At 69.1% G+C, this 57,671-nt stretch carries 36 protein-coding genes and 2 pseudogenes; 25 read left to right on the plus strand and 13 right to left on the minus strand.

Features of this window, described 5'->3' with window-relative positions:
• From ACFYPC_RS33145 to ACFYPC_RS33160, 4 genes and pseudogenes are all read right to left on the minus strand, one after another.
• A pseudogene (locus ACFYPC_RS33145) lies at window positions 1-126 on the minus strand (sulfate adenylyltransferase small subunit); the annotation flags it as partial.
• Window positions 123-674, minus strand: a complete 552-nt coding sequence (gene cysC, locus ACFYPC_RS33150; protein ID WP_391890411.1) for an adenylyl-sulfate kinase — start codon at window positions 672-674, stop codon at window positions 123-125. The gene cysC and the pseudogene ACFYPC_RS33145, both read right to left, overlap by 4 nt.
• A 139-nt stretch (window positions 675-813) precedes the next feature.
• Entirely contained in the window at window positions 814-1,638 is an 825-nt protein-coding gene (locus ACFYPC_RS33155) for a PaaX family transcriptional regulator C-terminal domain-containing protein (protein WP_391890414.1), read from the minus strand.
• A 130-nt stretch (window positions 1,639-1,768) separates the two neighbouring features.
• Complete coding sequence (locus tag ACFYPC_RS33160; protein WP_391890417.1) at window positions 1,769-1,963, minus strand: DUF5999 family protein; 195 nt, start codon at window positions 1,961-1,963, stop codon at window positions 1,769-1,771.
• Between the two features lie 289 nt (window positions 1,964-2,252).
• Here ACFYPC_RS33160 and ACFYPC_RS33165 point away from each other — a divergent pair, with 289 nt between their 5' ends.
• Window positions 2,253-2,684: a DUF6299 family protein gene (locus ACFYPC_RS33165; protein ID WP_391890420.1), complete on the plus strand. Its 432-nt coding sequence runs from the start codon at window positions 2,253-2,255 to the stop codon at window positions 2,682-2,684.
• Between the two features lie 152 nt (window positions 2,685-2,836).
• Here ACFYPC_RS33165 and ACFYPC_RS33170 read toward each other — a convergent pair whose 3' ends face one another.
• A complete protein-coding gene (locus ACFYPC_RS33170) occupies window positions 2,837-4,663 on the minus strand; it encodes a right-handed parallel beta-helix repeat-containing protein (RefSeq protein ID WP_391890423.1) in 1,827 nt (608 codons plus the stop codon).
• Between the two features lie 744 nt (window positions 4,664-5,407).
• Between ACFYPC_RS33170 and ACFYPC_RS33175 the strand changes: the two genes are divergently transcribed.
• From ACFYPC_RS33175 to ACFYPC_RS33220, 10 genes are all read left to right on the plus strand, one after another.
• The gene (locus tag ACFYPC_RS33175; RefSeq protein ID WP_391890426.1) at window positions 5,408-6,067 is read left to right on the plus strand and encodes a ThuA domain-containing protein; all 660 of its coding nucleotides are present in this window, start codon (window positions 5,408-5,410) and stop codon (window positions 6,065-6,067) included.
• The gene (locus ACFYPC_RS33180) at window positions 6,052-7,155 is read left to right on the plus strand and encodes a Gfo/Idh/MocA family protein (protein WP_391890429.1); all 1,104 of its coding nucleotides are present in this window, start codon (window positions 6,052-6,054) and stop codon (window positions 7,153-7,155) included. Before ACFYPC_RS33175 ends, ACFYPC_RS33180 begins: the two co-directional genes overlap by 16 nt.
• 64 nt (window positions 7,156-7,219) lie before the next feature.
• Complete coding sequence (locus ACFYPC_RS33185; protein WP_391890432.1) at window positions 7,220-10,273, plus strand: alpha-mannosidase; 3,054 nt, start codon at window positions 7,220-7,222, stop codon at window positions 10,271-10,273.
• Between the two features lie 136 nt (window positions 10,274-10,409).
• Window positions 10,410-11,456, plus strand: a complete 1,047-nt coding sequence (locus tag ACFYPC_RS33190; protein ID WP_391890435.1) for a hydroxyacid dehydrogenase — start codon at window positions 10,410-10,412, stop codon at window positions 11,454-11,456.
• Between the two features lie 308 nt (window positions 11,457-11,764).
• Window positions 11,765-12,742 (plus strand): ABC transporter permease, encoded by a 978-nt coding sequence (locus ACFYPC_RS33195; RefSeq protein ID WP_391890438.1) that lies wholly within the window; start codon window positions 11,765-11,767, stop codon window positions 12,740-12,742.
• Window positions 12,739-13,680: a carbohydrate ABC transporter permease gene (locus ACFYPC_RS33200; protein WP_391890441.1), complete on the plus strand. Its 942-nt coding sequence runs from the start codon at window positions 12,739-12,741 to the stop codon at window positions 13,678-13,680. Before ACFYPC_RS33195 ends, ACFYPC_RS33200 begins: the two co-directional genes overlap by 4 nt.
• Window positions 13,681-13,688: 8 nt before the next feature.
• Window positions 13,689-15,356, plus strand: a complete 1,668-nt coding sequence (locus ACFYPC_RS33205; RefSeq protein WP_391890444.1) for an ABC transporter substrate-binding protein — start codon at window positions 13,689-13,691, stop codon at window positions 15,354-15,356.
• The gene (locus ACFYPC_RS33210; RefSeq protein ID WP_391890447.1) at window positions 15,353-17,506 is read left to right on the plus strand and encodes a DUF2264 domain-containing protein; all 2,154 of its coding nucleotides are present in this window, start codon (window positions 15,353-15,355) and stop codon (window positions 17,504-17,506) included. Before ACFYPC_RS33205 ends, ACFYPC_RS33210 begins: the two co-directional genes overlap by 4 nt.
• Entirely contained in the window at window positions 17,499-20,597 is a 3,099-nt protein-coding gene (locus ACFYPC_RS33215; RefSeq protein ID WP_391890450.1) for an alpha-mannosidase, read from the plus strand. Before ACFYPC_RS33210 ends, ACFYPC_RS33215 begins: the two co-directional genes overlap by 8 nt.
• 157 nt (window positions 20,598-20,754) lie before the next feature.
• Complete coding sequence (locus ACFYPC_RS33220) at window positions 20,755-21,933, plus strand: ROK family transcriptional regulator (RefSeq protein ID WP_391890713.1); 1,179 nt, start codon at window positions 20,755-20,757, stop codon at window positions 21,931-21,933.
• 67 nt (window positions 21,934-22,000) lie between these two features.
• On the opposite strand, the gene ACFYPC_RS33225 is transcribed toward ACFYPC_RS33220, so the two are convergent.
• Window positions 22,001-23,530, minus strand: coding sequence for a helix-turn-helix domain-containing protein (locus ACFYPC_RS33225; protein WP_391890453.1), 1,530 nt, complete (start codon window positions 23,528-23,530; stop codon window positions 22,001-22,003).
• A 166-nt stretch (window positions 23,531-23,696) separates the two neighbouring features.
• A complete protein-coding gene (locus ACFYPC_RS33230; RefSeq protein ID WP_391890456.1) occupies window positions 23,697-23,894 on the minus strand; it encodes a DUF4236 domain-containing protein in 198 nt (65 codons plus the stop codon).
• A gap of 252 nt (window positions 23,895-24,146) precedes the next feature.
• Between ACFYPC_RS33230 and acnA the strand changes: the two genes are divergently transcribed.
• From acnA to ACFYPC_RS33250, 4 genes and pseudogenes are all read left to right on the plus strand, one after another.
• A complete protein-coding gene (acnA, locus tag ACFYPC_RS33235; RefSeq protein WP_391890459.1) occupies window positions 24,147-26,861 on the plus strand; it encodes an aconitate hydratase AcnA in 2,715 nt (904 codons plus the stop codon).
• A gap of 169 nt (window positions 26,862-27,030) precedes the next feature.
• Window positions 27,031-27,369, plus strand: a pseudogene (locus ACFYPC_RS33240) (response regulator); the annotation flags it as partial.
• 92 nt (window positions 27,370-27,461) lie between these two features.
• The gene (locus tag ACFYPC_RS33245) at window positions 27,462-29,102 is read left to right on the plus strand and encodes a sensor histidine kinase (RefSeq protein ID WP_391890462.1); all 1,641 of its coding nucleotides are present in this window, start codon (window positions 27,462-27,464) and stop codon (window positions 29,100-29,102) included.
• A gap of 528 nt (window positions 29,103-29,630) precedes the next feature.
• The gene (locus ACFYPC_RS33250) at window positions 29,631-32,906 is read left to right on the plus strand and encodes a GH92 family glycosyl hydrolase (RefSeq protein ID WP_391890465.1); all 3,276 of its coding nucleotides are present in this window, start codon (window positions 29,631-29,633) and stop codon (window positions 32,904-32,906) included.
• A gap of 65 nt (window positions 32,907-32,971) precedes the next feature.
• On the opposite strand, the gene ACFYPC_RS33255 is transcribed toward ACFYPC_RS33250, so the two are convergent.
• Window positions 32,972-36,799, minus strand: a complete 3,828-nt coding sequence (locus tag ACFYPC_RS33255; RefSeq protein ID WP_391890468.1) for a GH92 family glycosyl hydrolase — start codon at window positions 36,797-36,799, stop codon at window positions 32,972-32,974.
• A gap of 482 nt (window positions 36,800-37,281) precedes the next feature.
• On the opposite strand from ACFYPC_RS33255, the gene ngcE reads away from it, so the two are divergent.
• The 10 genes from ngcE (at window position 37,282) to ACFYPC_RS33305 (ending at window position 51,092) form a co-directional block, all read left to right on the plus strand.
• Window positions 37,282-38,733: an N-acetylglucosamine/diacetylchitobiose ABC transporter substrate-binding protein gene (gene ngcE / locus ACFYPC_RS33260; protein WP_391890471.1), complete on the plus strand. Its 1,452-nt coding sequence runs from the start codon at window positions 37,282-37,284 to the stop codon at window positions 38,731-38,733.
• A 59-nt stretch (window positions 38,734-38,792) separates the two neighbouring features.
• Complete coding sequence (locus ACFYPC_RS33265) at window positions 38,793-39,716, plus strand: carbohydrate ABC transporter permease (protein WP_391890474.1); 924 nt, start codon at window positions 38,793-38,795, stop codon at window positions 39,714-39,716.
• Window positions 39,716-40,636, plus strand: a complete 921-nt coding sequence (locus ACFYPC_RS33270) for a carbohydrate ABC transporter permease (protein WP_391890477.1) — start codon at window positions 39,716-39,718, stop codon at window positions 40,634-40,636. Before ACFYPC_RS33265 ends, ACFYPC_RS33270 begins: the two co-directional genes overlap by 1 nt.
• 280 nt (window positions 40,637-40,916) lie before the next feature.
• Window positions 40,917-42,116: an ROK family transcriptional regulator gene (locus ACFYPC_RS33275; protein ID WP_391890480.1), complete on the plus strand. Its 1,200-nt coding sequence runs from the start codon at window positions 40,917-40,919 to the stop codon at window positions 42,114-42,116.
• A 122-nt stretch (window positions 42,117-42,238) separates the two neighbouring features.
• Entirely contained in the window at window positions 42,239-43,321 is a 1,083-nt protein-coding gene (locus tag ACFYPC_RS33280) for a sugar ABC transporter substrate-binding protein (protein ID WP_391890483.1), read from the plus strand.
• Window positions 43,322-43,609: 288 nt separating this feature from the next.
• Window positions 43,610-44,401: an ATP-binding cassette domain-containing protein gene (locus ACFYPC_RS33285; protein WP_391890486.1), complete on the plus strand. Its 792-nt coding sequence runs from the start codon at window positions 43,610-43,612 to the stop codon at window positions 44,399-44,401.
• Window positions 44,398-45,726, plus strand: coding sequence for a sugar ABC transporter permease (locus ACFYPC_RS33290; RefSeq protein ID WP_391890489.1), 1,329 nt, complete (start codon window positions 44,398-44,400; stop codon window positions 45,724-45,726). Before ACFYPC_RS33285 ends, ACFYPC_RS33290 begins: the two co-directional genes overlap by 4 nt.
• Window positions 45,727-45,939: 213 nt before the next feature.
• Window positions 45,940-47,880, plus strand: coding sequence for a 1-deoxy-D-xylulose-5-phosphate synthase (gene dxs, locus ACFYPC_RS33295; protein ID WP_391890492.1), 1,941 nt, complete (start codon window positions 45,940-45,942; stop codon window positions 47,878-47,880).
• A 145-nt stretch (window positions 47,881-48,025) separates the two neighbouring features.
• Window positions 48,026-49,549, plus strand: coding sequence for an amino acid permease (locus tag ACFYPC_RS33300; protein WP_391890495.1), 1,524 nt, complete (start codon window positions 48,026-48,028; stop codon window positions 49,547-49,549).
• 85 nt (window positions 49,550-49,634) lie between these two features.
• Window positions 49,635-51,092 carry an ArnT family glycosyltransferase gene (locus ACFYPC_RS33305; protein WP_391890498.1) on the plus strand — a complete coding sequence of 486 codons (1,458 nt, stop codon included), beginning with the start codon at window positions 49,635-49,637 and terminating at the stop codon, window positions 51,090-51,092.
• Window positions 51,093-51,104: 12 nt separating this feature from the next.
• On the opposite strand, the gene ACFYPC_RS33310 is transcribed toward ACFYPC_RS33305, so the two are convergent.
• From ACFYPC_RS33310 to ACFYPC_RS33330, 5 genes are all read right to left on the minus strand, one after another.
• Entirely contained in the window at window positions 51,105-51,470 is a 366-nt protein-coding gene (locus tag ACFYPC_RS33310) for an NTP pyrophosphohydrolase (RefSeq protein ID WP_391890501.1), read from the minus strand.
• Window positions 51,471-51,622: 152 nt separating this feature from the next.
• Window positions 51,623-53,749, minus strand: a complete 2,127-nt coding sequence (locus ACFYPC_RS33315) for a 3-hydroxyacyl-CoA dehydrogenase NAD-binding domain-containing protein (protein ID WP_391890504.1) — start codon at window positions 53,747-53,749, stop codon at window positions 51,623-51,625.
• Entirely contained in the window at window positions 53,746-54,972 is a 1,227-nt protein-coding gene (locus ACFYPC_RS33320; protein WP_391890507.1) for a thiolase family protein, read from the minus strand. The genes ACFYPC_RS33315 and ACFYPC_RS33320 overlap by 4 nt, the downstream gene beginning before the upstream one ends.
• Before the next feature lie 344 nt (window positions 54,973-55,316).
• Window positions 55,317-56,594 carry a ribonuclease D gene (locus ACFYPC_RS33325; RefSeq protein ID WP_391890510.1) on the minus strand — a complete coding sequence of 426 codons (1,278 nt, stop codon included), beginning with the start codon at window positions 56,592-56,594 and terminating at the stop codon, window positions 55,317-55,319.
• 318 nt (window positions 56,595-56,912) lie between these two features.
• Window positions 56,913-57,575: a response regulator transcription factor gene (locus ACFYPC_RS33330; RefSeq protein WP_266474130.1), complete on the minus strand. Its 663-nt coding sequence runs from the start codon at window positions 57,573-57,575 to the stop codon at window positions 56,913-56,915.
• Window positions 57,576-57,671: the final 96 nt, after the last annotated feature.

Raw genomic sequence — 57,671 nt, forward strand, 5'->3', positions numbered from 1 at the left:
GCCGGAGAAGAGGATCACCGGTCGTTCGAACTCGCCCGCCACCTCGCGGAAGATGTGCACCGCCTCCGACTCCAACGCATCCAGGTGGGACAGCGTGAAGGCCCGCTCGGTCGTCACCCAGGTCATAGGAGCCCCCTCGTCGCGAGTGCCGCGTACACGGAGGCCGCGGACTCCTCCGGGGTCTGCAAGTGCGTCTCCAGCGTGAGAGTCGGATCGCCCGGCGGCTCATAGGGATCGTCGACGCCGGTCAGCCCGCGGATCCGGCCCGCGGCCTGCTGGGCGTACAGCCCCTTCACATCCCGCTCGCCGCACACCTCGACCGGCGCGGCGACATGGACCTCGACGTACGGCGTCCCGCTCGCCTCGTGCCGCTTGCGGACGGCCTCGCGGCTGTCGGCGTAGGGCGCGATGACGGGGACCAGGGCGAGGACACCGTTGCGCGCGAGTACCTCGGCGACCAGGCCGATCCGCTGCACGTTCGTGTTGCGGTCCTCCCGAGAGAAGCCGAGGCCCGCGGAGAGGAAACGGCGGACCTCGTCGCCGTCGAGAACCTCGACACGGTGCCCCTCGGCTCTGAGGCGGCTGCCCAGAAGGCCGGCGATGGTCGTCTTGCCGGCGCTCGGCAGACCCGTGAGCCAGACGGTGGCTCCCTGAGCCCGTGCCGTGGTCGTCATACGTGCAGCCCTCTTCCTGTCCTGGCGTCGTGCGGCTCACGACGCTAGGTAAGAAACCTGAGAAGGGGGACGGAAGAGGCTGAGGGTTCCCTTAGCGATCCATCCTGCAACTGAGGTCACAGGCCACGGTGTCGCACAACTAATCCCGCTCGGGTACGTCGGCGAAGGCCGCCCCCGCGTTCCGCAGCCGATCGTGCAGTGCCCGGAAGACGGCGGTGGAGCGGGCGCCCGGCCAGTCCTGGGGGAGCAGCGCGGCGGGCAGTCCTGGGTCGACGTAGGGGAGGTGCCGCCAGGAGTCCAGGGCGAGCAGATAGTCGTGGTACGCCTCCTGAGGAGGGGTGTCCGCGCGCCGTTCCCACTCGTGCAGCACGTGCGCGTGCTCGTCGAGGAACTCCTCGTGCTGCTTGGCGATCGAGGCCAGATCCCACCAGCGGGCCACCGCCTCCGCCGTCGGGGCGAAGCCCAGATGTTCCCCGCGGAACAGCTCTACGTACGGGTCGAGCCGCAGCCGCTCCAGCGTGTGCCGCGCCTCTTCGTGGAGTCGTGCCGGGGCGAGCCACACGCCTGGGGCGGCCGTTCCGAAACCCAGACCGGCGAGCCGAGAGCGCAGCACGTGCCGCTTCTGCCGCTCGGACTCGGGTACGGAGAAAATGGCGAGCACCCAGCCGTCGTCCGTGGGGGGAACCGCCGTGTACACCCGCCGGTCGCCGTCGTCGAGCAGTTGCCGCGCGTCCTGCGACAGCGCGTACCCGGCCGCGCCCGCCGGCGTACGTACCGGTTCCAGCAGGCCGCGACGCTTGAGCCGGGACACCGACGACCGTACGGAGGATGCGTCGACGCCCACCGCCGCAAGGAGTCTGATCAGCTCGGACACCGGCACAGGGCCGGGCATGAAACGGCCGTACGCGCCGTAGAACGTGACGATGAGGGACCGGGGGGCGTGTTGCTCTGACACGTTGATCACTCTAGTCCGCGAAGATCACTTAGGATCGCCGCCCGCGGACCTGGCCCGGCACGACGGACTCGCGATGGCTTCCCGCGTCCAGCGTCCAGCGTCCCGCGTCCCGTCCGTACCCGGTCGGCCGCGGCCGGAGTCAGGCGGCGACGGCCAACTGCTCGACGAACGCCCGGCGCGGAGCGATCACGCTGCCGTCGGGGTGCAGTTCGCCGCTGTCGTCGAAGACGATCGCTCCGTCGCACAGGAGGTTCCAACCCTGCTCGGGGTGGGCCGCCACGATGTGCGGGGCGTTGCCGTCAAGGGACGGGGACGAAGACTGGTGGGAACACATGGCGCACCTCCACGTCGTATGCGATGAGTGCCGACGGCGTCGTCGCCGTCCTCGCATACATAGACCATGCTCGCGCGGCGAACTCATCGGAACAGCCCGCCGTGAAGCGTGACAACACGCGGACAACACTTGGACGTCCCCATGACGGACGGCGCCGACATGACGCACGGCGCCGACTCGCCACCAAAGGGGTGATGATCACCGCCCTCGGGGTGCCGGACGCCGCCCTCGGGGCCCCGGACCGGTACCTGTGGAGCCCTTGCAGGCTCCCGTTCCAGGAGGTACTCCCATGTCCGTGCGTCAGGCCCTCGGCGCGGCTGCTGCCGCCGCGCTGCTCCTGTCCGTCGCCCCATCCGCCGCCGCCCTGTCAGATCCCTACGACCAGGTGACCGTCGACCCGACCGGTCACGTCGCGGCCGACGGAACCGTCAGCCTCTCGGGCACCTACCGCTGTCTGAGCAGCACCGGCCCCGTGTTCGTGTCCTCCTCGGTCTCGCAGGGCGACCCCCGGGTACGCCACGGCATCGGCGGTACCTCGGCGGTCTGCGACGGCGCGGTGCACCCCTGGACCAACTCGGAGAAGCGCACACCGGGCACCCTCACCCCCGGTGCCGCCCATGTCGAGGCCACCCTGATGGAACTGCGCCCCGGTGTGGGCGGCCTGCCGCTGCCGGCCTTCCACGCGAGGCAGCAGCAGGACATCTCCCTCACCGAGAGCTGACCCGGTCCGGATGCCGCAGCCGGGGAGCGGTGCGGCGAGGCCGTCCTTGCCGTGCCGCTCCCCGGCTGCCGGCTTCCAGGAGGGACACCTCGGCACCCCCCACTGAGCCCGTGGCCCGGTGGAGGGTGCCGCCCTGGATGTCAGGTGTGCGCTCAGCCGGTGATCTTGAACGTGGACGCCGAGTCGTTCTGGGTCGCGACCTGACCCGAGAACAGATTCGTCACCGTGTTACCCGTGAAGGTTCCGGTGCCGGTGACTCCGGCGGGGATCCAGATGCCCTGCTTCGCCGGACGGTTGATCGTGTTGTTGGTCAGCGTCAGGTTGACGCGTGTCTTGTCGACGTAGATGCCCGCGCGCAGGGATCCGTTCATGATGTTGTCGGTCATGGTCACGGTCGAGTAAGCGGTCGGGAACAGCGAGGTGCTGGAGGGAGAGCTGATCCGCACTCCGTGCCGCGTGCCGTTCCAGCCACCGCCGCCGTTCAGGACGTTTCCGGAGATCGTGACGGACGTCAACGGGTTCCCGGTGTCGCCGAACACTCCGAGGTCCATGGCACTGTTCGATGACACGCTGTTGACCAGATTGTTCTTCACCTCGATGTTCTGGCCGCCGGCGATCCGGATCCCGTTGGCCCACCAGGGTGCGATCGCGGTGTTGTTGAGGATCTTCGTGCCGGACACCTGGGGGTTCGTGCCGTCGGGGCCGGCGTCGGAGTAATTGGCGAAGGAGTCGTCACCGGTGTTGCGGGCGAAGTTGTTCTGCACCGTGATGTTCTTGCCGGCTTTGTCGCCGGTCGCCGAGGCGCCGTTGTTGACGTTGAAGCCGTCACCGTAGGTGTCCGCTGTCCGGCTGTTCTGGATGACGCCGTTGGTGCCCGACAGCCAGTTGGCGTCGATGTGGCGCGTCCAGATCCGGTCGATCAGCCAGCCGCCGGCACCACTGGCGTTGATTCCGTAGTCCGAGCCACCGTTGCCACCGACACCCCGCCAGGTGGCGTTGGCATCGATCTGAAGGTCCGTCACCGTGGTGCCGGAGCCCACCAGGATCTGCGAACGCCACCCGGCGGGGGTCGGAAGCGGAACCTTCCGGTAGATGGTGGTGTACCACATGCCGGCGCCCTGTACCTTCACGCCTGTGAAGTTCAACGCTGTGGCCGTAAGGCTGTTCGTCAGGTATTTACCCGACGGGATCCACACCGACTTTCCCTGCGTTTTGGCGGCATTCACCGTGTTCTGGATCGCGACCGTCGAATCCTTCACGAAGCTGGGATCCGCGCCGTAAGTGACGACCGAGAGCGAGTTGGCCGGCTGGGCCGCCGCAGCCCCGACGTTTTCGAGATCGACGGAATCGATGTCGTAAACGGCAGCCGTATTGGCGGCGTCCTTCTGGAGTTTGATCGTGCTGCCGGCGGCGATGGGAGTACCCGTGACCCAGACGGGGAATTCGTTGTAGAAGCGGTAGGGCGACCCGCCGGCTTTGGGATCGTCCGGGTTGGTGGTCGCGTCGCGGTAGTTCCACGCCTGCTTGGAACTCAGCGAGATCGCCTGGCGGTACACGCCGTTCACGTACAGGTTCAGCGACGCGGTGATGCCGCCGCCCGCGGCCGCGTCCGGAATCGAGGCACGGACCACCAGGGTGTTGGCGCTCTTGCCCGTGTTGTTCGTTATCGTCACCGAAGCGCCGGTGGCCTTCAGTTCGACCAGCGAGTAGCCCGAGGCCTCCGTCTCCAAAGAGGCCGCGGTCGGTGCCGCTGCTCCCGGAGTGAGGGCGCGGAGGGTGGCGCCACCGGCACGCGTCCCGGTTTCGGCTTCGACCGTGACGAAGGGTGTGGTGGCACCAGCCGCGGCAACCGCCTCGGCATCAATGCCCGAAGTCGTTTCCGCGTGACCTTCGGTGCCTGGGTAAACGAACAGAGCGCCGGCGACAAGTGCGGCGACGCCGGGAAGCCATACGGAGACTCGTCGGACTTTTCTGTGCATGTTTCACCTCTGTGTGGGGTTGGCGACAGGGCGGATCAACGCGCCGCGAGCAAGAGCAGCTCTTCTGTCGGAGGTCTGACGTGTTGTCAGTGAAGGTGTCGAAGCCGTCATGTCGCGCAAGTACTTCAATGTGCGGGCATGTTGGGGTATGCCGAGCATCATGTACGGGGGGTGGGGGGGGAATTGCAGGTGCGACTGACGGTCCGGCTGCGCCGTCATGTAAATCTATCAAGTTTCGTTAGTCAATGCGTCTGACGGTTCGAATGCAAGCGCAGCGGGCGGACCTTGTGTTTCTCGTTGAATGAGGTGGTTCGATGTCGGATGTCTGTTTCGGGGGTCCGGCTGGCGCGGGGCTGTGGGGCAGGTACGTGAGGTGGCGGCCGGTGGTGAAGTTCCGGCAGGGCCGGTCGGGCTTCCGGGGGTGCCCCGGTCGGCCGGATACCGCAACTCGTCGCGGATGGCTGGTCCACACCTCGTCGTCGCGGTGATCGCCACCTGTCGGACCCGTGGTGAATCGGGGTTCAGGCCGCCTCGTCCCCGAATTCATCCAGCATATTGACAAACTTCGGGACTGGTTCCTAAGTTCGCATGGGCACTTGTGTGACAGCGCCCGAGCTGCGGTAATCCCAGGATCGGTCGACCGGTCGGCCGAAGCCACACGCACCGGTACCACGCCGAACTACCCACAACCACCCCGAACCGTCGCGCCCTGCCGCGCGGCGACGATGGGAGCGTGCAACCACTTTGACCACTGACACCCGGCGGGCGCTCGTCGTCCGCGGAGGCTGGGACGGGCATCAGCCCGTGGCGATCAGCGACGGATTCGTCCCGTTCCTCAAGGAGCAGGGATTCACCGTCGAGACCTCGGAAGACCTCGCGGTCTACGAGGACGCGGAGCGCCTGGCCGCCACCGACCTGATCGTGCAGTGCTGGACGATGGGGACGATCACCCGGGAGCAGAGCGCCAATCTCGCCGCCGCCGTGCGCGCGGGTACCGGATTCGCGGGCTGGCACGGCGGCATCGTCGACTCCTTCCGCGCCGACGTCGGCTACCAGCTCCTGACCGGCGGGCAGTTCCTGATGCATCCGCCCGGCTTCCACGACCACACCGTGCATGTGCTGCCCGAGCGCGCCGACCATCCCGTCGTCGCGGGCCTCGACGACTTCGCCGTTCACACCGAGCAGTACTGGGTGCTCACCGACCCGCACATCGAGGTGCTCGCCACCACCACCTTCCCGCCCGACGAACTGCGCGACCGGCCCGCGGTGATGCCCGCCGTATGGACCAGGACCTGGGGTGCGGGGCGGGTCTTCGTCTCGACGATCGGGCACAAGACCGACGACTTCGACGTGCCGGAGGTCCGCACGTTGACCGAAAGGGGACTGCTGTGGGCGAGTCGCTGAAGCCTTTGAACATCGGCATCGTGGGCGCGGGGAAGATCAGCGGCGCCTACCTCTCGACGCTGGCGCGGCTGAGTTCCGTACGGCTGACCTCCGTCACCGACCTCGACCCGAGCCGCGCGCGGTCGGTCGCGGAGCAGGCCCAGGCCGAGGGAGAGGTGGCTGTGGAGCCGTCCGTCGCCGCCCTGGTGGCCCGGGACGACGTGGACGCCGTACTCAATCTGACGATTCCCGCCGCGCACGCGGAGATCGCCCTCGTGGCGCTCGGCGCGGGCAAGCACGTGTACGGCGAGAAGCCTCTCGCGGCCAACCGCAAGGAGGCCGAGGCCGTGCTGGCGGCGGCGCGTGAGGCGGGACTGAGGGTCGGCTGCGCGCCCGACACCGTCCTGGGCACCGGAACCCAGACCGCGCGCAAGGCGGTCGACGACGGTCTGATCGGCCGGCCCGTCGCGGCCACCGCCTTCATGACCAGCGCGGGCCACGAGAAGTGGCACCCGGACCCGGAGTTCTACTACCAGCCCGGCGGCGGCCCGCTGCTCGACATGGGGCCCTACTACCTTTCGGCCCTGGTCCATCTGCTGGGTCCGGTGGTCCGGGTGACCGGAGCGTCCTCCCGACCGCGTGCGCAGCGGACGATCGGCAGTGGCCCCCGGGCGGGGCACAACTTCCCGGTGGAGGTGGACACCCACATCACCGGCGTCCTGGAGCACGCCGGCGGAGCCCTGTCCACCCTGGTCATGAGCTTCGACATCCGCGCCGCGCGGCTGCCGCGCATCGAGGTGCACGGCACCTCTGCCTCGCTGTCCGTGCCCGACCCGAACAACTTCGACGGTCCCGTCGAGATCCACCGAGGTGACGGCTGGGAAACCCTGCCGGTGTCGGCCGGCCATCCGGACGCGGGGCGGGGCACCGGCCTCGCCGATCTCGCGGATGCGCTGATCGCCGGGCGTCCGCACCGCGCATCGGCCGAACTCGCCGCGCATGTCCTGGACATCATGCTCACCCTCATGGACGCGGCGGACGAGGGCCGCGCTCTCCCGGTGACCACCACCTGCGAGCGTCCCGCCCCGGTGGCCGGAGCCGACCGCTGACCGCCACCGTCCGAGACCCTGGCTCCCCGCCCGCGCCCGCCCGCAGCAAACAGGAGAAAGCCGCATGCACGACGACCGGACCCTGGTCGAGGCACGCCTGGAGCGCGTCCTCAGGGAACGCATCCGCCCCGCCGTCCACCCCGAGTCGACGCCGCTCGACGTGGAGATCTGGTCCACCCCGGGCGAACCCGTCCCCGTGACCGAGGGGTTGGCGGCGCCGACCCGGCCCATCGCCCCGGGCACCGCGTGGGGCACGCCGTGGGGGACCAGCTGGTTCACGGTCACGGGCACGGTTCCCGCAGAGTGGTCGGGCCGTACCGTCGAGGCCGTACTCGACCTCGGTTTCACCCCGCGCACCCCGGGCTTCCAGTGCGAGGGACTCGTCTACGGATCCGACGGCACGCCCGTCAAGGGGCTCCACCCGCGCAACTCGTACGTCCGTGTCGGGTCACCCGTGGCCGGTGGAGAGCCGGTGCGCTGGCACATCGAGGCCGCCTCCAACCCCGACCTCGACGCGGGTGGGGTGCCGTTCCGGCCGACCCCGATGGGCGACAGGGCGACCGCGGGCGACGCGCTCCAATACGTGCTGGGACACATGCGGCTGGCCGTCTTCGACGAGACGGTGTGGAACCTGGTCATGGACCTGGAGGTGCTCGGCGAGCTGATGCCCGAACTGCCCCTCGACGGCGGGCGCCGCTGGGAGATCCTGCGCGCGGTCGGCCGGGCGCTGGACGCCGTGGACCTCCAGGACGTCAACGGCACGGCACAGGCCGCCCGCGACGAACTGGCCGGCGTGCTCGCCACGCCCGCCGCCCCAACGGCCCACCGCATCAGCGCCGTCGGGCACGCGCACATCGACTCGGCGTGGCTGTGGCCGCTGCGCGAGACGGTCCGCAAGGTCGCCCGCACAGCGTCGAACATGACGGCCCTGCTGGAGGACGAGCCCGACTTCGTCTTCGCCATGTCGCAGGCCCAGCAGTACGCCTGGCTCAAGGAGCACCGGCCCGAGGTGTGGGCGAAGGTCAAGAAGGCCGTCGCCGACGGGCGGTTCGTGCCCGCGGGCGGCATGTGGGTCGAGTCCGACACCAACATGCCGGGGTCCGAGGCGATGGCCCGTCAGTTCGTGCACGGCAAGCGGTTCTTCCTCGAAGAGTTCGGCATCGAGAACGACGAGGCCTGGCTGCCCGACACCTTCGGCTTCGCCGCGGGCCTGCCGCAGATCATCAGGGCGGCCGGCTCCAAGCGACTGCTCACCCAGAAGATCTCCTGGAGTCGGACCAACAGGTTCCCGCACCACACGTTCAACTGGGAGGGCATCGACGGCACCCGCATCTTCACCCACTTCCCACCCGTCGACTCGTACAACTGCGAAATGACAGGCCGTCAACTCGCGCACGCAGCACGTAACTTCAAGGAGAAGGGCGTCGCCACCCGCTCCCTCGCGCCGACCGGCTTCGGTGACGGCGGGGGCGGTACCACGCGCGAGATGGTCGCCAAGGCGGCCCGGATGCACAGCCTGGAGGGCGCGCCGGCCGTCGAGTGGGAGGCCCCGGCCGACTTCTTCGCCAAGGCCGAGGCGGAATACCCCGACCCGCCCGTGTGGGTCGGCGAGCTCTACCTCGAACTGCACCGCGCCACGCTCACCAGCCAGGCGGGCACCAAACGGGGCAACCGGCGCAGCGAGTCCCTGCTGACGGAGGCCGAGCTGTGGGCCACCACGGCAGCGGTGCGCACGGGCAGCCCCTACCCCTACGAGGAACTCGACCGGATCTGGAAGACGGTGCTGCTGCACCAGTTCCACGACATCCTGCCCGGCTCCTCCATCGCCTGGGTGCACCGCGAGGCGCGCGAGACCTACGCACGGCTGGCCGGGGAACTCGAAGGCATCATCGCGGGTGCGCAGCGTGCCCTGGCGGGGGAGGGGACGCGGGATCTGGTGTTCAACTCGGCCCCGCACGCCCGCCGAGGCATCCCGGCCGGCGGCGCCTCGGCGCAGGCCGCTGCGGCCGCTGCGGGCGGTGCGGACGGTGCGGGCGGTGCCGTGGTCCCCGTGCCGCGCGAAGGAGGCGGGTACGTCCTGGACAACGGGCTGCTGAGGGCCGAGATCGACGGACGGGGGCTGGTGGTCTCCGCGTACGACATCGCCGCGGAGCGGGAGGCGATCGCGCCGGGGCAGGCGGCCAACCTGCTCCAGCTGCACCCCGACTTCCCCAACCAGTGGGACGCCTGGGACGTGGACGCCTTCTACCGGAATGTCGGAAGCGATCTCACCGACGTGGCCGAGCTGAGCGTCGAAGGCGCCGCGGTGCGCGTCGAGCGGGCCTTCGGCGACTCCCGGGTCAGCCAGCTCCTGTCGCTGCCGGCCGACGCCAAGCGGCTCGACATCGACACCGAGGTGGACTGGCACGAGAGGGAACGCTTCCTGAAGCTCGCCTTCCCGCTGGACGTGAAGGCCGACCGGTACGCAGCCGAGACGCAGTTCGGGCATGTGTACCGGCCGACCCACCAGAACACGAGCTGGGAGTGGGCCAAGTTCGAGGCGTGCAACCACCGCTTCCTGTACGTCGACGAGCCGGGCTGGGGCGTCGCGATCGTCAACGACGCCACCTACGGTCACGACGTGACCCGCTCGGTACGGACCGGGGCCGACGCCGGCACGACGACGACCGTACGGGCCTCGCTGCTGCGTGCCCCGCGCTACCCGGATCCGGAGACCGACCAGGGCGTCCACCGGTTCCGGCACGCGCTGGTGCCGGGGGCGACGATCGGCGACGCGGTGCGCGAGGGCCACCGGGCCAACCTGCCCGAGCGACGGGTCAGCGGGACCGTCGGCGAGGTGGCACCGCTGGTGACCGTGGACAACGACGCCGTGGTGGTGAGCGCGGTCAAGCTGGCCGACGATCGCGGCGGCGACCTGGTGGTGCGTGTCTACGAGGCACACGGAGGACGCGCCCGTGCCACGGTCCGCGCCGACGGTTTCGCCGCCGGACATGCCGTGCTGACGGATCTGCTGGAGCGCCCGCTCGCGGACGCCGAGCGGCCCAGGGAGGTGGAAGGTGGTGTCGTACTGGCCCTGCGACCCTTCCAGATGGTGACTCTGCGCCTGCCGCGAGCCTGACGACACGATTCGATGCGACTCGGCACAAGGGGGTGGGCGGCGCCCTGGTCACCATGTGCGGTGTCCTCGGCCAGCCCGGGACCGGCTGCAGCCGGTCCCGGGCCCATCCGAACGGACCGAAGGAGGACAACACCGCATGACAGACCGCCCCGAGCGTCCTGAACACCGAGACCGTCTCAACCGTGGTCCCGGCCGGCTCAAGGCCGTGTGCGTCATGGACCCGGCTGTAGCCGATCAGGTGCTCCCCGAGGAACTGCGCCGGCGGCTCTCCGCGCTGGTGGAGCTCGCCCCCGACCAGATGACTCCGCCTCCGCCCGGCAAGTTCCCCACCGCGTTCGCCGAGGCGGAGATCCTGATCAGCGGCTGGGGCTGTCCCCGCCTCACGGCCGACGTCCTGGCGTGCGCGCCCCGGCTGCGTGCCGTGCTGCACGCCGCCGGCAGCGTCAAGTCGTTGGTGAGTGAGGCGGTGTGGGAACGCGGCATCGTCGTGTCGTCGGCGGCCGATGCCAACGCCGGCCCCGTCGTCTCCTACACGCTGGCCCTCATCACGCTCGCCGCGCGGCGCACGCTGTCCTTGGCGGCCGGCTACGAGGCCGGCTGGCCGGCGTTCGGCAGCCGTTCGGGCGCCGACGGCAGCACCGTGGGCATCGTCGGCGCCTCGCGCATCGGTCGCGGCGTGCTGGCCGGACTGCGCCGGTCCGACGCCGGCCACCGGCTGCTGCTGAGCGACCCGTACGTGACGGACGAGGAGGCACGTCTCCTGGGCGCGGAGCGGGTGGAACTCGCCGAACTGTGCCGCCGATCGGCGGTGGTGAGTGTCCATGCGCCGCTCCTGCCGGAGACGACCGGCCTGCTGGACGCCCGGATGCTGGGGCTCATCCCTGACGGTGGCGTGCTGATCAACACCGCGCGGGGCGCCATCGTCGACACGGAGGCGCTGACCCGCGCATGCGCGTCCGGCCGTCTTGAGGCCTATCTCGACGTGACCGACCCCGAACCCCTGCCGTCCGGCCACCCACTCCTGTCCATGCCCAACGTGCTGGTCACGCCGCACATCGCCGGTGCGCAGGGGCGCGAGGTGCGAAGGCTCGGACAGTACGCGGTCGCCGAGGCCGAGCGATGGGTGGCGGGCGAGCCGCTGCTCGGCGAGGTCACCCGTCAGGCGCTCGCACACCTGGCCTGACCGGGGCACAACCGGGTCATACACGACCGGTCGAGCGCGGAGTACCGCCTCCGGACCGGCCCACCGGGCACCGCCCCGACCGAAGTCCCCTTCGGCCGGGGCGGTGCCCGTGCCTCGTACGGCATCAGCCCAATTCGGGCAAGCGCTTACCGGTGGCCGAGGCGGATCCGGGTCGCACAGGAAAAACGTCGCGTGATTTTGCCTGTCGGAAGCATTGACGTTAGCCAATCGATTGGATTTACATACTTCTGCCGGTTCCTGGGGGGTGGCCGGACAACGCCCGACCAATGGTGAAAGGGCTTTGCTTCATGACAACGCTTGAACAATCGGCCGCCCGTCCGGCCGAGGAGGGCGGGCCGCCGACCACGGGCCGTCTGCGGCCATCGCGTCCGCGCCGCCGCCGGGACATGGCTCTCTTCTGGTTCCTGATACCGGGTCTCGTGGTGCTGCTGCTCTTCCAGTACATCCCCTTGCTCGGCAACGTCATCGCGTTCCAGGACTACCAGCCGTACATCGGCATCATGCACAGCCCGTGGAGCGGGCTGAAGAACTTCGACGTCCTGTTCAACGGCGACGAGCAGTTCCTGCACGCGCTGGTCAACACCCTCGAACTCACCCTGATCCAGGTTGTGTTCGTCTTCCCCGCACCGATCCTCCTCGCACTCGCCCTCAACAGCCTGGTCAGCGAACGCGTCAAGAAGTGGGTGCAGAACGTCCTGTACCTGCCGCACTTCCTGTCCTGGGTGGTCGTCGTCTCCCTGTTCCAGCAGCTACTGGGCGGCACCGGGATGGTCAACCTGTTCCTGCAGGCCCACGAGATGGGCACCTGGAACATCATCGGCAACCCCGAGCTGTTCAAGGCGCTGCTCACCTCCCAGGTCATCTGGAAGGACACCGGCTGGGGCACGATCCTCTTTCTCGCGGCCCTCTCCCGCGTCGACAGCAACCTCTACGAGGCCGCCGCCATGGACGGTGCGAGCCGCCTGCGGCAGACCTGGCACGTGACCCTGCCGGCGCTGCGCGGGCTGGTGATCCTGCTGCTGATCCTCCGGCTCGGTGACGCGCTGTCCGTCGGCTTCGAGCAGATCCTGCTCCAGCAGACCGGCGTCGGCCTGGACAACAGCGAGGTGCTGGACACCTACGTCTACAACCACGGCGTGATCGCCGGGGACTGGGGCGTCAGCGCCGCCGTCGGTCTCGTCAAGGGCGTGGTCGGTGTGGTGCTCGTGCTGGGCGCAAACAAGATCGCCCATCTCTTCGGGGAAGAAGGTGTCTACCGGTCATGACCACCCTGTCGCCGACCCGTCCAGGGCGCCGCGGACCGCGCCGCGGCTACAGCGCCATCCCCGGGGAGACCCCGGGTTCGCTGCCCTGGCGCTCCGTCAAGTCGCTGATCCTGCTGATCTGCGTGATCCTCGTCCTGCTGCCGTTCGTGGCGATCGTCTCGACCTCGCTCGCCGACTCCGCCGAGGTCACCAAGGCGGGCGGCTACGTCCTGTGGCCCGACCACCCCACCGTCACCGCGTACCAGGCACTGCTCAACGGCGGAATCGTCTCCAAGGCCATGCTCGTCAGCGTCGGGATCACCGTCGTCGGCACCGCCCTCAGCCTGGTCTCCTCCATCATGCTGGCCTACGGCCTGAGCAGGCCCGGGTCCTTCGGGCACAAGCCCGTGCTGCTCCTGCTGCTGATGTCCATGCTGTTCGTGCCGGGTGTCATCCCCAGCTACCTGATGGTCAAGCAGCTTGGCCTGATCAACAGTTACTGGTCGTTGATCCTGCCCACCATGATCAACGCGTTCAACGTGATCGTGCTCCGGTCCTTCTTCATGAGCGTGCCCCAGGAACTCATCGACGCGGCCCGCATCGACGGCGCGTCCGAGGTGAACATCCTCACGAAGGTCGTGCTCCCGCTCTCCAAGGCCTCGGTCGCCGTCATCGGCCTGTTCTACGCGGTGACGTACTGGAACGCGTTCTTCAACGCCCTGCTGTACATCAACGACGCGTCGAAGTGGCCCATGCAGCTGGTGCTGCGGACGTACGTCATCAACAACGCGCAGCTCAGCGGCGGTCAGGTGGATGTCGCGGCCGGGGCGCCGCTGCCGCCGGCCCAGTCGCTGCAGGCGGCGATCCTGGTTCTGTCGATCGTGCCCATCGTGGTCATCTACCCCTTCCTGCAGCGGCACATGAACAAGGGCGTAATGATCGGGGCGGTGAAGGGATGAACGGTCCGATGAAGGCACTGCAGCCACTGCAGTCCAAGCAGCCCCAGCCGCGCCCAGCACTGAGCCGTCGTGGCTTTCTCGCCTCCGCCGTCGGCGTCACGGCGGGCCTGACCCTGGCCGGCTGCGGGGACTACCGCCTCGCCACCACGGGGGACGCCAACGCCCAGGCCCAGTTGCCCACGTACATCCCCTACAGAAGCGTGACGACATCGATGCCGGCCACCGCGGACGGTGTCGCGCCCGGTTATCTGAACTACCCGGCCGACCCCGTCAAGGCCTTCCCGGGCGGCCCGCCCGCCAAGGGGCCCGGCATCGACATCATGACGCTGATCTTCAATCCGGTGCCGCCGCCGGAGGGACGCAACGTCCTGTGGCAGAACCTGAACGACAGCGTGGGCTGCGACCTGAACTTCGCGATCACGCCGGTCGGCGACTACCCGGCCAAGTTCGCCGTGACGATCGCGGGCGGCGATCTGCCCGACGCGATGCTGATGCTCAGGCCGGACCAGAACTCGACGGCCACGCCGGACATGCTGGACACCCTCTTCGAGGACCTCACCCCGCATCTGTCCGGCGACAACATCCGGGACTACCCGTTCCTGGCCAACATCCCGACCGCCTCCTGGGCGCCCTGCGTGCGCAACGGCGGTATCTACGCGCTGCCCATGCCCCGCCCGCTCTCCGGCGGCCCCATGTACACCCGGCTCGATCTGTTCAACAAGCGGGGACTCGACCCGAATCCGCAGAGCTGGGACGAGTTCGTCCGGCTGTGCAAGGACGTCACCGATCCCAAGGCCAACCAGTACGCACTGGGCGACAGCGTCACCGCGTGGGAATTCGTCATGAAGATGCTGAAGGCCCCCAACAACTGGCGTGAGGAAAACGGGAAGTTCACCTGGTACTACGAGACGGAGGAGGCCAAGCAGTCCCTGGACGCGGTCAACCAGCTCACCAAGGCCGGCGTCATGCACCCGGACACGTACAGCGTGCTCGGCAAGGTGAAGGACTGGTTCGGCAGCGGGCAGACCGTCATGAACCCCGATTCCCCCGCCGCGTGGAACGACTACTACACCAACTACGCCCCGGCCACGGAGGGCTTCGACCTCGGATACATGATGGCGCCGGGCTTCGACGGCGGCGAGGGCGGTCAGTGGCAGGGCTCGGCCAACTACGCCACGCTGATCATCAAGAAGGCGTCCAAGTCCCGTATCCAGCAGATCCTGCGCGCGATGAACGCGCTCGCGGCCCCCTTCGGGACCGACGCCTACCTGCTGCGCAAGTACGGTGTCCGGGGCCCGGACCACACCCTGGAGGGCACCGACCCGGTCCTCACCCCGCAGGGCCAGGCCGAGGCCACGTTGCCGACCATCTTCGCGACGGATGCGCCGTTCACGCTGTACTACTCGGCCAAGCCGGACATCGTGCCGACCCAGTACGCCTTCCAGAAGGAAGCCGTCAAGGTGCTGATCCCCAACCCCGCCGAGCCGCTGTACTCGCCGACCGACTCCAAGAAGTCCAAGCTGTTCGGCCCCCTCCTGGACGACACCCGCAAGGGCATCATGCAGGGGCGCCTCCCGCTCAGCGACTGGGACGACGCGATGAAGCGCTGGCGCCAGGAGGGCGGCGACCAGATCCGCCGCGAGTTCGAACAGGCATGGGAGACCAGGAACTCATGACCCGCACCCCCGCCGAGGACCGCGCCCACTGGGAGCGGACCGCGGACCAACTGCTGCTCGCCGTACGGCCGTACGCGACAGCCGAGCACGCCCTGATCCAGCTGCCCGGTGTGCCGAGCCACAGCGGCGTGCACAGCGACGGACTCGAAGGCTTCGCCCGTACGTTCCTGCTGGCCGGCTTCCGGCTGGCAGGGGCGGGCGGAGCCGACCCGCACGACCTGGCCGGGTGGTACGCGTCCGGCCTGGCCGCCGGCACCGACCCGAAGAACCCGGAACGCTGGCCCACCTTCACGGAGCGCAACCAGGCCAAGGTCGAGGCCGCGTCCATCGCCCTCGCGCTGCACGAGACACGGCCGTGGATCTGGGACCGCCTCGACGACCAGGTCAAGCAGCGGGTCCTCGACTGGCTCGCCCCGATGGTCGGCGATCCCATGCCCGGCAACAACTGGATCTGGTTCCAGGGCGTCACCGAGGCGTTCGCCCGTACCGTCGGAGGGGAGTGGCGGCAACAGGACCTCGACCGTGTCATCGCGCTGACCGACGGCTGGTACGCGGGCGACGGCTGGTACTCCGACGGCCTCACCGGTGGCGAGCGGCGCAACTTCGACCACTACAACGGCTGGGCCATGCACCTCTACCCGTTGTGGTTCTGCCGCATCCTCGGCGACGCCGCACCCAGTGGCCTTCTCGACCGCTACCGGGCGCGGCTCCACCGCTTCCTGGAGGACCAGCGGCTGCTGGTCGGTGCGAACGGCTCGCCGCTCGTCCAGGGCCGCTCGCTCACCTACCGGCACGCCGCGCTCGCCCCGCTGTGGACCGGCGCCCTGTTCGACGCCACGCCGCTCGCGCCGGGGGAGACCAGGGCGATCGCGAGCCGGATGCTCGACCACTTCACGGACCACGGGGCGACCGACGAAGCGGGCCTGCTCACGCTGGGCTGGCACCGGCCCTACCGCGGCATCCTCCAGGTGTACTCCGGGCCCGCCTCGCCGTACTGGGCGAGCAAGGGCTTCATCGGTCTCGCACTGCCGCCCGGCCATCCGGTGTGGACCGAGGAGGCGATCCCCCTCGCCGTCGAACAGGCCGATTTCACCAGGGCGTTGGCCGCGCCCGGCTGGCTCGTCTCCGGCACTTCGGCCGACGGCGTCGTCCGCGTCGTCAACCATGGCGGGGACCATGCCGACCCGGCACGCCCGCACGCGGACGATCCCTGCTACGCGCGCTTCGCCTACTCGACGCATACGGCGCCCGAGACCCCGGGCGATCCCACCGCGGGCAACGGCGCCTGCGCGGGCGCCGATCCGCTCGACAACGCGGTCGTCCTGCTGGACAGGGCGGGACGCGCCTCCCACCGGCGTCCGGCGACCAGAGTCTCGCTGGACGGTGCCACGGCCGTCTCGCGCTCCCGCGCGCACTGGCTCCGGGACGCGACCTGGGATCCGTTCGGCGGCCCTGACACCGGCTGCACGCTCGGCCCTTGGATCACCGTCGGTTCCGCACTGCGCGGCTCGGTCGAGGTGCGGGCCGTACGGGTCGACCCTGCCGCTGGTGACGACCCGGCCGAACACGTCCTGCGCGTCGGCGGCTGGGCGCTGGCAGTCGATCCGCGGCCCGCGTCCGGCGCAACGGACAGCGCCACCGCTCGTGAGTCCGTGCTCGGTACGACGGACGGGGCCACCGCGGGCGAACCAGCGGCCGGCGTGACAGGTACCGGCGTGGCAGGTACCGGCGCCCCTGAGGCCGCGGTCGGAGTGACTGGCGGTGCCACCCCGCCTGAGACCGCGGCCGGTGTGACAGGCGGCGGCGTTCGCGCTCGTGTCGAGGGCGCCGACGGGCTGGTGTCCGTCGTCGTCGGCGCGCACCGGCTGCCCGGCGGGTTGGTGCTGGCCGGCACCGACAGCAACGCCCTCGGTGCCGCATCCGCCACCCCCGTCGTGGAGACGGAGGGCCCTGTCGCCCACGGCACCGCCCACGTCGCCCTCATCCACCTCGGGGGCACCGACCCCACCGGCCTGCCCCAGGTCCACACCGGCGCAGAGGGCACCACCCTGCTCGCGGAGGTGACCTGGCCGGACGGCACACGGGACACCATCCGACTTCCGGCTCCCGATCCCGCGCACGACCCCTGGAAGGACCAGCACGGTGCATGACGACCGCCGGATCATCGAGGCCCGGATCCGCAAGCTGCTGGACCGGGTGATCCGCCCCGCCCTCTACAGCGCGGTACGCCCCCTCGACCTGAGCGCCTGGTACGTGGACGGCGAACCGGTCCCCGTGGCCGACGCGCTGCACGCCGACTACGAGCCCTTCACGCTCGGCACGACCTGGGGCGGCCCCTGGGCGACGACCTGGATGCGGGCGAGCGCGGAGATCCCGGCGCAGTGGTCGGGTCGCCGCGTCGAGGCCGTCTTCGATCTGGGCTTCGACCTGACCAAGGGGCCGGGCGGACAGGCGGAGGGCCTGGTCCACGACGCCCAGGGCTCGCCGATGCAGGGCCTGCACCCCTACAGCCGCAGCGTGCTGCTGGCCGACTCCGCCACCGGCGGCGACCGGGTCGACCTGCTGGTCGAACTGGCCGCCAACCCACCGATCGTCGCCAGCGCCGGCCTGCACATCCACCACGGTTCGCCGGAGACGGCGGGCACCGCGCACATCTACCGGCTCGAACAGGCCGAGATCGCGGTGCGCGAGGACGACGTATGGCACCTCATCCACGACATCGAGGTGCTCGACGAGCTGATGCACGAGCTTCCGGTGGGCTCCTCCCGGCGCCACGAGATCCTGCATGCCCTGCGCCGGGCCGCCGCCGCGGTCGACCCGACCGACGTGGCGAACACCGCGGCGGCGGCCCGGGACCTGTTGGCCGATGCGCTGTCCCGGCCCGCGCACGCCTCCGCGCACACGGTCGCCGCGGTCGGCCACGCCCATATCGACTCGGCCTGGCTGTGGCCGGTCCGGGAGACCGTACGCAAGTGCGCGCGCACCTTCACCAACATGACCACGCTGGCGCAGGAGTACCCCGAGCTGGTCTTCGCCTGCTCCTCCGCCCAGCAGTACGCGTGGATGAAGGAGCAGCGGCCCGAGATCTTCGCCCGTATGAAGAAGGCGGCGGCCGACGGCAACTGGGTGCCCGTCGGCGGGATGTGGGTCGAGGCCGACGGCAATCTCCCTGGCGGCGAGGCGCTGGCACGTCAACTCGTGTACGGGCGGCGCTTTTTCGCGGAGGAGTTCGGCGTCGAGCAGAAGGGCGTGTGGCTGCCCGACTCGTTCGGATACACCGCCGCCTACCCGCAGCTCGCCAGGCTGGCCGGCGCCGAGTGGTTCCTCACCCAGAAACTCTCGTGGAACGAGACGAACCGGCTGCCGCACCACACCTTCGACTGGGAGGGCATCGACGGAACCCGCGTCTTCACCCACTTTCCGCCCGTCGACAGCTACGTCGCATCCCTCACGGCACGTGAACTCGCCCACGCGGAGAGCAACTTCGCGGACAAAGGGGTGGCCACCCGTTCGCTGGCCCCGTTCGGCCACGGTGACGGCGGTGGTGGTCCCACCCGCTCGATGCTGGAGAAGGCGCGCCGTCTGCGCGACCTCGAAGGCTCACCCAAGGTCGTGGTCGAGTCGCCCGACGAGTTCTTCGCGGCGGCCCGTGCCGAGCGTGACCGACTCCCCGTATGGCGCGGTGAGTTGTACCTGGAGAACCATCGCGGCACCTACACCAGCCAGGCCCGCACCAAGCGTGGCAACCGGCGCGCTGAGGCACTGCTGCGCGAGGCCGAACTCTGGGCGGCCACCGCCGCCGTCCGGGCCGGCGCACCGTACCCGTACGAGCAGCTGGAATCCCTGTGGCGGCGCGTGCTGCTCAACCAGTTCCACGACATCCTGCCGGGCTCGTCCATCGCCTGGGTGCACCGGCAGGCCGAGCGCGAGTACGCGGAGATCCACGCCGAACTGGAGACGGTGATCGCCGACGCGATGGGCCGGCTCCCCGGAGGCCCTGCGCTCCTCAACGCCGGGCCGCTGGCGCGCCGCGAGGTGGTGGCCGTACCCGAATCCGCCGGTGGGCAGCGCCTGTCGGACGGCCGTACCGCCGTCCTCGCCGAGGTCGGCCCCCTCGCCTCGGGCGGCACCGTGGAGGCGCCCCGGGAGGCTGTCACCGCCGAGGCGAAGGACGGTGGATTCGTCCTCGACAACGGGGTGTTGACCGTCGTCGTGGACCGCCGCGGCCTGCTCACCTCGGTGTACGACCACACCGCTCAGCGGGAGTCCATCGCTCCCGGCACCGTCGGCAACCTCCTCCAACTCCACCCCGACGACCCCAATCTGTGGTCGGCGTGGAACATCGACACGTACTACCGCGACACCGTCACCGACCTGGACGAGGCCGAGTCGGTGACCCTCGTGGACGAAGGACCGCTGCTGGCGACGGTACGGGTCGAGCGCGCCCATGGATCCTCCCGGTTCGTCCAGTACGTCGAACTCGCCGCCGAGAGCAGGCAGGTGACCGTCCGCAACGACATCGACTGGCAGGAACGCGACACCGTGCTGAAGGCGGCCTGGCCGCTCGACGTGCACGCGGAACGCGAGAGCGCCGAGATCCAGTTCGGCCATGTGCAGCGGCCCACCCACGAGAACACCAGCTGGGACGCGGCACGCTTCGAACTGTGGGCGCACCGCTGGGTGCACGTGGGCGAGCGGCACTGGGGTGCGGCCCTGGTCACCGACTCCACCTACGGTCACGACGTACGCCGCGACACCCGGGAGGAGGGCGGCACCACCACGACGGTGCGGCTCTCGCTGCTCCGGGCGCCGCACAGCCCCGACCCGGAGGCCGACCGCGGCAGCCACAGCTTCAGCTACGCGCTGCTCGCCGGTGCCGGGATCGAGGAGGCCATCGCCGGGGGCTACGCGCTCAACCTGCCCCTGCGGCCCGCCCCGGCCGACGCTCCAGCCCTGGTCGTCCTCGACAGCACCGATGTGCTGGTCGAGTCGGTCAAGCTCGCGGACGACCGTAGCGGCGATGTCGTGGTGCGCCTGTACGAGGCGTGCGGGGGAGCGGCCTCGGCGCGTCTGTCGGCGGGGTTCGCGCTTGCCGCCGTATTCGACTGCGATCTGCTGGAGCAGCCGGAACGGGAGCTGGCTCTCGTGCCCGGCGAGGCGGCCACCGGCCTCAGGTTCAGGCCCTTCCAGATCCGCACGCTGCGCCTGCGCCCGGCCGACGGGAGGCACGGAAGCGCCTGATCCACAGCGCGGATGTCCTGGGCAGGTCCGCCCAGGGCATACCGGTTTGTCATAGCATTCAGCCAATGGAATGCGTCGGAGAGGCGGAAGCGGGGTGCCGCCGCCCGAGGCAGGGAGAAATACGTTGACGAGCACGACGGCGGGTACCGCAAAGTCCATGATCCGGCGCGGCACGAACCTGCCGCGCGTCGGTGACTTCAACGAGTCGGTGGTCCTGGACGCCATTCGCCGGCACTCCGCGGGGCTGAGCCGGGTGGAACTCGCCCAGGCCACCGGGCTGTCCGCGCAGACCGTCTCGAACATCACCCGGCGGCTGCTCGACCAGGGCGTGGCGCGGGAGTCGGGGAAGCAGAGCATGGGCAGCGGCAAGCCCCGCACCCTCCTCGAAATCGTCCCGGCATCCCGCTTCGCGGTGGGTGTGCACCTCGACCCGGCGGTCATCACCTGCGTCCTGGTGGATCTGCTCGGCAATGTCGTGGCACAGCGCAGCGAAGGAACACCGAGTGGCGGCGACACCGACGGGACCGTGGCGGGGATGGCCGCCTCGGTGTCCGCGATCGTGGCCGAGTCGGGTGCCGACCGTGAGCGGATACTGGGCCTCGGCATCGCCGCACCGGGGCCCATCGACGCGACCGCCGGCTGGGTCGTGGACCCTCCCGAGCTGCGCGGCTGGGGCCGTTACCCCTTGCGCGACAAGCTCAGCGAGGCGACCGGATTCCCGGCGCTCCTCGACAAGGACGTCACGGCCGCCGTTGTCGCCGAGCGCTGGAACGGAGCGGCCAACGACAGCCGCAACCTGCTCTTCTTCTACCTCGGCACCGGATCCGGGATGGGCCTCGTGGTGGAGGACACCGTGCTGCGCGGCGTCTCCGGGAACGCGGGTGAGGTCGGCGGCCTCGGCGCAGCCTGTTCGACGCGGACGCTCGTCGAGGAGGCCATCGCGCTGGGCGTACTCGGTGCCGAGTACACGGTGACGAATCCGGCCGACGCCCAGCGGGGACTGGAGCAGCTGGCGACGCTCGCCGCAGCCGGGGAAACACTGGCGGACGGCATCATCGAGCGCCTGGCGATCCGTATCGGCCGGGGCGTCTGCGCGGCGGCGACGCTCCTGGACGTCGACACCGTCGTCTTCGGCGGACCGACCTGGCAGTTGCTCGCCGACCGGCTCCTGGCCACCATCGCGCCCATGGTCGCGCGGTCCCCCTTCGTGCAGGCGACCCATCCGACGACGGTCGTCTCGACCACGCTCGGCGAGAACGTCGCCGCCGTGGGAGCGGCTTCCCTGGTCCTGGACCGGGCTCTCTCCGCCCAGCCCAGATCACTGCTGCTGAGCTGAAGCCCTGGCGCCGCACCCCTTCCCGACAGGGGGTGCGGCGGACAGACAGCTCAGGCGACCAGGCAGCTCAGATGTCCCGGAACGTCTCGATCTGCGCGCCGATCGAGTTGAGCCGCTCGGCCAGGTCCTCGTAGCCGCGGTTGATGACGTACACGTTCCGCAGGACGGAGGTGCCGTCGGCCGCCATCATGGCCAGCAGGACGACCACGGCGGGGCGCAGCGCGGGCGGGCACATCATCTCGGCGGCGCGCCAGCGGGTCGGGCCCTCGACCAGGACCCGGTGCGGGTCGAGGAGTTGGAGCCGGCCACCGAGGCGGTTGAGGTCCGTCAGGTAGATCGCACGGTTGTCGTAGACCCAGTCGTGGATCAGCGTCTTGCCCTGCGCGGAGGCAGCGATGGCCGCGAAGAACGGGACGTTGTCGATGTTCAGGCCGGGGAACGGCATCGGGTGGATCTTGTCGATCGGCGCCTCCAGCTTGGAGGGCCGCACCGTCAGGTCGACCAGCCGCGTACGGCCGTTGTCGGCGAAGTACTCCGCCGAGCGGTCATGGTCCAGGCCCATCTCCTCCAGGACCGCGAGCTCGATCTCCAGGAACTCGATCGGCACCCGGCACACCGTCAGCTCGGACTCGGTGACCACCGCGGCGGCCAGCAGGCTCATCGCCTCGACCGGGTCCTCGGACGGCGAGTAGTCCACGTCGACATCGATGTTCGGCACGCCGTGCACGGTGAGCGTCGTGGTGCCGATGCCCTCGACCCGTACGCCCAGGGCCTCCAGGAAGAAGCACAGGTCCTGGACCATGTAGTTGGAGGAGGCGTTGCGGATGACGGTCACGCCGTCGTGGCGGGCGGCGGCGAGCAGCGCGTTCTCGGTCACCGTGTCGCCGCGCTCGGTCAGCACGATCGGGCGGCCGGGGGAGACCGAGCGGTCCACCCGCGCGTGGTAGATCCCCTCGGTGGCGGCGATGTCGAGTCCGAAGCGGCGCAGCGCGATCATGTGCGGCTCGATCGTCCGCGTCCCCAGGTCGCAACCGCCCGCGTACGGCAGCTTGAAGTGGTCCATCCGGTGCAGCAGCGGACCGAGGAACATGATGATGGACCGCGTCCGGACGGCGGCCGCGGCGTCGATCGCCTCCATGTCCAGCTCGCTCGGCGGGACGATCTCCAGATCGACCCCGTCGTTGATCCAGCGGGTGCGGACGCCGATCGAGCCGAGTACCTCCAGAAGGCGGTACACCTCTTCGATGCGGGCGACCCGGCGCAGCACCGTGCGGCCCTTGTTGAGCAGCGTCGCGCACAGCAGTGCCACGCACGCGTTCTTACTGGTCTTGACGTCGATCGAACCGGACAGACGACGTCCGCCGACCACGCGCAGATGCATCGGACCCGCATAGCCCAGAGAGACGATCTCACTGTCCAGGGCTTCACCGATTCGGGCGATCATCTCAAGGCTGATGTTTTGGTTGCCGCGTTCGATGCGATTGACGGCACTCTGGCTGGTGCCGAGCGCCTCCGCAAGTTGCGACTGTGTCCAGCCCCGGTGCTGCCGGGCGTCACGGATGAGCTTGCCGATGCGTACGAGGTAGTCGTCTGCCATGGCGCGACCGTATATCTCTTGTGAGATAAAAAGAAACGGAGCGCGCCCATCCGAGTGTCGGCCCATCACGGGCCGAGGATGCGGGAGTTCGGCCCCCCGCCCACCGGCGTGCGCGCTCCGCAGCCTCGGCGCCGGCCCTGCTGCCCGCTGGCCCGCGGCCCAGCTGTCAGTGATCCCGCTTGCTCCTGGTGCGCCGCCAGCCGAAGGGGCCCGGCAGGTTCTGCGAGGTGGTCCGGCGCCCGGTGGTGCTGCGGGTGTGCCGGGGCCCGCGGCCTTCGCCGGTGGTGATGGACATCGACTTGCGGTTGATGTTCAGCCGCACTCCGGGAAAGATTCGGAAACTCTTGCGGAACGTAAGCGGCATGGGTGCCCCCTCTTTGTGGCGGTTACGCCGGGTGGTTCCCGGTTGACACCGGGTACCCCGAAAGAGGCCGGGCATGACCAGCGCACGCCCATGTACTAGAGTTATCTCGACATCGAGATATCTGCCGAGGCGCACCGAAAGCCGCCACTCCAGTAAGGCATGCCTAACTTAGCCTTACCTTAGCGGATCGTCGAGACGCCGTGGCGGCAGGATGCGGTAGCAAGCGCACATATATGCATGAAGGAGACTGTCGTGTCGGCGAACAGCTTCGACGCCCGCAGCACGCTGCAGGTGGGCGACGAGTCGTACGAGATCTTCCGGCTGGACAAGGTGGAAGGCTCGGCTCGCCTTCCGTACAGCCTGAAGGTGCTGCTGGAGAACCTCCTCCGCACCGAGGACGGCGCGAACATCACCGCCGACCACATCCGGTCCATCGGCAACTGGGACTCCCAGGCGCAGCCCAGCCAGGAGATCCAGTTCACCCCCGCCCGCGTGATCATGCAGGACTTCACCGGCGTGCCCTGCGTCGTGGACCTCGCCACCATGCGTGAGGCCGTCAAGGAGCTCGGCGGTGACCCGGCGAAGATCAACCCCCTCGCCCCGGCCGAGCTGGTCATCGACCACTCCGTGATCGCCGACAAGTTCGGCACGAACGACGCCTTCGCGCAGAACGTCGAGCTGGAGTACGGCCGCAACAAGGAGCGCTACCAGTTCCTGCGCTGGGGCCAGACCGCCTTCGACGAGTTCAAGGTCGTCCCGCCGGGCACCGGCATCGTCCACCAGGTCAACATCGAGCACCTCGCCCGTACGGTCATGGTGCGGGGCGGCCAGGCCTACCCCGACACCCTCGTCGGTACCGACTCGCACACCACGATGGTCAACGGCCTAGGCGTCCTGGGCTGGGGCGTCGGCGGTATCGAGGCCGAGGCCGCGATGCTCGGCCAGCCGGTCTCGATGCTCATCCCGCGTGTCGTCGGCTTCAAGCTGACCGGCGAGCTCACCCCCGGCACGACCGCCACCGACCTGGTCCTCACGATCACCGAGATGCTGCGCAAGCACGGCGTCGTCGGCAAGTTCGTCGAGTTCTACGGCGAGGGTGTCGCCGCCACCTCCCTCGCGAACCGCGCCACCATCGGCAACATGTCGCCGGAGTTCGGCTCCACCGCCGCGATCTTCCCGATCGACGACGAGACCCTGAAGTACCTGCGCCTGACCGGCCGTGACGAGCAGCAGGTCGCGCTCGTCGAGGCGTACGCCAAGGAGCAGGGCCTCTGGCTCGACCCGGCCGCCGAGCCCGACTTCTCCGAGAAGCTGGAGCTCGACCTCGCCACGGTCGTCCCCTCGATCGCAGGACCCAAGCGCCCGCAGGACCGGATCGTCCTCGCGAACGCCGCGCAGCAGTTCTCGCAGGACGTCCGCAACTACGTCGAGGACGACGACGAGGCGGGCAAGGAGTCCTTCCCGGCCTCCGACGCCCCGGCCTCCACCAACGGCGTCCCGTCGCGTCCCACCACCGTCACCGCCCCCGACGGTTCGACGTACGAGATCGACCACGGCGCCGTCACCGTCGCCGCGATCACCTCCTGCACCAACACCTCGAACCCGTACGTCATGGTCGCCGCCGCGCTCGTCGCGAAGAAGGCCGTGGAGAAGGGCCTGACCCGCAAGCCGTGGGTCAAGACCACCCTCGCGCCGGGCTCCAAGGTCGTCACCGACTACTTCGACAAGGCGGGGCTCACCCCCTACCTCGACAAGGTCGGCTTCAACCTCGTCGGCTACGGCTGCACCACCTGCATCGGCAACTCGGGCCCGCTGCCCGAGGAGGTCTCCAAGGCGGTCAACGAACACGACCTGGCCGTCGCCGCGGTGCTCTCCGGCAACCGCAACTTCGAGGGCCGGATCAACCCCGACGTCAAGATGAACTACCTGGCCTCCCCGCCGCTGGTCGTCGCGTACGCCCTCGCGGGATCCATGAAGGTGGACATCACCAAGGACGTGCTGGGCACCGACCAGGACGGCAAGCCGGTCTACCTGGAAGACATCTGGCCGACCGAGGCCGAGGTCAACGACGTCGTGGCGAACGCCATCGGCGAGGACATGTTCAACAAGTCCTACGCCGACGTCTTCGCGGGCGACGCCCAGTGGCAGGCGCTGCCGATCCCGACCGGCAACACCTTCGAGTGGGACCCGCAGTCCACCTACGTCCGCAAGCCCCCGTACTTCGAGGGCATGGCGCACGAGCCGTCCCCGGTCACCGACATCACCGGTGCCCGCGTCCTTGCCAAGCTGGGCGACTCGGTCACCACCGACCACATCTCCCCGGCCGGCGCCATCAAGGCCGACACCCCGGCGGGCAAGTACCTCACCGAACACGGCATCGAGCGGCGCGACTTCAACTCCTACGGCTCGCGCCGTGGCAACCACGAGGTCATGATCCGCGGCACCTTCGCCAACATCCGCCTGCGCAACCAGATCGCGCCGGGCACCGAGGGCGGCTACACCCGCGACTTCACGCAGCCGGACGCGCCGGTGTCGTTCATCTACGACGCCTCGCGCAACTACATCGAGCAGGGCACCCCGTTGGTCATCCTGGCCGGCAAGGAGTACGGCTCGGGCTCGTCCCGCGACTGGGCCGCCAAGGGCACCGCGCTGCTCGGCGTCAAGGCCGTCATCGCCGAGTCCTACGAGCGCATCCACCGCTCGAACCTGATCGGCATGGGCGTCATCCCGCTGCAGTACCCGGCGGGCCAGTCCGCCCAGTCCCTCGGCCTGACCGGCGAGGAGGCCTTCTCCTTCACCGGCATCACCGAGCTGAACGACGGCACCACCCCCCGTACGGTCAAGGTCACCACCGACACCGGCGTGGAGTTCGACGCGGTCGTCCGCATCGACACCCCCGGTGAGGCCGACTACTACCGCAACGGCGGCATCCTGCAGTACGTGCTGCGCAGCCTGATCCGCAAGTAAGCGGTCACGTAGGCAGTCAAGTAAGCGGTACGGCAAGGCAGTTGAGGGCCGCATCCCCGGCGACGGGGGTGCGGCCCGCTGTCATTTCCCCCGTATCACGACTTGGGGACATGGGCTCATCTCAGGCGGAACACAGGATTCCCTCAGCAGACCGGGACAGGATCGTCACATGTCTGGCACCCGAAGCGACCGTGTGCGCGTGCTGCTCGTCGATGACGAACCCGGCCTCACGGAACTGCTCTCCGTGGCCGTCACGGAGGCGGGCCGGCGGCCCCGTCCGGCGGCCGACGGCGAGAGCGCGCTGCGTGCGGCGCGTGGCTGCGGCCCGCACGCCGCCGTGCTCGACGGGATGTTGCCCGACCTGGACGGGCTCCAGGTACCGCGGCGGCTGCGCCACGAGAAGCCGAAGCCGCCCTTCCTCGTGCTGACCGCTCGGGACGCGCTGGAGTGCCGCCTGCACGGCCCGGAGGCGGGCGCCGACGACCACGTGACGAAGCCCTTCTCGCTCCCGCGCCGGAAGACCGACAAGGGCCGTACGCCCTCCACGATCCGCACCGTTCGCGGGGTGGGCTGCGCCAACAGGCCGGCGGAGGAAAGCAGATGACCGGCATACGGGCACGGGCGCCGGAGTCGTCACCGCGGGCACGCCTGCCGAAGCGGTCGCTGTGGAGGCGACTGCAAGGGCGGTCCCTGCGCACCCGGCTCCTTGTCTGCATCAGCGCCACACTCATCACCGTGTGCTTGGCCATGGCCCTGACCACGGTCCTCGCGCAGCACGCCTACCTGCTCGGCAGCCTCGACCAGCGCGTCAGGAACGCCGCCGAGCGCAGTGCGGGCGGGGCCCAGGTCGGCCCCGGTAGCGACACGGACCTCGGTTTCCTCAGGGAACAGGGGCAGGCTGCCGGTACGGTCGCCGCCCGGCTCGACGACAAGGGGAACGTCCTCGCCGCCGAGGTCGTGACCGGCGCCGGCGAGGAGGAGACGCTCACCGCCGACCAGCGCGCCGCCCTCGAAGGGCTCACCCCCGACGGCTCGCTGCACACCCGGACCATCCCTGGCCTCGGCACCTACCGGGTCACCGCCGTCGACGGCGACGGGCGGCCCGTCCTCACCGGCCTCCCGATGGAGGACGTACAGGAGATGATCAGCGATCTGGTCCTGCTCGAGGCCGTGGTGGCGGCCGCCGGACTCGTCGTCGCCGGCTGCGTCTGCGCCGTCGTCATCAGACGTCAGCTGCGTCCGCTCGGCCGGGTCGCCGCGACCGCAGTCGAGGTGTCGCGTTCCCCGCTGGCCCACGGCCAGGTCACCGGTCTCATCCGGGTGCCCGAGCGCTACACCGACCCCGGCAGCGAGGCAGGCCAGGTCGGCGCCGCCCTCAACCGGATGATCGACCACGTCGAGTCCTCGCTCACCGAACGCCGGCGCAGTGAGGAGCGCATGCGCCGCTTCCTGGCGGACGCCAGCCATGAACTCCGTACGCCGCTCGCGTCGATCGCCGGATACGCGGAACTGATGAACCGCGGCACCGAGCGGGTCGAAGCGACCCTGGCCTGGCGGCGGGTCTCCGCCGAGTCGGCGCGGATGACCGGGCTCGTCGAGGACCTGTTGCTGCTTGCCCGGCTCGATGAGGGCCGGCCTCTCGAGGCGACCGAGGTGGACCTCGCCGCGCTCGTCGCGGAGGCGGTGTGGGACGCGCGGGCGGCCGGGGACAGCCACCACTGGCAACTGGGGCTGCTGGTGGACTCCCCGGCCCTCGTCCTCGGGGACGAGGCACGTCTGCAACAGGCGTTGGCCAACCTGTTGGCCAACGCCCGTGTGCACACGCCTGTGGGCACCACGGTCGTCGCCTCGGTGGAGGCCGCGGAGGCGTACTGCGTCGTCCGCGTCCGCGACGACGGCCCCGGCATCCCGCCGCACCTGCTTCCCACCGTCTTCGAGCGGTTCACCCGGGGAGATGTCTCCCGTGCCCGCAGCGGCCCCGCGGACGGCGGTTCCGGTCTCGGGCTCGCCGTCGTCGAGGCCATCACGGCGGCGCACGGTGGCCTGATCGAGGTTCAGAGCGAGCCGGGGCACACGGAGTTCGCGATCTTCCTGCCGGCTGTGGGCCGTCCGGCGCTGGTCTCGGCCGGGTCGAATCCGGTCGCCCGGCTCTCTGCCGCTCTATCGGACCCGCTGGCTCCGGTCCACTCGGATGTGGCCAGGGTCGCCGCTCCTGAGTCGTCCGCGCACGGCCGTCCGTAGCCGGCGGGGCCCATGTCCGAGCCGGGCCCATGGCCGAGGTGCTCGCGCAGCCCACGGTGTGCTGTTGGGGGCGGGCCGGGTGCGTTTTTCGGGCCCCACCCGCTGGTGGGCTTTTTGGGGACCCACCCGGCTGCCAGTCCGGGCAGGGCACGGGGGGATGCCCGGCCGGGCTGGTGCATGGCCTGCTTGTCGCTTCGGTGTCGTGTGTGTGTCGGTGTGTGTGTCGCTTCGTGCGTCGCTTCCCGCGTCGCACGAGCGGTGTGTGGGCGTGGCTTGTACGTGGCTTGTGCCGATCGTGGTGCGCGACAACGTTGTCTATTGATCTGTGCATGACTCTACCGCGTCAACGAACAACGATGTCAAGCCACTTGACGGGCACCAGGGCGCCTGCTGAGCCGTCGGGGTGGCGGCAGGGTGAGCCTGCAGCTCTTTACACGGTCTTCCGTGGTACGCGTGGCGCACGCTACTGTCCGAGCGGCTTGTGCGACCTGTGGTGCGCGACCCGTCCGAAGGAGGAGGGGCCGCGTCATGCGTTTCCGTCCGTCATCCATCCTGCTGGCCGTCGCCCTGGCGGCCGGTGGGATCACCCCCGCGGTGGCCGCCAGCGCCCCCGCACCGGACCTCGTCCGGGACCCCACCGCCTACGTAGACCCGCTCATCGGCACCAAGAACCTCGGCAACGTCTTCCCCGGCGCCGTCGTGCCCTTCGGCATGCTCTCCTGGAGCCCCGAGAACACCCGGGGCAGCGCCACCAGCACGGCCGCACCCGGCGGTTACCAGTACGACGCCACCCGCATCCGGGGCTTCAGCCTCACCCACATGTCCGGCACGGGCTGCGCGGGCGGCAGCGGGGACATCCCGTTCTTCCCGTACGCGGGTGAGGTCACCTCCTCCCCGGCGAGCGACACCAAGGACGCGGTCTACGCCGCCGATTTCTCGCACGCCGACGAGAGCGCCGAGCCCGGCCACTACAAGGTGGGCCTCGACTCCGGCGTCACCGCCGACCTCACGGCGACCACGCGCACGGGCTCCGGCCAGTTCACCTACCCCGCCGACCAGCCCGCCTCCATGCTGATCCGCACCGCCAACTCCGAAGTGGGCTCCACGACTTCGGACCTCCACATCGACCCGGCGACCCGCACGGTCTCCGGCTCCGTCACCTCCGGGAACTTCTGCGGATACCTCGACCCCGAAGGCCAACGCGCCTACTACACCCTCTACTTCACCGCCAGCTTCGACCGCGACTTCAAGTCGACCGGCACCTGGCAGGACGACCAACTGAGCCCGGGGTCCACGGAGGCCACCGGGGGCACCGGCGGGTTCGCCACCGGCGGCCGTCCGGTCGCGGGCAAGGGCGCCGGCGGCTATGTGGAGTTCGAGCCCGGCACCGGCCCCGTGAACGTCAAGGTCGGTATCTCGTACGTCAGTCAGGCGGGCGCCAAGGCCAACCTCGCGGCCGAGAACCCGCCGTCCCGTTCCTTCGCCTCGGTCAAGGACGCCGCCCACCTGGCCTGGCGCGACCAGCTCGACGCGATCAAGGTCGGCGGCGGCACCGACGCCGAGCGGACCACCTTCTACACCGCGCTCTACCACGCCCTCCTGCACCCGAACGTCATCAGTGACGCCGACCGCAGATACAGAGGCAGCGACGACAAGGTCCATACGGTGACCCGGGGCCACGAGGCCCAGTACGGCACCTTCTCCGGCTGGGACGTCTACCGCTCCCAGGTCCAGCTGCTGACCCTGGTCAGCCCGGACACCGGCTCCGACATCGCGCAGTCACTGCTCGAACTGGCAGGGCAGAACGGCGGGATCTGGGACCGCTGGCTGCACGGGGCGAGCGGCACGCACGTCATGAACGGTGACCCCTCACCGGCCGCACTCGCCGGCATCCTGGCCTTCGGCGGCACCAACTTCGATCTGGACGGCGCCCTCGACTCGCTGGTGAAGGCGGCGACCGTACCGACCGAGCAGGACCTCTCGTCCGCGGGCAAGCCGGTCCTCTCGGTGGGCCAGCGGCCGTCCCTCGACAAGTACCTCGAACAGCAGTACATGCCGTCCGTGTCCAACGCCTGGGGCGGCGCCGCCGAGACCCTGGAGATGTCCGGCGCGGACTTCGCCATCTCCCAACTGGCCGCGGCGGCAGGGGAGAAGGAGACGGCGGCCGAGTTCGCCATCCGCTCCCAGTGGTGGCAGAACAACTTCAACATCGCCGCCGACCCGACGGGCGGCTACATCGCCAACCGCAAGGCGGACGGCAGCTGGGTCACCGGCTTCACCCCGGCGACCGGCAACGGCTTCGTCGAGGGTACGGCTGCCCAGTACACCTGGATGGTGCAGCACAACCCGGCAGGCCTCTTCGCTGCCATGGGCGGCACGGACGCGGCCCTGGACCGTCTGGACACCTTCTTCCACAACGCCGACGGCAGCTGGGCGTTCACGGGCAGCGGCGGCGACAAGTCGGAACTCGACAACGAGCCGTCGATCAACGTGCCCTACCTGTACGCCTACGCGGGCGAGCCCTACAAGACGCAGGAGACCGTCCGCGCGGCCATGAACCAGCTCTGGTCGACCGGGCCGGGCGGCATCCCCGGCAACGACGACCTCGGCGCCATGTCGTCCTGGTACGTCTTCTCCGCGCTCGGCATGTACCCCCAGGTGCCCTCCCGCGCCGAACTCACCCTGGCCTCACCGCTGTTCCCGAGGGTCGAGATCGACCGCCCGGGCGGCGCCGACATCAAGATCCGCGCGACGGGAGCTTCCGCCGACACCCCGTACGTGCAGTCGCTGAAGGTCAACGGCCGTAGCAGCGACCGTGCCTGGCTCCCGGCGTCGTTCGTCCGCAACGGCGGCACGCTCGACTACACGCTGGGCGCCACCCCCGACGAGCAGTGGGGCAGCAGTGAGGCCGCCGCCCCGCCCTCCTTCCGCGAGGGCGAGCAGCCCTACCAGATCGGCGTCGGCCCGACCACGGCCACACTCGCACCCGGCGGCAGCACCAAGCTCGACATCCGCGCCCTCGCCCTGAGCGGCGGGACCGGCCCCGACGTCCGCTTCACCGTCGACGTGCCGGACGGGGTCACGGCAACGCCCGCCGAGGGCACGGTCGTCGACGGCGCGCAGGCGATCACCCTGTCCGCCGCTCCGGACGCCACGCAGGGCTTCTACGACGTCAAGGTCACGGTGACATCGGCCGACACCTCGTACGAGCAGCCGGTGTCCCTCACCGTCGCCGCCACCGGATCCCTCCTCGCCGCGTACAACAACACAGGCGTCACGGACGACATCGGCGATCACGACGAGGGCGACTACGACGGCGGCGGCTGGAGCTACTCCCGCCAGGCCCTCGCCGACGCGGGGCTGACCGCCGGCCACCAGGGCACGCTGTCCGGCGGCCTCGACTACACCTGGCCCGACTCACCGTCCGGCCGCCCCGACAACGCCTCGGCGACCGGCCAGACCATCGAACTCGCCGATCCCGCGACCCAGTTGTCCTTCATCGGCAGTGCGGTCAACGGCAACCAGCAGACCAAGGCGACCGTCACCTACACCGACGGCACCACCGAACCCGTCGACCTCTCCTTCACCGACTGGACCGTCGGCGGCGGGGGCGGCACCGTCCAGTACGGCAACGAGACCGTGGCCGTGGCCGCGTACCGCAACGTCGCGGGCGCCGACAAGGACCCGGTCAAGACGTACGTCTTCGCCACCAAACCCTTCACGGCCCCGTCGGGCAAGACCATCACGAGCGTGCGGCTGCCCGACAACACTGATCTCCACGTCTTCACCCTCGCGGTGAACTGACCCCGGGAACGGAAAGGGCGGGCGTGGAGTCAGACTCCGCGCCCGCCCTTCCCCATGGGGGTCCGTCAGGCCAGCAGTTCCACCTCCGCCAGCGTCGCCTCGCCGCTCAGGACCAGGCGGTAGTGCGTGTACGAGCCCGGTTTCGCGACGGAGAACGCCCGGGTCTGCTTGTCCCACGTGAAGGACTCACCGGAGCGCTTGTCCAGGTCGGTCCACGTGGTGCCGTCGGTCGAGCCCTGCAGGACCCAGCCCGTCGGCGCCGTCGTGTGGTCCGCCGAGGACGTCAGCGTGTACTGGACTCCCTTGGTGGCGGCGGACGTCGGCAGCTCGACCGACTCGACGCTCGCGGCCGTCGCCGAGGTGTTGTCGAACAGCGCGCCCGCACCCTTCAGAGCGTCCGTGCGCGGCGCCGGCACCTTGTCGTCCTTGGTGATCGACACGGGCGCCGCGTTCTTCCCGGTACCCCAGGTGGACGGCTTCGGCCCCATGTCGAACTCCAGCACCGCGCCCTTGGAGATGAGCGAGTGGGGGAGCGAAGTCGACGTCCACTTCTTGCCGTTGACCTTCAGGCCCTGCACGTACACGTTCTTCGTGCTGTTCTTCGGAGCCTTGACGACGAGGTCCTTGCCGTTCTCCAGATGGACCGTCGCCTTGGTGAACAGCGGTGAGCCGATGGCGTATTCGCCGCTTCCCATCACCAGCGGGTAGAAGCCGAGCGCGGAGAAGAGGTACCAGGCCGACTGTTCGCCGTTGTCCTCGTCGCCGTGGTAACCCTGCCCGATATCGCTGCCGACGTAGAGGCGGGACATGACCTCGCGGACGTTCTCCTGCGTCTTCCAGGGCTGGCCCGCCGCGTCGTACATGTAATTCACGTGGTGGGCCACCTGGTTGGAGTGCCCGTACATGCCCATCCGTACGTCACGCGCCTCCGTCATCTCGTGGATGACCCCGCCGTAGGAGCCCACGAACTCCGGCGAAGCCGTCTCCGGCGTGGCGAAGTACGTGTCGAGCTTGTCCGCCAAACCGCTCTGGCCGCCGTACAGGTTGGCGAGACCCTTTGAATCCTGCGGCGCGGTGAAGGCGTATCCCCAGCCGTTCGTCTCGGTGTAGTCGTAACCCCATACACGCGGGTCGTACTCGGACGACTCGACCCGCCAGTCGCCGCTCGCGTCCTTGCCCTGGAAGAAGCCGGCCTGGGAGTCGAAGAGATTCACATAGTCCTGGGCGCGGTTGAGGAAGTAGGCGGCTTCCTCCTTGTATCGCTTCTCGCCCGTCTTCTTGTAGAGGGCCTCGCCCATCTTGGCGATGCCGTAGTCGTTGAGATAGCCCTCCAGAGCCCAGGAGAGGCCCTCGTGGGTGTCGGTGCTCGTGTAACCGAGGAAGGGCGAGGTGGCCATGCCCTTGCGGCCCACACCCGACGACGGGGGGACGACGGTCGCGTTCTTGACCGCCGCGTCGTACGCCGACTCCGCGTCGAAGTCGACGCCCTTCACATACGCGTCGGCGAACGCCACGTCCGAGGACGTACCCGTCATCAGGTCCGCGTATCCGGGCGATGACCAGCGCGAGGTCCAGCCGCCGTCCTTGTACTGCTGCACGAACCCGTCGACCATCTCACCCGCCTGATCGGGCGTCAGGAGCGAGTACGCCGGCCAGGTCGTCCGATAGGTGTCCCAGAAGCCGTTGTTGACGTACACCTTGCCGTCGACGATCTTCGCGCCGGTGTGCGTCGGGGTGTCCGGGTTCGGCATCGGCGAGAACGGCGAGGCGTACTGGTACTTCGAACCGACCCTCTCGAAGCCGGAGTTCGGGTACAGGTACAGCCGGTACATGCTGGAGTACAGCGTCGTCAGCTGGTCCGGCGTCGCACCCTCGACCTCGACCGTGTCGAGGATGTCGTCCCACTGCTGCTGGGCGCCCGCCTTGACCGTCTCGAAGGACGTGCCTTCGGGGATCTCCTGGCGCAGGTTGTCCTTGGCCTGGTCGACGCTGATGAGCGAGGTGGCCAGACGCAGGTTGACGGTCCGGTCGTCGCCGGCGTCGAACTTCAGGTAGCCCTTGACTCCGGAGGAGTCGCCCTCCGTGACGGGCGCGTCGAACACCCCGTACACGAAGAGGCGGGTGGCGCCCGTCGACAGCCCGGACTTCACGTCCGAGTAGCCGGTGACGATCCCGTTCTCCTCGTCGAGCGTGAGCCCGGCCTGGTCGGTGACGTTGTCGAAGACCACGCTCGCGTCGTCACCGGGATAGGTGAACCGCATCGCGGCGGCGTGATCGGTGGGTGTCATCTCGGCCTTGAGGCCGTTCTCGAAGGTGACCCCGTAGTAGTGCGGGGTCGCGACCTCGTTCTCGTGCTGGAAGGCGAGCTCGCGCGCGTCACGGCCGGTGTCGGGGGTGCCGGACGCCGCGGACGGCATCACCTGGAAGGTCTGCCGGTCACCCATCCAGGGGCTCGGCTCATGGCTCGCGCTGAACGCCTGGATGGTGGGCAGGTTGTCGGCGTTGTTGGCCCGCGCGTAGTCGTAGAGCCAGCTCAGCGAGCCCGCGTTGGTCACCGGCGTCCAGAAGTTGAAGCCGTGCGGGACGGCCGTCGCCGGGAAGTTGTTGCCGCGCGAGAAGCCGCCGCTGGAGTTGGTGCCGCGGACGGTCGAGGCGTAGTCCGACAGATGCGCCTTCGGCTTCTCGGGCGCGACGGTCTTCAGCGTCACGTCGTCGAGCCAGCCGCGGAACTTCGCCGGGCCCTTCGGAGAGTCGTACCCCACCAGGATCCGGTCCACCGTCTTGCCCGCGGCGACCGAACCGATCCGTGAGGAGACGCTGTTCCACTGGTTGACGTAGAGGACGTTGGACGCGCCCTGCCCCTGTGGTGTCAGCGCGAACCCGTGCTGGTCCAGGGCCTTGAGGCCGCTCAGATAGGTGCCGTCCGTGAAGACCAGGTCCACGGCCACGTTCGTGGCGTCGTAGTCCAGGTCACCGTCCGCCATCGACGGGAAGATCTTGTACGACAGCTCCGTGTCGCGGCCGACGGCCACGTTCACGTCGAAGACCTTGTTGTACGAGTACGCCTGGCCGTCGACCTTGTGCGTACCGGCGTACCGCAGGGCCCGTGTGCCGGTGAAGCCCGCGCCCGCCTTGGCCGTCGGGGAGCCGCTCGGGCCGCGGTCCACCAGCGTGAGCATGTCCTTGGGCGTCGGGTCCTGGGTGGCGCCGGTGGAGAACTGGACGTCGGCGAGCTGAAGGATGTCGCCGCTGTGGTTCTTGGTGATGTCGAGCCGGAAGTGCTGGTACTCGACAGGACTGGCGATGTCGTACGACTTTGTCTGGAACCTTTCGGCGAAGGACTCGCCGGCGCGGGTGTCGAGGGTCTTCCAGTCCTTGCCGTCCGTGGAGCCCTGCAGGGTCCAGTCCTGGGGGTCACGCTCGTCGTGGTCGTTGGCCGAGGTCAGCGCGTACGTGACCACCTTGACCGGCGCGCTCAGGTCGAACTCCGCCCAGCCGCTGGACTCGAAGACCAGCCACTTGGTGCTCGGTTCGAGATCGGCGAGGTTCTCCTTCACCTCACCCCCGCCCGTGTTCTCGGCGCTGGCCCGGACATCGGTGACCTGGTCGGTCACATTGCCGGGGATGCCCGAGCTGTAGCCGCCGTCGACGCCGGACGACCGCTTTGTGCCGTCGGGTGCCGTGTCGACAGTGCTCAGCCAGTCGGGGGCCGGATCGTCCGCCTCGAACGAGGACGCGAACTCCCGGTCGGGAGCCGCCGCCTGGGCCGGCTGGGCGACCGTCACGCCCTGTGAGGCAACCAGCAGGGAGAGGGCGGCCACTCCCACCGCCGTGGCGGAACTCCACCTGTGTCTTGCCGAAGAACCCCGTCTGTACCGAGCTCCGTGCTGCATATCCGAGCACCCTCCCTACACCTGGACAACGTTGTCAAAATCGCTGCGCAGGACCAGTAGGGAGTCAAGTTGTCAGTGATGTCAAGGGTGTTGAATGTGGCGTCCGTGGTGAATATCGCACGACAAGCCGCGCATTGCTCCCATCGTGGGAGGTTGGCACCCTGTGGATCTTCTCGGGAGGAACGCGTGGCTGCCCCACATTTCCGAGAGGTCTCAACTCGGAAAAGACCAACAGTCAAATATGCATTCGATCTTGCCCCTTTGGTGTGAAGTGGACTATACCTGTCGGCGTCTGCCCCTGTTCATCGGCTGTGTACAGGCGCGACACGGGGGGAAATCTGGAGGCGGTGGACTGTGTCACTTACACCGATCGCCACGTCGTTCCACTGAATCCCTCATGCACGACCCCAGCTTGACCCAACCGCGGTGCCGGGGAGGATCCGGTTCACCGCCTGAGTCCTGAAGAAGGCGAGGACTTGAGCATGGGATCCACTTCCGCCGAGAACAGCAACCCCGAGGGTGTCGGACGGCGCGATCTGATCAAGCGGTCGGCAGCGCTCGGCCTGATTTCCGTACCGACGATGAGCTTTTTGTCCGCCTGTGCCAGTAGTGACAGCGGGTCGGAAGGCCAGGCCGAGGCCGGCAAGAAGACGACGAAGAACCCGCTGGGCGTCAATGAGACGGCCACGCTGTCGGTCGTCATCTTCGACGGTGGATTCGGCACGAAGTACGCGACCGACGCCAACGCCGAATACAAGAAGGCGTACCCCAAGGCCAAGATCGATTTTCACAAGACCCAGAAGATCCAGTCCGAACTCCAGCCCAAGTTCAACGGCGGCACTCCGCCGGATCTGATCGACAACTCCGGCGCGCAGCAGATGGACATGGGCGTGCTGGTCGGCAAGAAGCAGCTCACCGACCTCACTCCGCTCCTCGACGCGCCGTCCATCGACGACCCGGCGAAGAAGGTCCGCGACACGCTGCGCCCCGGCATCGTCGAGATGGGCCAGTTCGACGGAGACCCGGTCTGGATCATGTACTACGCGTACACGGTCTACGGCGTCTGGTACTCGCAGACCGCTCTCGACAGGCTCGACGCGACGTATCCCGAGGACTGGGACGCCATGCTCGCGCTCTGCGAGAAGGCGAAGAAGCAGGGCATCGCCGGCTGGACGTATGCGGGCAAGTACCCGTACTACCTGCCGTTCTCGCTCTACCCCTTCATCGCCAAGATCGGGGGCCGTGAGGTTCTCGACAGGATCGACAACCTGGAGCCGAACGCCTGGAAGGACCCGGCCGTCAAGTCCGCGTTCGAGGCGTACTACGAACTCTTCAAGAAGGGCTACGTCCTCAAGGGCACCCCTGGAATCGACCACATCCAGTCGCAGACCGCCTGGGCCAAGGGCGAGGCGCTCTTCATCCCGAACGGCTCCTGGGTCGAGAACGAGTCTGCGAACGTCATCCCCGCCGACTTCAACCTGGCCGTCAGCGGTCCTTCCGGCCTTGACAGTTCCGACGCGATGCCGTTCGGCACCATCTGGGCCTCCGGTGGCGAGCCCTTCATCGTCCCGGCCAAGGCGGCGAACCCCACCGGCGGTATGGAGCAGTTGCGCATCATGCTCAGCGAGGCCTCGTCGAAGAACTTCACCACCCAGGTGAAGTCGCTGACCGCCTTCAACGGCGGTACCGAGGGCGTCGAGCTGACCCCCGGCCTCAAGTCCGGCGTCGCGGCCCTGGACAAGGCCGGCGAGAACGTCGTCAACCCGAGGCTTCAGGACTGGTACGTGAAGCTTCAGAAGGAACAGATCGGTGTCGCAGGCCTGGGCGAGATGATGGCAGGGCGACTGACCCCGGCCGAGGCCGTCAAGAAGATCCAGGGCTATGCGGACGCGGCGGCCAAGGACGAGTCCATCAAGCACTACAAGCACCAGTAGCGGTACGTGCCCACAGGTCACCAGCGGTGGCAGGCGCGAAACGATCGGGGTCGGTAACCATGCAACACGGCAAGTACCGGTTCATTGTGGGGTTCTTGGCGACCCCCTTGGCGCTGTACGGGATCTTCGTGATCTGGCCGTTCATCCAGGCCATCTACTACTCGTTCACGGACTGGACCGGTCTGAGCCCCGACTTCAAGATGGTCGGCTTCGCGAACTACACCAGAATGCTGGACGACGACGTCTTCTGGAGGTCGTTGCAGCACAGCCTGCTGTTCGCTCTGCTGCTGCCGCTCGTGACACTGGGGCTCGCGCTCTTCTTCGCCTTCATGCTCAATGTCGGTGGGCGGCACCGAAAGGGCGCCGCCATCACTGGAGTGCGCGGCTCGGGTTTCTACAAGATTGCCTACTTCTTTCCGCAGGTGCTTTCGATCGCGATCGTCGCACTGCTCTTTCAGTTCGCGTACAACCCCAACGACGGGGTGATCAACGGGACGTTCAACGCGATCGGCCTCAACAGCGTTCAGCCGGACTGGCTGGGCGATCCGAATCTCGCCCTGTGGTGCGTGATGTCCGTACTCCTGTGGAGCACGGTCGGATTCTTCGTCGTCCTTTTCTCCGCGGGGATGGCCTCGATTCCGAGGGACTTCTACGAGGCCGCACTTCTCGACGGCGCGAGCCGATTCACCACGTTCTTCAGAATCACCCTTCCGCTGCTCTGGGACACTGTGCAGTCGGGATGGGTCTACATGGGAATCCTGTCACTCGGCGCCGAGGCATTCGCCGCCGTACAGATCATGACCGTGGGCCCCGGCGGGCCCGACTACTCGACCACGGTCCTTCCTCTTTACGTGTACCAATCGGCGTTCCGAGACGCGAACGCCGCCTATGCGACAACGATCGGTGTCGCCCTCCTCGTCGTCACGCTGCTGTTCGCGGCGATCGTGATGCGACTGGGCCGGCGCGAGCGGCTGGAGTACTGATGAAGACCACCGACATCACGCCGCCCGTGGACCCGGTCGAGGACCGTCCCGAGGTGGTGAAGACGCGGGCCGCGCCGGTGAAGGCCAGGAGTGGCAAGGGCGGGGTGCTCAACGTCTTCTCGCACGCGATCCTCGTCATCTGGGCGATCATGGTCGTCCTGCCGCTGCTCTGGGCGGTGATGACGTCCTTCAAGGATGACAACGCCATCTTCAGTTCGCCCTGGTCACTGCCCGACAAGCTGCACTTCGACAACTGGTCGCGCGCCTGGTCGCAGGCGCACATGAGCGACTACTTCGGCAACACGCTGATCGTGGTGGGCTTCTCGCTGGCCGGCACGCTCGTGCTCGGGTCGATGGCGGCGTACGTCCTGGCCCGCTTCGAATTCCCCGGCAACCGCTTCATCTACTTCCTCTTCGTCGGAGGAATGAGCTTTCCGGTCATGCTCGCGCTGGTGCCGTTGTTCTACGTACTGAACAACATGCAGTTGTTGAACACCCTGCCGGGCCTGATCCTCGTCTACATCGCCTACTCGCTGCCGTTCACGGTGTTCTTCCTGACCTCCTTCTTCAGGACGCTGCCGACCTCGATCGCCGAGGCGGCCTTCGTCGACGGGGCCTCGCACACCCGGACGTTCTTCCAGATCATGCTGCCGATGGCCAAGCCGGGTCTGGTCAGCGTCGGCATCTTCAACTTCCTGGGGCAGTGGAACCAGTACATGCTCCCGACCGTGCTCAACACCGACCCGGACAGGAAGGTGCTGTCCCAGGGCCTCGTGGAGCTGGCGACCAGCCAGGGATACAAGGGCGACTGGTCGGGCCTGTTCGCCGGTCTGGTGATGGCGATGCTGCCTGTGCTGGCTGCCTACATCATCTTCCAACGGCAGGTGGTGCAGGGCTTGACGGCAGGCGCTCTCAAGTAGCGGGCCGGAACTCCGGCTTCAGCAGCAGGGTCACGCCACCGACCTTCCCGTCCCCTTCGTGTTCGTCGCCTCCGACCCGGGAGTGGCGAGAATGTGTCCGCAGGGTGACGGAAACGGAACGGGGCCGGGCTGCCCCGATTTCCGTCAAGGACTTGACTGCGGTAACCCGTTCAGCGGAGCTTGGAGTTCACAACTTGTAGTGACCCGGGTTCCGCTGCTGTGACCCGGATCACATGGGCGGCATCGGGGCCGCCCGCTTAGGGCAGGAGTGGATGAGTCGATGGAGACTCCGGGGTCGCAGTCGTCGCTGCACCGAGCCAATCTCGAGCGCGTCGTGCGTGCGGTGCGCCTGGCGGGTTCGCTCACGCAGGCGGAGATCGCCAGGACGACGGGCCTGTCCGCGGCGACCGTCTCCAACATCGTCCGGGAGCTCAAGGGCGGGGGAACCGTCGAGGTCACACCGACTTCGGCGGGCGGCCGCCGGGCCCGCAGCGTCAGTCTCAGCGGCGACGCGGGCATCGTCATCGGCGTCGACTTCGGCCATACGCATCTGCGCGTCGCGATCGGGAACCTCGCCCATCAGGTGCTCGCCGAGGAGTCCGAGCCGCTCGATGTGGACGCCTCCGCCGCGCAAGGCTTCGACCGGGCGGAAGAGCTGGTCAGCCGCCTGATCGCGGTGACCGCGGTGGACCGCTCGAAGATCGCCGGCGTAGGCCTCGGCGTGCCGGGGCCGATCGACGTCGAGTCGGGGACCCTCGGCTCCACCGCCATCCTGCCGGGCTGGACCGGTACGAAGCCCGCCGAGGAGCTCGGCGGACGCCTCGGGGTGCCGGTGCACGTGGACAACGACGCCAACCTGGGCGCGCTGGGGGAGCTGGTCTGGGGCGGCGGGCGCGGGGTCAAGGACCTGGCGTACATCAAGGTCGCGAGCGGTGTCGGCGCCGGGCTGGTGATCAACGGCAAGATCTACCGCGGCCCTGGTGGCACGGCCGGGGAAATAGGGCACATCACCCTCGATGAGTCCGGTCCGGTCTGCCGTTGCGGCAACCGGGGCTGCCTGGAGACCTTCACGGCCGCCCGTTACGTACTGCCGCTCCTGCAGTCCAGTCACGGCACGGATCTGAGCATGGAAGGCGTCGTCAGGCTGGCGCGGGACGGCGATCCGGGCTGCCGCCGGGTGATCGCCGACGTCGGCCGCCATATCGGCAGCGGCGTCGCGAACCTGTGCAATCTGCTCAACCCGAGCCGAGTGGTCCTGGGTGGCGATCTCGCCGAGGCCGGGGAGCTGGTTCTGGGGCCCATAAGAGAGTCGGTCGGCCGGTACGCGATCCCCAGTGCCGCACGTCAACTCACGGTGCTGCCAGGGGCCCTTGGGGGTCGTGCGGAAGTCCTCGGGGCGCTCGCTCTCGCGCTCAGCGAGATGGGCGATTCAAACCTTTTGGACGGGTCGCTGACCGCCGCGAGCCCCGTCTTCACTTAGAGAACGCAGGGGGCCGTTGCCATCTCGTTAAGTATTTACTTCTTGACGTCGCACGCATGGCCGAGTTGACTTCGAGCCACCTCGGCCGCAACGACGCGGCCTCGTCAGGGAGGTTTCACCAAATGAACACGTTCGCGCGTCGTGCCGCAGTGGCTCTCACCGCCACCGCGATGGCAGCGTCGCTCGCCGCTTGCGGCGAGGCCGGGGGCGGCAGCTCGTCCAGCGACAACAAGACGATCGGTCTGCTGCTCCCCGAGAGCAAGACCACGCGTTACGAGTCGTTCGACTACCCGCTGATCAAGGCGAAGGTCACCGAGCTCTGCTCCGACTGCAAGATCGACTACAAGAACGCCAGCGAGAACGTCTCCACCCAGAAGCAGCAGTTCGACGACCTCATCGCCGCCGGCGTGAAGGTCATCATCCTTGACACGGTGGACTCCCCGTCCGCCAAGGCGTGGGTGCAGGAAGCCGCGGACCAGGACGTGAAGGTCGTCGCGTACGACCGCCTCGCCGAGGGCCCGGTCTCCGCGTACGTCTCCTTCGACAACGAGAAGGTCGGCGAGCTCCAGGGCCAGGCCCTGGTCGACGCGCTGGGCGCCAAGGCCGCCACCGCCAACGTCGTGATGATCAACGGCAAGGAGAGCGACCCGAACGCCGCGCTGTTCAAGGCGGGCGCGCACTCGGTCCTCGACACCAAGGTCGGCAAGATCGTTTACGAGCAGTCCGGTGAGTGGGACCCGGCCATCGCGGGCCAGAAGGTCGGCGCCGCCATCACCTCGCTCGGCAAGGACGGCTTCGACGCCGTCTACTCCGCCAACGACGGCATGGCCGGTGGCATCATCGCCGCCCTCGAGTCGGCCGGCATCAAGAACATCCCGGTCGGTGGCCAGGACTCCGAGCTCGCCGCCCTCCAGCGGATCCTCGCCGGCACCCAGTCGTTCACGATCTACAAGCCGTACAAGCCGGAGGCCGAGAAGACCGCCGAGATCGCGGTCAACCTCCTGAACGGCAAGTCGATCGACTCGCTGGCCGACAGCAAGAGCGACAGCCCCAGCAACAAGGGCATCCCGTCGTCGCTGCTGCAGCCGACCGTCGTGACCAAGGCCAACATCAAGGACACGGTCATCGCGGACAACCTCTACAAGGTGTCCGACATCTGCACCCCGGACTACGCCGCGGCCTGCAAGGCAGCCGGCATCGAGTAAATCCGCAGACCGGTACGGCGCCCCGCTTCCTCAGCATGCCCCGCGAACGGGGCGGGGCGCCCTACCCACTGCCGGATCCTCACCACCGGCCGCCGCCCCGACCAGGGAGCCGCGCGGCCGGTGATTCCACCCCCCCCACAGGGCCGCAACCCCCCGCGGCTCTTGCACAACTCAGTTTTTCGCGCGTTGATGCGGACGTAGTCCCGTTCCTGGTGCTGACCACCAGCCCCGTTCCCGGGCGCTGCTCGTCCAGCGCGCGGTATCCCCGCCGGTCAGGCGGCGAAGGAGATGGTTCACGTGTCCGCTACGCCCGTGCTGGCGTTGCGCGGAGTGTCCAAGCGGTTCGGTGCGGTTCAGGCACTCACCGATGTCGATCTGGATGTTTCCGCAGGCCAAGTGGTCGCCCTGGTGGGTGACAACGGCGCCGGTAAGTCGACGCTCGTCAAGACGATCGCGGGTGTCCACCCGATCGACGAGGGCGTCATCGAGTGGGAGGGCAAGCCCGTCTCGATCGGCCGGCCGCATGACGCCCAGAACCTGGGCGTCGCCACCGTCTACCAGGACCTCGCACTGTGCGACAACCTGGACGTCGTGGCCAACCTCTTCCTCGGACGCGAGCTCGGCAAGGCCGCCGTGCTCGACGAGGTCGCCATGGAGAAGCGGGCCAAGGAGCTCCTGGACACCCTCTCCATCCGCATCCCCAGCGTGCGCATCCCGATCGCCTCGCTCTCCGGCGGCCAGCGCCAGGTCGTGGCGATCGCCCGCGCCCTGGTCGGCGACCCCAAGGTCGTGATCCTCGACGAGCCCACCGCGGCTCTCGGCGTCGAGCAGACCGCGCAGGTCCTCGACCTGGTCGAGCGACTGCGCGAGCGTGGCCTCGCCGTCATCCTCATCACCCACAACATGGCTGATGCGAAGGCCGTCGCCGACGAGGTGGCGGTTCTGCGGCTCGGCCGCAACAACGGTGTCTTCGAAGTGAAGAGCACCTCCCAGGAAGAAATCATCTCAGCCATCACGGGCGCCACGGACAACGCCGTGACCCGTCGTGCGGCCCGTAGCAACGGGGAGGTTCAGAAGTGAGCACCGAGAAGACCTCCACGCCAGGGGCCACCGACACGAGCGAGGCGGTCACGCCTCAGGACGACCACGTCGTCGAGAACCCGGAGGCCGCCGCGGGGGCCAACACCGCGGTCGACCCCAGGCTGCTCGTCCGTGAAGAGGGACTCGCCGGCTACCTCACCGAGTTCAAGCGCAAGCTCCGCGGTGGCGAGCTCGGCGCCGTCCCGGTCGTCTGCGGCCTGATCATCATCATGGCCATCTTCCAGACGACCACCGGCCGCTTCCTGGAGCCGGCGAACCTCAGCAACATCGCGCAGTACATCGTCGGCCCCGGCCTCATCGCCACCGGCATCGTCTTCGTGCTGCTGCTCGGCGAGATCGACCTGTCGGCCGGTTCCGTCGCCGGTCTGACCGCGGCGCTCGCCGCCGTGATGGCCGTCAAGAACGGCATGAACGAAACGCAGGCCGTGATCCTGGCGCTGCTCGCCGCGGCCGCCATCGGCGCGCTGCACGGCTTCTTCTTCGCCAAGATCGGCGTCCCGGCGTTCGTCGTCACCCTGGCCGGCTTCCTCGGCTGGAGCGGCCTCCAGCTCCAGGTCCTGGGGAACACGCTCTCGCTCAACAACATCGCCGACGGTGTCATCTACTCGCTGAACAACACCTACTTCTCCAACGTCGCCTGGGCCAACACCGCGGCCGTCGTCGCGGTCGCCGTCCACGCGCTGTCCCAGCTCAGCGACCAGCGCCGGCGCAAGGCCGTCGACCTGCCGTACCGCCCCCTCAGCGAGATCGCGCTGCGCTCCGGCGTCGTCGCGGCGCTCGCCTTCGGCATCGCCGCCGTCTTCAACCAGGCCCGCGGTCTGCCGCTCGGCATCACGATCTTCCTGGTCATCGTCGTGATCTCCAGCTTCGTGCTGCGCCGCACCCGCTACGGCCGGCAGATCTTCGCGGTCGGCGGTGGCATCGAGGCCGCCCGCCGCGCCGGTATCAACGTCGCCTGGATCCGCATCTCGGTGTTCACCATCTCCGGGTTCCTCGCGGGCCTCGGCGGTCTGTTCATCGCCTCGCAGTCCGGCGTCTCGGACAGCACCCTCGGCGGCGGCAACACCCTGATGATGTCCATCGCGGCAGCCGTCATCGGTGGCACCAGCCTCTTCGGCGGCCGGGGCACCCCCTGGTCGGCGGTGCTCGGCATCCTGGTCATCCAGTCGATCATCACGGGCCTGTACATGGGCGGCAGCTCCACCCAGGCCGTGCAGTTCATGATCACCGGAGTGGTCCTGCTGGCCGCCGTCGTCCTGGACTCGGTCTCGCGCCGTACCCAGAAGTCGGCGGGCCGCGCCTAGCGTTCGTACCCCTGATCGAAGTGCCCGGTACCAATGGCGGTACCGGGCACTTCTATGTCCGGACACGTGGACCCGGTGAGGGAACACCCGTACGACGATTTACAGCCGTTCGCGTGACGTACAACGCACAGCCCGGACGCCGACATGAAAGGCGGAACATTAGACTCGACAGACCCGGCAAAGCTCGAACAGCTCTATCGCAAGGAGGCACGGGTGCCGCTGCTGACCCGCATCAGGGGACCGCGCGATCTGGACCGGCTCAGCCTGGAGCAGCTGGACCAGCTGGCCGGCGAGATCAGGAACTTTCTCGTCGACGCGGTCTCCAAGACCGGCGGCCACCTCGGGCCGAACCTCGGTGTCGTGGAGCTGACGATCGCCCTGCACCGTGTCTTCGAGTCGCCCAGGGACAGGGTGCTGTGGGACACGGGCCACCAGTCCTACGTCCACAAGCTGCTCACCGGCCGTCAGGACTTCTCGAAGCTGAAGATGAAGGGCGGCCTCTCCGGCTACCCCTCACAGGCCGAGTCCGAGCACGACGTCATCGAGAACTCGCACGCCTCCACCGTCCTCGGCTGGGCCGACGGCCTCGCGAAGGCGAACCAGGTCCTGGAGCGCGATGACCACGTGGTCGCGGTCATCGGCGACGGCGCCCTCACCGGCGGCATGGCCTGGGAGGCGCTCAACAACATCGCCGACGCCAAGGACCGCCCCCTGGTGATCGTCGTCAACGACAACGAACGCTCGTACGCACCGACCATCGGCGGTCTCGCGAACCACCTGGCGACCCTGCGCACCACCGACGGCTATGAGCGGTTCCTGGCCCGCGGCAAGGACCTCCTGGAGCGCACCCCGGTCGTCGGCAGGCCCCTCTACGAGACCCTGCACGGCGCCAAGAAGGGCCTCAAGGACTTCATCGCCCCGCAGGGCATGTTCGAGGACCTCGGCCTCAAGTACGTCGGCCCGATCGACGGCCACGACATCGAGGCCCTGGAGTCGGCCCTCGCCCGCGCCAAGCGCTTCGGCGGCCCGGTCATCGTGCACTGCCTCACCGAGAAGGGCCGCGGCTACCAGCCCGCCCTCCAGGACGAGGCGGACCGCTTCCACGGCATCGGCCCCATCCACCCCGACACAGGCCTGCCGATCAAGGCCTCGGGCGCTGACTGGACCTCCGTCTTCGGCGACGAGATGGTCGCCCTCGGCAAGGAGCGCGAGGACATCGTCGCGATCACCGCCGCGATGCTCCAGCCGGTCGGCCTGAAGAGGTTCGCCGACGCCTTCCCGAACCGCATCTACGACGTCGGAATCGCCGAGCAGCACGCCGCCGTCTCCGCGGCCGGCCTCGCCACCGGCGGACTGCACCCCGTCTTCGCCGTCTACGCCACCTTCCTCAACCGCGCCTTCGACCAGGTCCTGATGGACGTGGCCCTGCACAAGTGCGGTGTCACCTTCGTCCTCGACCGCGCGGGCGTCACCGGCACCGACGGCGCCTCGCACAACGGCATGTGGGACATGTCGATCCTGCAGGTCGTACCGAGCCTGCGGCTGGCCGCGCCGCGCGACGCCGACCAGGTCCGCGCCCAGCTGCGCGAGGCCGTCGAGGTCACCGACGCGCCGACCGTGGTCCGCTTCTCCAAGGGCGCGGTCGGCCCGGCCGTCCCCGCACTGGGCCGCATCGGCGGCATGGACGTGCTGCGCGAGCCGGGCACCGACACCCCGGACGTCCTGCTCGTCTCGGTCGGCGCCCTCGCGCCGATGTGCCTGGAGATCGCCGGACTCCTCGACAAGCAGGGCATCTCCACGACGGTCGTCGACCCGCGCTGGGTCAAGCCCGTCGACGAGGCCATGGCCCCGCTCGCCGAGCAGCACCGGGTCGTCGTCACCGTCGAGGACAACTCCCGTGTCGGAGGCGTCGGTTCGACGATCGCGCAGGCCCTGCGCGACGCGGGAGTCGACGTACCGCTGCGTGACTTCGGCATCCCGCCGCGCTTCCTCGATCACGCCTCCCGCAAGGAGGTCATGGCGGAGATCGGCCTGACCGCGCCGGACATCGCCCGCCAGGTCACCGGCCTGGTGTCCAAGCTCGACGGGCGGTTCGAGCGCACCACCGCGGAAGCCGTGGACGCCATGGACGCGGTGCAGCCCGCGCGCGACTGACGTACCTCGGGGGCCCCTTGGGCCGGTTCCATCACTCTGAAGGGGTGGTGAAACCGGCCCATTCGCGTGAACATGACCGCGCCGGGGCATGCGCAGCACACGCCCCCTCGATCATGTCGAGGACGTCAAGCGTGGAGGTACACCCGTGAGCAGCACCGTCTTCAGAACGAAGAAGGTCGAACAGTCGATCTTGGACACTGAGGAGCCGGAGCACGCACTCAAGAAGTCGCTGTCCGCCCTGGATCTCACCGTCTTCGGCGTCGGGGTCATCATCGGCACCGGCATCTTCGTGCTCACCGGCACGGTCGCCAAGAACAACGCCGGCCCCGCCGTCGCCCTGGCCTTCGTGGTGTCCGGGGTCGTCTGCGCGCTTGCCGCCATCTGCTACGCCGAGTTCGCGTCCACGGTCCCGGTGGCCGGCTCGGCGTACACCTTCTCGTACGCCTCGCTCGGCGAGCTGCCCGCCTGGATCATCGGCTGGGACCTGGTGCTGGAGTTCGCGCTGGGCACGGCGGTGGTCGCCGTCGGCTGGTCCGGTTATGTCGCCTCGCTCCTCGACAACGCGGGTTGGCATCTGCCGGCGGCGCTCAGCGGGAGAGAAGGGGCCGACGGCTTCGGCTTCGACATCCTGGCCGCCGCCCTCGTGCTGGTCCTCACAGGCATCCTCGTGCTGGGCATGAAGCTCTCCGCGCGGATCACCTCGCTCGTCGTCGCCATCAAGGTGACCGTCGTCCTCGTCGTGATCGTCGCGGGCGCCTTCTTCATCAAGGCCGACAACTACGACCCGTTCATCCCGAAGGCGCAGCCCGTGGAGGCCGGCGCCGACCTCCAGTCCCCGCTCATCCAGCTGATGTTCGGCTGGGCGCCCTCCAACTTCGGCGTGATGGGCATCTTCACCGCCGCCTCGGTCGTCTTCTTCGCCTTCATCGGCTTCGACGTCGTGGCCACGGCCGCCGAGGAGACGAAGAACCCGCAGCGGGACATGCCGCGGGGCATCCTCGGCTCACTGATCATCTGCACCGCGCTGTACGTCGCGGTGGCGATCGTCGTCACCGGTATGCAGCACTACACCGAGCTGTCCGTGGACGCCCCGCTCGCCGACGCCTTCAAGGCCACCGGGCACCCCTGGTTCGCGGGCTTCATCAGCTTCGGCGCCGCCGTCGGCCTCACCACGGTCTGCATGATCCTGCTCCTCGGCCAGACCCGGGTCTTCTTCGCGATGAGCCGCGACGGACTGCTGCCGCGGTTCTTCTCGCACGTCCACCCGCGCTTCAGGACCCCGCACCGGCCGACCATCCTGCTCGGCGTCATCATCGCGATCCTCGCGGGATTCACCAGCCTGAGTGAACTCGCCGAACTGGTGAACATCGGCACGCTGTTCGCCTTCGTCGTCGTCGCGATCGGTGTGATCGTCCTGCGCCGCACCCGCCCTGAGCTGCATCGCTCCTTCCGCACCCCCCTGGTGCCCTTCCTCCCCGTCGTCTCCGTCCTTGCCTCCCTGTGGTTGATGCTGAACCTGCCCGCGGAGACCTGGCTGAGGTTCGGCATCTGGATGGCGATCGGCTTCTTCATCTACTTCCTGTACGGGCGTTCGCACAGCCGTCTCGGCCTGCAGGGGGAGACCACGGTGGGCGAGGTACTGAAGCCGCCGCGCGGCGACTCCCGGTAACTCCCTTTCAGAACCCATTTTTTGGTGATCCGGCCCCGTATGTCTCGCTTAGGCGGAGGCTGCGGGGCCGGATAGCGTGCACCGTATGCTCGCCGAGCTCCTGGAATCACCACGCTCCGTAGCCGAGTCGCGAGGACCGGACCGCGGCTACTGGAGACGGCTCCTGCCCGCGCTGGCGCTGCTCGCCTGCGTCACCCGGGCCCCCTCCTTCCTGCGTCCGCTGTGGAACCCCGACGAGGGCTATCTCGCCGTACAGGCGCGGATACTGGCGACCGGGGGAGAGCTCTACACGACCGTCGTGGACCGCAAGCCACCGCTCGTGCCGTGGCTGTACGAGGCGGCCTTCGCGGTGTCCGGCTCCGGCTCGCTGACCTCGGTACGGGTCCTCGCGGTCGTGGCCCAGCTGTCCACGGCCCTCCTGCTCGCCTCGCTCGCCCGGCGCCGCTGGGGCGACGGGGCGGGCCGCACGGCGGGCGTGCTGTATCTGCTGGTCTCCATCGGGCTCAACCCCGAGGACGCGCAGGCCGCGACCTTCGAGGTGTTCATACTGCCGTGCACGGCCGCGGCGATGTGGTGCGCGGACCGGCGCAGATGGGGCGCGGCCGGCGCCGCCGTCGCGTGCGCGTTTCTCGCGAAGCAGACGGGCGGGGCGGTGCTGGTGCCGGTGGTGTGGCTGCTGTACCGGCACGGCGCACGACGAACGGGCCTGGTGCGTCTCGGAGTTGGAGCAGTCCTGCCCGTCCTCTGTGCGGCGCTGGTCACCGACCCGGCGGGATTCCTGTTCTGGACGGTCACCGGATCAGGTGCGTACGCCTCCTTCACCGGCTCCGAACTCCATGTCCTGGGCCGGGGGTTGGCCAACACCGCGATCCTGGCGGTGGCTTGCGCGGGCCTGGTCCCTCCGGTGGTACGAGTCCTGCGCATCGCCCGCACGGGTTCGGCGGAGCTCTGGCTGTGGCTGGCCTCCTCGGCGGCCGCGGTACTGCTCGGCTTCCACTTCTTCGGCCACTACTACCTGCAACTCATCCCGCCCATCGCCCTGTTGGCGACAGCCGCGCTCCAGATCCTGCCCCGCGACCGGCTTGCGCGGGCCGTCCTCACCTCCGTCTGCTGCTGCACCCTGTTCCTCACCTGGGGTCTGCTCGCCCCGCGCCCCGACCTCCAGCACGCCCAGCGACTCGCGGCCGCGGTGGCCCAACGGACGGACCCCGGTGACCGGGTCCTGGTGTGGGGCATACACCCGGAGATCTACTGGCTCGCCGACCGCACCCCGGCCAGCCGCTTCCTCACCGCCGGCCTCCTCACCAACTACAGCGGCGGCCGCAACGGCCCCCAGGTCGGGGAGAAGTACGCCGTCGAGGGAGCCTGGCCGGTTTTCCGAGCGGAAATGGCGGCCCATCCGCCGGCCCTCGTTGTCGACGACTCCCGCGACAAGCCGTACGCACCGAACCGGGTCCCGTCGCTGCGGCGGCTGCTGGCAGGCGGGTACGAGGAGGCGGGGACGGTGGACGGGGCGGTGCTGTACGTGCGCGAACGGAACTGATTCCTACATCCCTCACGAGTCCCCTCGTACCGCCCGCGGACCCACCACCTCCGCCCCGAACTCACCCACCCGGCGCCGGAGTTCGCGATCCGCCGTGACAACCAGGCAAGGGCGCCCGGCCGCGGCGGCCGCCAGCTCGGTGATCCGGTCGTCCCCGCTCCCGGTCGCCGACTCCACCCGTACGCCCGGCACGGACTCCACGCCACGGGCGGCACCCTCGACCACGAGGACGATCTCCACCGCCCCCGCACGGCCCGGGATACCGTCCGCCGCGAGCCGGTCCCGGAGCCGCTCCGCGGCACGCCGGCGATCCCGCCACCACCCGTCGGGAACGGACCCGACGACATTGGCGGCGTCAATGATCACGAGTGTCGTCACGGGGTTACCTTTCCACGCCTGGGCGGACCTTACCGGCAGCCCCGCTGCCAGGCGTCCTGGTGGCGGGGGCAAGGGAAGGCGGGGCAGCCGGCGCAAACACCGGTGCCCGGCACGCCAACTGGCGTGCCGGGCACCGTACGTACGAGATCCGCTTACGCGGGGACGCTGGCCACGCCCTGCGCCAGGAACCGCTTCCCGTTCACCCGCTCCGAGACGCCCTCACGGTCCAGGTACGGCGTGATCCCGCCCAGGTGGAAGGGCCAGCCCGCACCCGTGATCAGGCAGAGGTCGATGTCCTGCGCCTCGGCGACGACACCCTCGTCGAGCATGAGCCCGATCTCCTGGGCGACGGCGCCGAGGACGCGGTCGCGGACCTGCTCCTCGGTCAGGACGACGTCACCCTGCTTCAGCAGCGCCGCGACCTCGGGGTCCAGCTCCGGCTTCCCGCTGTCGTACACGTAGAAGCCGCGCTTGCCCGCCTTGACGACGGCCGCGAGGTTCGGGGAGACCGTGAAGCGGTCCGGGAAGGCCCGGTTGAGGGTCTCCGAGACGTGCAGACCGATGGCGGGGCCGACCAGCTCGAGGAGCACGAGGGGAGACATCGGCAGGCCCAGGGGCTCCACCGCCTTCTCGGCGACCTCGACCGGCGTGCCCTCGTCGATGACGTTCTGGATCTCGCCCATGAACCGGGTGAGGATGCGGTTGACGACGAACGCGGGGGCGTCCTTCACCAGAACCGCCGTCTTCTTGAGCTTCTTGGCGACACCGAAGGCCGTGGCCAGGGAGGCGTCGTCGGTCTGCTCGCCGCGGACGATCTCCAGGAGCGGGAGGATCGCGACCGGGTTGAAGAAGTGGAAACCGACGACCCGCTCGGGGTTCTTCAGCTTCGACGCCATCTCCGTCACCGAGAGGGAGGAGGTGTTGGTCGCCAGGATCGCGTGCGCCGGGGCGACCGCCTCGACCTCCGCGAACACCTGCTGCTTGACGCCGATCTCCTCGAAGACGGCCTCGATGATGAAGTCGGCGTCGGAGAAGCCCTCCGCCTTGTCCAGCACACCGGTGACCAGGGCCTTGAGGCGGTTGGCCTTGTCCTGGTTGATCCGGGACTTCAGCAGCAGCTTGTCGATCTCCGCGTGGACGTAGCCCACGCCCTTGTCGACGCGCTCCTGGTCGATGTCGGTGAGTACGACCGGCACCTCCAGGCGGCGCAGGAACAGCAGGGCGAGCTGCGAGGCCATCAGACCCGCGCCCACGACGCCGACCTTGGTGACCGGACGGGCCAGGGACTTGTCCGGGGCGCCCGCCGGGCGCTTGCCGCGCTTCTGGACGAGGTTGAAGGCGTAGATGCCGGAGCGCAGTTCGCCGCCCATGATCAGGTCGGCGAGCGCCACGTCCTCGGCGTCGTAACCCTTCTGCAGGTCACCGTCCTTGGCGCCGGCGATGATCTCCAGCGCGCGGTAGGCGGCCGGAGCCGTCCCGTGCACCTTGCTGTCGGCGATGGAACGGCCCTTGGCGACGGCCTGGTCCCAGGCCTCGCCGCGGTCGATCTCCGGGCGCTCGACCGTGATGGCGCCCTTGAGGACGGACGCCGTCCAGGTCAGCGACTGCTCCAGGAAGTCGGCGCCCTCGAAGATGGCGTCGGCGATTCCGAGGTCGAAGACCTGCTGGCCCCTGAGCTGCCTGTTCTGGTTGAGCGAGTTCTCGATGATGACGCTCACCGCACGCTCGGCGCCGATCAGGTTCGGGAGCAGCGTGCAGCCGCCCCAGCCCGGGACCAGACCGAGGAAGACCTCGGGGAGCGAGAAGGCGGGCAGCGCCTTGGAGACGGTCCGGTACGCGCAGTGCAGACCGACCTCGACGCCACCGCCCATCGCCGCGCCGTTGTAGTACGCGAAGGTCGGGACAGCCAGCGCCGCGAGCCGCTTGAAGACCTCGTGACCGCCCTTGCCGATGGCGAGCGCGTCGTCGTGGTTCTTGAGGAGCTCCACGCCCTTGAGGTCCGCGCCGACCGCGAAGATGAACGGCTTGCCGGTGACGCCGACACCGACGATCTCGCCGGCCGCGGCCTCCGCCTCCACCTGGTCGATGGCGAGGTCGAGCTTCGCCAGCGAGGCCGGGCCGAACGTGGTCGGCTTGGAGTGGTCGAAGCCGTTGTCGAGCGTGATGAGCGCGAAGCGCCCGGCGCCGAAGGGAAGGTCGAGGTGGCGTACGTTCGCCGACGTCACGACCTCGTCAGGGAACAGCTCGGCCGCACCCTTCAAAAGCTCAGCGGTGCTCACTTGCTGCCTCCGGCGGACTCGAAGTGCGGGTTCTCCCAGATGACCGTCGCGCCCATGCCGAAGCCGACGCACATGGTGGTCAGGCCGTAGCGGACGTTCGGCTGTTCCTCGAACTGGCGGGCCAGCTGCGTCATCAGGCGGACGCCGGAGGAGGCCAGCGGGTGGCCGTACGCGATGGCGCCGCCGTACTGGTTGACGCGCGCGTCGTCGTCGGCGATGCCGTAGTGGTCCAGGAACGCGAGGACCTGGATGGCGAAGGCCTCGTTGATCTCGAAGAGGTTGATGTCCTCGATCGACAGACCGGCCTTGGCGAGCGCCTTCTCGGTCGCGGGGATCGGGCCGTAGCCCATCACCTCGGGCTCGACGCCCGCGAAGGCGTACGAGACCAGGCGCATCCTGACCGGCAGGTTGTTCTCGCGCGCGAAGTCCTCGGACGCGATGATCGACGCGGTGGCGCCGTCGTTCAGACCGGCGGCGTTACCGGCCGTGACCCGGCCGTGGACGCGGAACGGCGTCTTCAGACCGGCGAGGTTCTCCAGCGTGGTCCCCGGGCGCATCGGCTCGTCGGCGGTGACCAGGCCCCAGCCCGTCTCACCGACCTCCGGGTTGGTGTTGCGCACCGAGATCGGCACCAGGTCCTGCTGGATCTTGCCGTTGGCGTACGCCTTGGCGGCCTTCTCCTGGGAGCGCACGGCGTACTCGTCGGCGCGCAGCTTGGTGATGTGCGGGTAGCGGTCGTGCAGGTTCTCCGCGGTCATGCCCATGAACAGGGCGGACTCGTCGACCAGCTTCTCGCTGACGAACCGCGGGTTCGGGTCCACGCCTTCGCCCATCGGGTGGCGGCCCATGTGCTCGACACCACCGGCGATGACGGCGTCGTACGCACCGAAGGCGATCGAACCGGCCGTGGCGGTGACGGCGGTCAGCGCGCCCGCACACATCCGGTCGATGGAGTAGCCCGGGACCGACTGGGGGAGCCCGGCGAGGATACCGGCCGTGCGGCCGAGGGTCAGACCCTGGTCACCGATCTGCGTGGTCGCGGCGATGGCGACCTCGTCGATCTTCTTGGGGTCGAGCCCGGGGTTGCGGCGCAGCAGCTCCCGGATGGCCTTCACGACGAGATCATCGGCACGGGTCTCGTGGTAGATGCCCTTCGGGCCCGCCTTGCCGAACGGGGTGCGGACGCCGTCGACGAAGACGACGTCCCTGACGGTACGAGGCACGATGGCTCTCCTCCAGATGCGGGATGGCACTGCTGCGCGACACACACGCCCTGAGCGCGCGCTCACCTCTCATGCTACTTGCGGGTAACCATGCTGCCCAGTCCCGGAGGCGGGAGCGGCGAAGGTCACATCCGGGACAGGTGTGGGAGGGGCCCCGGGGGAGCCCGGGACGTCACGGTCTACGCCGACTTCCACCCACTCCACCGCACTGTCTCCGCCGGTGATCTTGGCGTGATCTCGACGTCGCGTGTGCCGTCGGCAGGGCCGAAGGCGGCCCCCGCCGGCCCGGCGAGTGACGATCGCCCGACCTTGACCGGCCTCCTCCGCCGGTGCCGCCCCAGCAGTCAGGCCTTGGCCGGGGTGAGCGCCGTCACGAGCACCGGGGTGACCTGCTCGACCTGCCAGGGCCGCGCCCCGTGACCGGCGAGCGCCGCGGCCACGGACTCCGCGTCCGGCTCGGCCGGCGGCTCCCAGCACACCCGACGCACGGTGTCCGGGGTGATCAGGTTCTCCTGGGGCATGTTCAGCCTCTCGGCGAGCGCCGACACCTCGGCACGCGCGGCGGAGAGCCGGGCCGCGGCGGCCGGGTCCTTGTCGGCCCAGGCGCGCGGCGGAGGGGGACCGGTCACCGGCTGGCCGGGCTGCGGCAGTTCGGAATCCGGCAACTCCCTCGCGCGGTCGACGGCGGCCTGCCACTGCTCGAGCTGACGGCGTCCCATGCGGTGCCCGAAGCCGTTCAGCGCGGCCAGGGCGTGCACATTGGCGGGCAGGGACAGCGCGGCCTCGACGATCGCCGCGTCCCCGAGCACCTTGCCCGGCGAGACGTCCCGTCGCTGCGCGACCCGGTCGCGGGTCTCCCACAGCTCCCGGACGACCGCCATCTGCCGGCGCCGACGCACCTTGTGCATCCCGGACGTACGGCGCCAGGGATCCTTGCGCGGCGCCGCGGGATCGGCCTGCGCGATCGCGTCGAACTCCTGCCAGGCCCACTCCAGCTTGCCCTGCCGTTCCAGCTCCTTCTCCAGCGCGTCGCGCAGGTCGACAAGGAGCTCCACGTCCAGGGCCGCATACCGCAGCCACGGGTCCGGCAACGGACGTGTCGACCAGTCGACCGCGGAATGCCCCTTCTCCAGGACGAAGCCGAGCACGCCCTCGACCATGGCGCCGAGGCCCACCCGGGGGTACCCGGCGAGCCGGCCGGCCAGCTCGGTGTCGAAGAGGCGGGAGGGGATCATGCCTATCTCGCGGAGACACGGCAGGTCCTGGGTGGCGGCGTGCAGTACCCACTCCACACCGGAGATCGCCTCGCCGAAGCCCGACAGGTCGGGACAGGCCACCGGGTCGATCAGCGCGGTGCCCGCGCCCTCGCGGCGCAGTTGTACCAGGTAGGCGCGCTGACCGTACCGGTACCCGGACGCGCGTTCGGCGTCGACGGCGACGGGGCCGGATCCGGCGGCGAAGGCGGCGATCACCTCGGCGAGCGAGGCGTCGTCGGCGACGACGGGCGGAATACCGTCGCGGGGCTCAAGCAAAGGGATCGGCGCCGGTTCGACGTCGTCCGGAGGGGCGCCTCCGGTGGTTCGCAGTGAGCTGTCTTCTGCGGTCTCTTGGGCGTCGGTCACATGTCAAGGGTATCGGGATGTTCGAGCGGCTGACCTGCATCTTCCAGTCATTGGTCGGTTTACCTGCGAAAACGCTGCTCAAGTGGATCTCATGGCCGCCAGGCGCTGCTTGTCCGGTATCGCCGGCGCACCCCGATCGGGTCCCCGGCGTGTCGCGATCGGGCTCCCACGACCCCCGCCCGGGCCCGGAATGTCACCCCGGCTGTGAGCCCCTGGCAGTTGAAAAGCGCCCGTCGACTGATGTCCAGTCGACGGGCGCCGGGGTCGTGAACCAGGCCAGGTGAGTGAAAGGTCCGGTTCAGTGGTGAGCGGTGTGGGTCAGTGGATGATCCCCGTGCGCAGGGCCACCGCCACCATCCCGGCGCGGTCGCCCGTGCCGAGCTTGCGGGCGATACGGGCGAGGTGGCTCTTGACGGTCAGTGCGGACAGGCCCATCGAAACACCGATGGCCTTGTTCGACTGGCCCTCCGCGACCAGCCGGAGCACCTCGACCTCGCGTCCGGAGAGCTCGCGGTAGCCGCCCGGGTGGCTCGGGGAGCCCGGGGGGCGACGGTGCATCCGGGCGGCGGCCGAACCGATCGGCGCGACACCGGGCCGGGTGGGGAGCCCGACGTTGTTGCGGGTGCCGGTGACGACGTAGCCCTTGACGCCGCCCGCGAGGGCGTTGCGTACGGCGCCGATGTCGTCGGCGGCGGAGAGGGCGAGCCCGTTGGGCCAGCCCGCGGCACGGGTTTCGGACAGCAGGGTGAGCCCGCTGCCGTCGGGCAGATGGACATCGGCGACGCAGATGTCGCGTGGATTGCCGATTCTGGGACGGGCCTCCGCGACGGACGACGCCTCGATGACGTCGCGCACTCCGAGCGCCCACAGATGGCGGGTGACGGTGGAGCGGACCCGGGGGTCGGCCACGACCACCATGGCAGTCGGCTTGTTCGGGCGGTAGGCGACCAGGCTTGCGGGCTGCTCGAGGAGAACGGACACCAGGCCTCCTGGGGGGTGCGGGACGGTACCGGCTCTGGGGATGAAGCCGGGACGAACCGTGCTTTCAAGGTCACAGACGTCTTCGGCATCAAACCC

The organism is Streptomyces sp. NPDC005808, assembly GCF_042871385.1.
Lineage (GTDB): Bacteria > Actinomycetota > Actinomycetes > Streptomycetales > Streptomycetaceae > Streptomyces.

What these genes read in the sequence shown, in the direction of transcription:
- cysC (WP_391890411.1), bottom strand. Translation starts at nt 674, where the DNA reads ATGACGACCACGGCACGGGCTCAGGGAGCCACCGTCTGGCTCACGGGT.
- ACFYPC_RS33160 (WP_391890417.1), bottom strand. Translation starts at nt 1,963, where the DNA reads ATGTGTTCCCACCAGTCTTCGTCCCCGTCCCTTGACGGCAACGCCCCG.
- ACFYPC_RS33165 (WP_391890420.1), top strand. Translation starts at nt 2,253, where the DNA reads ATGTCCGTGCGTCAGGCCCTCGGCGCGGCTGCTGCCGCCGCGCTGCTC.
- ACFYPC_RS33170 (WP_391890423.1), bottom strand. Translation starts at nt 4,663, where the DNA reads ATGCACAGAAAAGTCCGACGAGTCTCCGTATGGCTTCCCGGCGTCGCC.
- ACFYPC_RS33185 (WP_391890432.1), top strand. Translation starts at nt 7,220, where the DNA reads ATGCACGACGACCGGACCCTGGTCGAGGCACGCCTGGAGCGCGTCCTC.
- ACFYPC_RS33190 (WP_391890435.1), top strand. Translation starts at nt 10,410, where the DNA reads ATGACAGACCGCCCCGAGCGTCCTGAACACCGAGACCGTCTCAACCGT.
- ACFYPC_RS33195 (WP_391890438.1), top strand. Translation starts at nt 11,765, where the DNA reads ATGACAACGCTTGAACAATCGGCCGCCCGTCCGGCCGAGGAGGGCGGG.
- ACFYPC_RS33200 (WP_391890441.1), top strand. Translation starts at nt 12,739, where the DNA reads ATGACCACCCTGTCGCCGACCCGTCCAGGGCGCCGCGGACCGCGCCGC.
- ACFYPC_RS33205 (WP_391890444.1), top strand. Translation starts at nt 13,689, where the DNA reads ATGAAGGCACTGCAGCCACTGCAGTCCAAGCAGCCCCAGCCGCGCCCA.
- ACFYPC_RS33210 (WP_391890447.1), top strand. Translation starts at nt 15,353, where the DNA reads ATGACCCGCACCCCCGCCGAGGACCGCGCCCACTGGGAGCGGACCGCG.
- ACFYPC_RS33220 (WP_391890713.1), top strand. Translation starts at nt 20,755, where the DNA reads ATGATCCGGCGCGGCACGAACCTGCCGCGCGTCGGTGACTTCAACGAG.
- ACFYPC_RS33225 (WP_391890453.1), bottom strand. Translation starts at nt 23,530, where the DNA reads ATGGCAGACGACTACCTCGTACGCATCGGCAAGCTCATCCGTGACGCC.
- ACFYPC_RS33230 (WP_391890456.1), bottom strand. Translation starts at nt 23,894, where the DNA reads ATGCCGCTTACGTTCCGCAAGAGTTTCCGAATCTTTCCCGGAGTGCGG.
- ACFYPC_RS33245 (WP_391890462.1), top strand. Translation starts at nt 27,462, where the DNA reads ATGACCGGCATACGGGCACGGGCGCCGGAGTCGTCACCGCGGGCACGC.
- ACFYPC_RS33250 (WP_391890465.1), top strand. Translation starts at nt 29,631, where the DNA reads ATGCGTTTCCGTCCGTCATCCATCCTGCTGGCCGTCGCCCTGGCGGCC.
- ACFYPC_RS33255 (WP_391890468.1), bottom strand. Translation starts at nt 36,799, where the DNA reads ATGCAGCACGGAGCTCGGTACAGACGGGGTTCTTCGGCAAGACACAGG.
- ngcE (WP_391890471.1), top strand. Translation starts at nt 37,282, where the DNA reads ATGGGATCCACTTCCGCCGAGAACAGCAACCCCGAGGGTGTCGGACGG.
- ACFYPC_RS33265 (WP_391890474.1), top strand. Translation starts at nt 38,793, where the DNA reads ATGCAACACGGCAAGTACCGGTTCATTGTGGGGTTCTTGGCGACCCCC.
- ACFYPC_RS33270 (WP_391890477.1), top strand. Translation starts at nt 39,716, where the DNA reads ATGAAGACCACCGACATCACGCCGCCCGTGGACCCGGTCGAGGACCGT.
- ACFYPC_RS33275 (WP_391890480.1), top strand. Translation starts at nt 40,917, where the DNA reads ATGGAGACTCCGGGGTCGCAGTCGTCGCTGCACCGAGCCAATCTCGAG.
- ACFYPC_RS33280 (WP_391890483.1), top strand. Translation starts at nt 42,239, where the DNA reads ATGAACACGTTCGCGCGTCGTGCCGCAGTGGCTCTCACCGCCACCGCG.
- ACFYPC_RS33285 (WP_391890486.1), top strand. Translation starts at nt 43,610, where the DNA reads ATGGTTCACGTGTCCGCTACGCCCGTGCTGGCGTTGCGCGGAGTGTCC.
- ACFYPC_RS33305 (WP_391890498.1), top strand. Translation starts at nt 49,635, where the DNA reads ATGCTCGCCGAGCTCCTGGAATCACCACGCTCCGTAGCCGAGTCGCGA.